Genomic DNA, 57,128 nt, shown 5'->3' with positions numbered 1-57,128 from the left:
GCGGAGGGTCGTGTCGAGGTGACCGGCGATGACCGCGGGCCCCACCTGACCGGGCAGGACGCCGGCGCGGTACCACCCGGCGTCCTCCCACTCGACGGGCGGCAGGAGGACACCGGACGCATCGCGCTCGAGCGGTTCGACCGCCGCGTCGACCCCGATCGACGGGATCTGCACCCGGCTCACGCTCAGTGCGCTGACATCGGCGGCCGGCGCCTGGGCGACCGGGTCCTGCTTCGCACCGGCGGCGCCACGGTCGGTCGCCTCCGAGGAGGTGATGGGCCCGTCGGCGGCGTTCGGCGAGGTCGGCGTCTGCCCGGCGTGCGTCGTGGCGCAGCCCGAGAGGGCGAGCGCCGTGAGGAGTGCTCCGGCCGCGGCGAGCGTGCCGATCGTCCGGCGGTGTGCGCGGATCATGAGGTGGCTCCTTCGGTGAGCGGCGGGCACCCGTCCAGCTCACCGGTCGTGAGCATCATGGGCGCGAGGGCTGCCCAGGCGGCGCCGAAGTAGCTCGGCACCTCCTGCGCGAGTTCGTCGGCGGCTCGGAGGTCGTCCGCCGACTCCGGCAGGTTGCCCACGGCGGCGCGCGCGGCCGCTCGGGCCTGGAGGGCGAGCGGGTGCACGTCCGAGGTCAGTGGTGATCCGCCGAGGTCGGTCTCCGCCCGCAGCTCCTTCGACCGCGCGAGGGTCGAGGCGAGGCGGGCGGCCGTCGCCTGGTCGGCGGTGTCGCAGGACTCGGCGTAGCGGATCGGGAGTCGGGCCGCGTCGTAGCCGTAGCGGACGCTCTGCCCGGTCCCTGCCGCGCCGGGCATGGCGTCGACGGTGCCGTCGGCGTGCACCTGGGCCCAGTCCGGCGGCAGCGGGCTCTCGTCGAGCAGGGTGGTCGTGACCGCTGCGGAACCCGCCTGCAGTTCGGCCCACCGCGGGTCACCCGTCGCCGCACCCAGCACCGAGAAGGCGACGGGGGAGGCGTAGGACGGGTTGTACGCGTAGGGCTCGGTCGCTGCGGCCCAGACACCGGGCAGGAGGATCCGGCCCGCGGCGGTCTCGGCGGTCATGCGGTCCGCGATCACACCGGCAAGCGTGACGCCGGCCTCGGTGAACCGCGGCTCGTCGAAGCGGGTGCCGGCGATGACGAGGGCGCGGGCGGCGTCGAGGTCCGCATCGCTGGCGGGTTCGTCGTCGACGACCTCGCCGTCGCTCCACCGCCAGGCGAGCAGTCCGTCGGGGCGCTGCAGGTGCTGCTCGGTCCAGTCCCAGATCTCGGTGAAGGACTGCTCGTCCCCGACCCCGGCCGCGACGAGCAGTCCGTAGGCCTGCCCTTCGCTGACCGTGTCGTCACCCTGGTCCCGGCGCACGACGCGGCCGTCGTCGACCCAGTCGGCGAGGAACGCGTCGGCGGCCTCGGTGGTGGTCCGGTCCGTGACCGTCGAGGTCGGGCCAGGCTGTCCGTCGGCGTCGGTGGAGCCGGGTGACGCCGCGGTCGGACCCTGGAGGAGGTTCGCCGGGAACCCGGTCGCCAGGGAGGCGATCACGGCGGTCGCGGTGACCGCGGCGACCGCGGTCGCGGCGATGCCGATCGTCTTCTTGGCGCTCATGGTCAGCTCACCGCCGTCCCGAGGTCGCGCACGAGCCGGGCGAGCTTCGCGTCGAGGTCGTCGAGGACGGCCCCGCAGCGTCGACGACTCCTTGGCGAGTCCACCGCCACCGGTCTCCACCGGACCCTCGGGAGCGTCACCGGCCGCTGAGCTGTCGAGGACGGGCATGAGGGTGACGCCACCTGCGGCGTTGTCGAGCACGAAGAGCGTGCTCACGGTGCCCGGCGCGAGGTTCACGGAGGCTTCCGCCGCCTGCTTGCCGCCGGTCAGCTCGAGATCCCACGGGCCGGCGGGGACGCTCGCGTAGTCGGTCGCCGTGCCGGTGGTGGCGCCCTTCGCGATGGGCATGCCGGTCGAGGTGCTGACGTCGACGCTCTTCACATCGGTCGACGCCTGGATCAGCCGGATGCGCGCCGCACCCTCGGCCGGACCGGTGAGGTCGTCCTCGAACACCTTCGTCTGCAGGTCCTTGTTGGGACCGTAGGCGGCGACGGTGGCCGCTTCCCCGGCCGTGATGGTCACGTTGGTGCTGATGACCGGCTTCGTGCTGTCGGGAGCCCCGGCGGGCACCATCGACACCACGTAGGTGCCGGCGGCGAGGTCGGTGTAGGGGGAGACCTGGCCGTAGGCGACGTCGTCGAGTTCGAACACGGTCGCGCCGCCGGAGAGTGCCGACAGCTTCACGTCGACGGTCTTGGTGTCGGCCGAGAGGTGGCCGACGCGGATCCAGCCGGTGCCTGCGGCATCGGTGGTGGCGGCGCTCGCGGCGGTGGTGCCGAAGCCGATGAGTGCTGCCGTCGCGACGGCGGCGAGGCCGCTGAGGGCGAGTCGCCTCGTGGTGGTGGTTCGCATGGTGGAACTCCTGTTCTTCGGGTGGTTCGGGGGTTCGGGTGGTTCTGGCGTCCGGCTCGAGCCGGTGCTCGGGACGGTGGTCAGCGGACGACGTCGGGTTCGACGACCGAGTAGGTGACCCGCACGCCGGCCGCCGTCTGCTCGACGCGGTCGGCCGCGTAGTCGCCCTGGATCGAGCGGATGGAGTCGGCCAGACGGCTGTCGCCCGCCTCGGTGCCGGTGCGGAGCACCATCGTCCGGCGCACGTCGCCCGTCTCGCCGTCGAGCACCGGGGTGCTCTCGAGCCGGACCGGCGTCGTGGCGAGCACCTGTCCGAGGGCGAGCAGGGCGCGGGAGTCGAGCTGGCCGTCGCTCACGGTCTGCGCGGCCTCCGCCGAGACGCTGAGCGAGGGGTTCAGCAGGAGCTGCGCGCCGAGCGCCGCCCGAGCCGCCGTGCGTCCGGCAGCCTGCTCGGCTGCCGCGTCGAGACCGTCGGCGTCGATGCGGCGGACCTCGACGGCCTGCGTCCCGGAGCCGAAGGTCGCGACGAGCTCGGAGTTGTCGATCGCACCCTTCACCTCGGGGAAGGTGGTCGGGAAGGTCCGCATCGAGTCGGTCGTGACGATGTAGTCGGCGTCGCGCCAGCCGTTGGGCGACTGGGCCTGGACGGCGGAGTCGGTGTCCATCTTGTAGTACCAGATGACGTTGTCGCGATCGAAGCCGCTCTCGACGAGGTCGACCCACATCGCGTCGTCGACGATCACGCGGGACTCCTTCGGCACATTGGTCTGGACCCACTGCTGGGCCTGCCGGACCGGCTTGTCGAGGTCGGCGAGGAGGAAGCCGCGGAGCTGGGTCGCCGTGTTCGGGACGGCGACGACGGCTGCCGCGAGCACGGCGGCGACCCAGACGGCTCCGGCCGCGCGTCCGCCGAGGAGACGACGGCGCGGTGCACCGGCCTCGACGGTCGAGCGGCGACGGAACCGGCGGATGGCCGCGCCGGTCACGCCCATGATGAGGATCGTCATGAACGGCAGCAGCATGATGACGTACGGCACCGGCAGGTAGCCGCCCGGGCGCAGCATGAACAGGCCGAGGAAGACGGTCATCGCGGCGATGACACGCAGTCGCGAGATGAAGAGCCCGGCGACGGCGGCCACCGCTCCGGCGACGAGGAGTGCCGCGTCCAACTGCCACCACATGCCGAGGGTCTTCGCCGACAGGCTCTCCGGGTCGAACAGCGACCCGCTCGCGACGCGGGATCCGAGCTGGAAGAAGACGCCGCCGAGGAGGCTCACCCGGTCAGGGCCGGGGATGAGCTCGCCCTTGATGGCGGCGAAGAGCACGTACGTGAAGCCGATGACGACGACGATCGTCGCGGCGACCGGCAGCGTGTACCGGCGGGTCTCCTTCCGAGCCGCGCGCCACATGGTCCAGGCGAGGAAGGGCAGGGCGAGCAGGAAGGTCTCCTTGCTCAGCACGGCGATGCCGAACGCGGCGGCGGAACCCGCGAAGCCGACGAGCTGGTGCTTGCGGCTCGTCGCGAGGATGAAGGCACCGAGGAGCCAGGGCACCGCGACGTTGTCGAGGTAGACGGTGCGGTGGAACTGCACGGCGAGCGGCGAGATCGCGAACACGAGTGCGGCGACGGCGGCCATGGCCCGGCTGAGGTGCAGGCGGCGGGCGAGGACCCACACGAGCACGACGGCGATGAGCGTCGCGACCAGCATGGCCTCACGTGCCGCGACCACGGCGATGTCGTAGCGGTCGAACGCGCCGGTCAGCCCCGTGTAGGCCGCGATCTGCAGCCAGCCGAGCGGCGGGTGGTCGTACCAGTAGGTGTAGTGGGCGAGTTCGCCGAGCTTCAGCACGCTCCACGCCTGGGCGGTGTAGGTGCCCTCGTCGTCGATGCGCTGCGGGGATCCGCCCATGTTCATGGCCTGCACGACGGCGGCGATGGCGAGCACGGGCAGGAGGAAGGCCAGGGTGCGACCGTGGCGCGAGAGCCAGCGGCGCACGACGCCGGGGCCTCGCTGTGCCGGTGGCCCTGAGGTGAGCCAGCCGAGGCGGTCGCTCTCCAGGTGGAGCTCTGGTCGGCCGGGGGCGGCCGGTCGTTCGAGGATGCCGGTCATCGGGTTGCTCCGTTCTGGAGGACGAGCTCGGGTGCGCGGTCGGGCAGGTCGACGGAGACGGGAGCGGCCTCGGTGGCCTCGGCGACCTCCTCGCTGCGGTGGGCGCCGGTGTGCTCCGTCTTCTCCCAGGAGTGGTCGCCCTTCCACTCGCGGAAGACGGAACGGACGGCGGCCAGGCCGAGGAAGATCTGGTACGGGAAGGTGCCGAGGATCAGCCGGGCGTAGTCGCGGAGGCGGACCTTCTGGCCGTAGAGGCGGCCGAACTCACCGAGCCCGGAGGCCTCCACCGCGAGGGTGACGATCGTCGGCGCGAGCGGGATGAAGGTGAGGAGCGCGATCGGCGCGGGGACCTTCGCGAACAGCACCAGCAGGACCGAGACGGGGATGAGGAGGCCGGTCGCCGCCTGGAGGAACGGCATCGACAGCAGGTAGCGGGCGAACATGCGCTGACGGAACGTCGGCAGCTTGCGCCACTCGCCCTTCTTCAGGACCTGCAGGAACCCCTGGTTCCAGCGCGTGCGCTGCTTGTAGAGCGACTGCAGGGTGCCTGGCGTCTCCTCGCGGGTGACGACCTCCGGGCTGTAGGCCACGACGACCGTCGCGCCGGCGCTCGAGAGTCGGACGCCGAGCTCGCAGTCCTCGGCGAGGCAGCCGTCGTCCCAGCCTTCCGACCAGTCGAGCCAGGTCTTCTTCACGAACACCGTGTTGCCGCCGAGCGGGATGAAGCGGGAGTTCGCGTGGAAGTGCAGGCGCGACCGGAACCAGAAGTAGTACTCGAGCACGTTCCGGAGCGACCACCAGCTCGACTGGAAGTTCATGAGCTGCACGCCGCCCTGGACGACGTCGGCGCCGCTCTCGGTGAAGCGGGAGTCCACGAGCGTGAGCAGGCGCGGATGCACCTCGTCCTCGGCGTCGAACACGCCCACGACGTCGCCACGGGCGATCTGCAGCGCCCGGTTGAGGGCCTTGGGCTTGTTCTTCGGCACGCTGTCGTCGACGACCACTTTGATGAGGTCGGGGTGCCGGGCGGCGGCCTCGCGGACGACGCGCTCGGTCCCCGGGTCGTCGTGGCCCACGATCGCGATGATCTCGAAGTCGGGGTGGTCCTGTTCGGCGAGGCGGTCGAGGGTCTGACCCATGACCTCCTCCTCATGCCGACCGGGGACGAGCAGGGTGAAGGAGTGCTTGGCGGGCAGCGGGACCGCGGCGAACCCCGTGTTCTTCAGGTGGCCGGTCGACCGCCAGGCGTGGAGCATCCAGTAGAGCGTGGTGACGGCGATGATCGTCAGCGCGGCGGCGAACAGCAGCATGGTGCCGTAGCCGAGCCACTCACCGATGCTCCAGGAGCCGGGGTCGGCCGCCGACGCCGGGTCCACCAGGGTGCCGCGGTTCGGCAGCGGTTCCGTGGGTGCCGCGGGCTGCGGGGTCAGCAGGGGAGCGGGCTCGTCCGCGGCGGCGAACGGGCGGGAGGGGATGAGCGCGAGCGCTCCGAGCAGCGGTGCGAGTGCGGGTGCCATCAGGACAGGCCTCCAGAGGTCGGCAGTGCGTGGGTCGGTGCGGATCGACGAGGGGTCGTGGTGCGCGGTGCGGCGGCGGGTGCCGATGCGGCCGGGCTCGAAACGGTCGTCTCCTGCGTCGTCGTGCTCCGACGGCGATCGGTCGCCGACTCGGCGGGTCGGAAGACGACGAAGCGGTAGGCGAGGAAGCGGAACACCATGCCGAGGACGAGTCCGACGCCGTTGCCCGCGATGTTGTCGGCGAGCGGCGTGGTGTAGCCGAGGACGTAGTGCGAGACGAAGAGACACCCCGCGGCGATCCCGAGGCCGAGGACGTTCATGAGCGCGAAGAGGGCGCCCTCCTTCCACACCGCGCGGCGGTGCTCGGTCCGGAACGTCAGCGCCCGGTTGCCGAGCCACGCGACGATCGTGGCGACGGCGACGGAGATCACCTTCGCGCCGATCGGCTTGTCGTCGAGCACGGTGAACCGGAGGAGGTTGTACACACCGACGTCCACGACGAACGCGGTGCCACCGACGAGGCCGAAGGTGACCAGCTGGGAGACGAGCTTGGGGAGACGCAACGGCTGGCGTGCACGGCGGGGACGCGTTCCCGGAGCGACGGATCGTTCGGGGACGGACGGCTGGCTCGGGTGCACGACGGAAGATTCGGGCTTCACGGTCATGCACGCCGTTCGGGGGCAGCGCGAACCGCGGTTTGGTCGATTCCGCCGCCGCCCAGGGCTTTGCCAGGTTCACGAAACAGGGCTGAAATCCCTTGATTTTCCGCGGAAGTTGACGTATTCGCGAGGGCATGGGGGACAACACCGCGGCCCCCTGAACTGGGCCTCCGCCCGCCCGTCAACCGGCACGACGGCGATCCTTCGGTCGCCTACGATGGGGGCAACGCCCGGTGTGCTCGGGCGTCGTGATGCCCTGATTCGAGGGTGCGCGAGACGACCGGCACAGAGGGAGACATCTGGTGGGAAAGCTGATCTACGGGAGTTCATCGCGAGAACTCGAACTCGACGACCGGATGCTCGCGCACGTGAAGTCGATCGCGGTCATGAAGCTGCGGCGCAACGAGTCCTTCACGATCTCCTGGCCGCGCTCGCTCGAGACCGGTGGCGGACGCGTGACGATCTGGGTGCACCCGTCGATCTCGTTGCAGTTCGAGTTCGACCAGGAGGAGCGTCCGGAGCTCAACCGCAGCTGGCTCGAGTCGATGATGCAGGACGCCAACAAGACCGGCGACCTCGCCATCGGCCGTGAGGTCCCCGACATCGACCAGCGGGCGCGCCCGACCAACGTCAGCGAGCCCCGCCCCCGGAAGTCCTCCGCGTGAGCGACCGGGTGATCGTCCTCACCGGCGCCAGCGACGGCATCGGTGCTGCGGCCGCGAAGGCGTTGACGGACGCGGGCGAGCAGGTCGTGGTGGTCGGGCGGTCACCGGAGAAGACCGCGGCCGTCGCGCAGCGGATCGGGGCTGCCTCGTTCATCTCCGACTTCGCCGAACTGGCGCAGGTGCGGCTCCTCGCCGAACAGCTCCTCGAGCGGTACCCGCGGATCGACGTCCTCGCCAACAACGCCGGCGGGATCTTCGGCGCCGACCGCCGGGTCACGGCCGACGGCCACGAGCAGACGTTCCAGATCAACTACCTGGCACCCGCGCTCCTCACCCACCTCCTGCTGGACCGCCTCGTCGAGTCCGAGGCGACGGTGATCAACACCTCGAGCGTCGCCAACCGCCTGTTCGGGAAGCTCGACCTCGACGACCTCGACGCCGAACGCTCCTACTCGCCCACGCGTGCCTACGGCAACGCGAAGCTGGCGCAGATCCTCTTCACGAAGGAGCTCGACCGCCGGTACGGCCCGCGCGGACTGTCCGCCGCGGCGTTCCACCCGGGGGTCATCTCGACGAACTTCTCCAGCTCGCCCGACGGCGCGATGCGGTTCCTCTATGCGAACCCGCTCGGTCGTCGCCTGCTGAACACCCCCGAGGAGGGCGCCGACACGCTCTTCTGGCTGGCCGAGAGTCAGCCGGGCCTCGACTGGACCTCGGGCGGCTACTTCGTGAAGCGGAAGCCCGCACGCACGAACAAGCTCGCCGACGACGTCGCCCTCGCCCGCGGGCTCTGGGAACGGACCGAGGAGCTGCTCGCCGAGCACCGCTGAGCGGTCCCGTCGGTCCGTCTCAGTGGCTCCCGCGTCGCCGTTTCGTGGTGACGGGAGCCTAGGCTGGTGGGATGCGATGGAACGAGTGGACGACGGCGCTCGTCGTCGCCGGGGTCCTCGCGCTCGCCGCGCTGCTGATGCTCCTGGTCCTCGGACCCGAGGCGCCGGTCGTGTGGGGACTCGTCTCCGGGGTGCTGCTCGCCCTCGTCGTCGGTGCCATGGCGTTCGTCAAGCGCGAGCGCTGACCCAGTCCGGGTAGACCTCTCCGGTCACTGAGCTTGTCGAAGTGCCCACGAAGGGACCTCCCTATCCTGTCCAGGCCTGGGCGAGTCGGTCTCTGGTGCGCGAGGATGGACCAATGACGACGAAGCGCATCCTGTTCATCGGCGGCAGCGGCATCATCTCCTCGGCGTCGGTCGCCAGAGCGGTGTCGCTCGGCCATGACGTCACCGTCCTGAACCGCGGCCTGTCCCACGTCCGCCCCCTCCCCGAGGAGGTCGAGCTCCTCCGCGCGGACGTGCGCGACACCGACGCGGTGACCGAGACGCTCGGCTCGCGCGAGTTCGACGTCGTGGCGCAGTTCACCGCGTTCACGCCACCGCAGGTGCAGGCGGACATCGACCGCTTCGCCGGTCGGATCGGCCAGTACGTGTTCATCAGCTCCGCATCGGCCTACCAGAAGCCGCCACAGCGCCTGCCCGTCGTGGAGTCGACGCCGCTCCGGAACCCGTTCTCCCAGTACGCGCGCGACAAGATCTCCTGCGAGGACGTCCTCGTCCACGCCTACCGCGAGCAGGGGTTCCCGGCGACGATCGTGCGCCCGTCACACACCTACGACCGGACGCTCATCCCCACGATGGGGCGGCGCACCGACCTCGACCGCATGCGCGCGGGCAAGCCGGTGGTCGTCCACGGCGACGGGACGACCCTCTGGACCATCACCCACACCGAGGACTTCGCGGTCGGGTTCGTCGGCCTGCTGGGTCGCCGCGACGTGCTCGGGGAGGCCTTCCACATCACGGGCGACCACGCACCGAGCTGGAACGACATCACCCGGTGGATCGCGGAGGCGGCCGGCGTGGAGGCCGACATCGTGCACGTGCCGTCCGACGTCATCGCGGAGGTCCACCCGCCGCTCGGGCCGACGCTCCTCGGCGACAAGGCGTTCCCGATGGTCTTCGACAACACCCGCATCCGCAGTCTCGTCCCGGAGTTCCGGCCCGCCATCCCGTTCTGGGACGGCGCGGCGGAGATGGTCGCGTTCCACGACGCGAACCCGCACTGGCAGCCGGCCGAGCCGGAGCTCGACGCCGCCTTCGACCGGATGGTCGCCGCCGTCGGTCACTGACCTGCCCTCGATCCTGACGCTCGGTCCCGAGCTTCGGTCCCTGAGCGGCCTTCGGTCCCTGAGCTTGTCGAAGGGCGCCCTTCGACACTTCGACAGGCTCAGTGCGGCGCAGCTCAGGAACCGGCGGGGGCGGCCTCCGCGGCCCGGAGGTCCTTGCGGAGGATCTTGCCTGACGCCGACTTCGGGATGGCGTCGACGAACGCCACGCGCCGGATCTTCTTGTGCGGGGCGACGCGCTCCGTGACCCACGCCATGAGCGCCTCGGCGGTGACGTCCTGGCCCGGTTGCAGGACCACGAACGCTTTCGGCACCTCTTGGCCCTCGTCGTCGAGCACCCCGATGACGGCCGCGTCGGCGATCGCCGGGTGGCCGAGCAGCAGCGCCTCGAGCTCCGCCGGGGCCACCTGATAGCCGTGGTACTTGATGAGCTCCTTCAACCGCTCGATGATGCGCACGGTGCCGTCGCCGCGGACGGTCGCGATGTCGCCGGTGTGGAGGAAGCCGTCGTCCTCGAGGGTCTCGCGAGTGGCCTCCTCGTTGCCGAGGTACCCGAGCATGACGTTCGGGCCGGCGCAGAGCAGCTCGCCCGCCGCGCTCTCCTCGTCCGAGCCCTCGGCCGGGTAGTCCACCTCGGCGCCGGTCTCCGGATCGACGATCCGGCACTGCATGTTCGGGAGGGTCGTGCCGACGCTGTCGAGGGACGCCCCCTCGGCCTGGAACGCGATCGCGTGGCTGACCGGGCTGAGTTCGGTCATGCCGTAGCCCTGTCGCATCCGACAGCCGAGACGCTCCTCGACCGCCCGCCCGAGCGTCGCGTCCAACGGCGCGGCACCGGAGAAGATCGTGTGGACGCTCGAGAGGTCGAACTCGTCGACGAGCGGGTGCTTCGCGAGCGCCACCGCGATCGGCGGGGCGATGAACACGTAGCTGCAGCGGAAGTCCTGGATGATCCGGAGGAACTCAGCCAGGTCGAACCGCGGCATGGTCACGAGCGAGGCGCGCCGCGACAGGGCGAGGTTGAGGAGCACCGTCATGCCGTAGATGTGGAAGAACGGCAGGACCGCGAGGATCCGGTCGTCGGCGACCATGCCGAGCTGCGGGATGGACTGCTGCACGTTCGCGACGAGGTTCCGGTGCGAGAGCATCACGCCCTTCGGCCGACCCGTCGTGCCGGAGGAGTAGGGCAGCACCGCCACGTGTGTGGCCGGGTCGAACGAGACGTCCGGCGCGGGGAGGCGGCGCAGGAGGAGGTCGCTCAGCGACGCGTGCCCCTCCGCGCCGTCGAGGACGACGACGCGGTCGGAGGGGATGCCGCAGGCGCTCGCCGCAGCCCAGGCCTGGGGGAGCAGCGGGGAGACGGTGAACAGCATCGTCGCGCCGGCGTCGCGCAGCTGCGCCTCGATCTCCTCGGCGTTGTAGAGGCCGTTCACCGTCGTCGCCGTCGCGCCCGCGCGCAGGATGCCGTGGAACACGGTCGCGAAGGCGGGGACGTTCGGCGCGTGGAGGGCGACGACGTCGCCGACCCCGATGCCGGCCGCCGCGAGGGCGCCGGCCAGGGCGTTGATCTGGCCGATGAGCTGTCGGTAGCTCGTCTCGGCGCCGGTCGTGCCGTCGCGGAGGGCGATGCGGTCGAGGTCGCTCGGGGCGATGCCGCCGAACAGGGTGTCGTAGACGCTCAGGTCGGGGATCTCGACGTCGGGATGCGGGCTGGTGAACACGAGTGATCTCCTTCGAACACCGGTGATGGTGGAGTGAGTCTATCCACGCCGGGTGCTCGTTAGGCTGAACCCGTGAACGCGTCCCGCCCCATCCTCGGTCTCCTGCTCGACGTCGACGGCCCCATCGCCAGTCCGATCACTCGGACGATCAACCTCCCGAGCATCGCGCAGGACCTCGCGACGCTCGCGAACGCCGGGGTCCCGATCGCCTTCAACACCGGGCGGAGCGACGCGTTCCTCCGCGAGGTGGTGGTCCCACCGCTCCTGGCCGCCGGGCTCGCGGACGACGTCCGGCTCTACGGCATCTGCGAGAAGGGCGCCGTGTGGTTCGGGTTCTCGGCGGCGGGGGTCGACGAGCTGAGCCTCGATCAGGACGTCGCCATGCCGGAGGGGTACGGCGACGTCATCGAGCGCCTCGTCGACGAGCGGTACGCCGAGACGGTGTTCTTCGACCACACCAAGCGCGCGATGGTCTCGGTCGAGCAGCACGTCGAGGTGCCGGCAGCGGACTACGCGGTCGTGCGGAAGCACTTCGACGACGACGCCCGGGCCGAGCTCGCCCGACGCGGGTTCGGGGTCGAGCACGCGCCCGGCCGCTACCCGGACGACGCCGGCCTCGTGCAGTACCGCATCGATCCCACGATCATCTCCACCGACATCGAGTCGGTCCGGCTCGGCAAGGACCTCGGCGCCGAGCGCGCGCTCGAACTCCTCGAGGCCGACGGCGGTGCGCTCCCGCTCGCCTGGCGCACGGTCGGCGACTCCCGGAGCGACTACGCGATGGCCGACTGGTTGTTCGAGCACGGGTTCGAGGTCGCGCACGTGGACGTCCGCCCCGCCGACGGCGTGCCCGAGAAGCCCTACCCGGTGCTGACCCACCCGACGCTCATCCACGACGAGGCGGGCGCGGCCTTCCTGGCCCGCTGGGTCGCCATGGTGCAGGGGACCGCGACCGACGACGCCGACGTGAGCTGACCATGGCGGGAGACGGGGAGGGTCGGACGGCGGGCCGCGGACGCGGCGTCACGACGGAACGCGGCCTGGACCGCGTCGTCAACTTCAGCGACGCGGTCGTCGCCATCGCGATCACCCTCATCATCCTGCCGCTCGTCGACGTGGCCCAGGAGTCGGGCGGCGGCCCGGTCTCCGAGTTCCTGGGCGAGAACGCCTCCGGGCTCGCGGCGGCGGCCCTGAGCTTCGTCGTCATCGCCAGCTTCTGGCGCGACCACCACCGACTGTTCGAACGCACCGTGAGCTACTCACGGCGGCTCGTGTCGTTGAACTTCATCTGGCTGGCGGGCATCGTGTTCCTGCCGCTCCCGACGGTCCTCATCGTCGACGCGGCCGGATCGGACCGCGGTGCCGCGATGCTCTACATCGCGACCATGCTCGTCTCGATGGTGGCCGTCCGGCTGCAGCAGATGGTGATCGTGCGCGACGGTCTGCTCAGCGAGGAGGCGGCGGCGATGCCGCAGCGCCCGTGGTGGCTCGTGTGGGCGCCGACGGCACTCATGCTCCTCGCCTTCGTGCTCGCGGCCCTGGTGCCGGGCGTGGGCACTCAGGCTCTCTTCCTCCTGCTGCTGTCGATCCCGCTGTCGTGGGTCGGCGGGAGGCGGCACCGGGTCGCCCCTTCGACAGGCTCAGGGACCGGGGAACCTTCCGGTCCCTGAGCCTGTCGAAGGGTGGGGTGAGTCGGGTGGGGCTGCACTTCGACAGGCTCAGTGACCGGTGGTGGCTCAGTGACCGGTGGTGGCTCAGTGACCGGTGGTGGCTCAGGTGGCCGGCCGCGTGGTCGGGTCAGGTCTGGCAGTGGGGACACCAGTAGGTGTCGCGGAGCGCGGTCGGGTCGGCGCCGAGTTTGCCCCGCTGGATCCGGGTGCCGCAGCGGAGGCAGCGCTGACCGTCGCGTGAGTACACCCACGTCTTCCGGCCGGGCCTCGTGTCGCCCGTCGTGACGCGGTTGCGACGGTCGCGATTGGCGTTGATGAGCCGGTAGCCGAGGCGTACGGCGCCCGGCAGGTCGACCTCGGCGGTGGGCCTCGTCGGGAGGACGCCACGGATGAAGCACAGCTCGTTGACGTACTCGTTGCCGAGCCCCGCGAGGTTGCGCTGGTCGAGCAGGGCGACGTGGATCTCTCGGCCGTCGGCCTCGAGGTTGTGGATGGCACGCTCCTCGTCCCAGTCCGGACCGAGGAGGTCGGGACCGAGCCAGCCGAAGCGCTCCTCGTCCTCGCGGGAGGGGAAGACCTCGACGAGGCCGAGTTCGAACCCGACCGTCACCCAGTGCTGCGTCGACACGATCGCGCGCGCCTTCCAGGCCGGCCGCCGCCAGTGCTCGCCCGGCTGGTAGACGTGCCACAACCCCTCCATCTTGAGGTGCGTGTGGAGCGTGTGGTCGCCGATGTGGTGCAGGAGGTGCTTGCCACGTGGGATGACGTCGTGGACGACGTCGCCCCGCAGGTCGACGGTCGCGAAGGCGGGCACCCGCAGGTCGAAGCCGGTGACGACCTCGCCGGCGAGCGCCTGCCGCAACCGGTGCGCGGCTTGGAAGACCGTGTCACCTTCTGGCATGAACCGCTCCGTCCGTTCCGGCTACGGTGCCACCGGCAGGGTGTCCGGCGCAACCCGTGGCGGGACGGCCGTGCGCCGGTTCACCCACGCCGGAGCCGCAATCCACGTGGCGTCTCGACGAATCCGGCGTCGCGGAGGGCGTGGCCCGTCGGGGTGCCGAGCACGAAGGCGCCGTTGACCTGCTCGATGCCGAGCTTCTCGATGCGACCAGCGCGCACCGTGGACGCCAGGGAACGCGCCCCGGCGCGGAGCTGGTCGTCGTCCTCAGAGAACACGAGCGCCGTCTTGCCACCGCGTTCCAGGTAGTAGACCGGCGCTCCGTCGACGAGGACGACGAGCGCACCCGCCTTCCGCCCCGGCCGGTGCTTCACCCCGGTGACCTCCTGGCCCGGCCAACCGAGGGCGGCGCCGTAGGGGTTCGCCGGGTCGGTCGCGGCGAGGGTGACGGCGTCGAGCGGTGGCTCGTCGTCGGTCCGGATGAACCCGCGCAGGCGGTCGACGGTGCCGGAGGAGGCGAACTGCGCCCCGCCGAGGCGTTCCACGAAGTATCCGCGACGGCAGCGACCGTTCTCCTCGAACTGCTTCAGCACGCGGTAGGCGAGGGCGAAGCCGCCAGTCACGCCCTCCGCGACGACGGACCCGCGCGTCACGACGCCGTACCGCTCGAGCAGGGTCTCGCCCGTGGCGACGGCACGGATGGTGGCGTCCTGCTCGGCCAGCGGCAGGATCGACCACCGGCCGCCGAGGGTCTGGCTCGCCCGCGTCGACATCGAGGGGCGCTGCAGGTTGCGGCCACGGTACAGCTTCGATCGCGGGGTCTGCCGTTGCACCCGGTGCGCCGAGTTCCCCGAGCCGGAACCCACCAGGGTGCGGAGCGGTGAGAAGGTGTCGTTGGTGACGAGCCCGGCCCACACGAGCTCCCAGAGGGCGTCGACGAGGAGCTTGTCGTCCGTCGAGCCGACCGACTCCGCGAGCTGCCGGAAGAAGTACGCGCCGCCCCCGCCGAGCGTCGCGAGCAGTTCGGTCTGCAGGGCGTCCGGGGTGTGCGGCGTCGGAGCGAGGGGCAGCGTGAGGGGCGCCGTGTCGGCGAGGTGGAGCGCGACCCAGCCGTCGTTGCCGGGGATCGAACCGCTACCCGACCACACGACCTCGCCCGTCGCGGTGAGTTCGTCGAGCATGGCGGGACTGTAGTCGGCGACGCGCGAGGGCAGGATGAGCGACTCCCAGGCCGACGCCGGGATGGGCGCGCCGGCGAGCTGGTCGATGACCGTCGCGACGCCGTCGACGCCGCGGAGCGTCCCGCCGAGGTGCTGCCACACCGGCAGGAACCGGGCGAACGCCTGCTGCTCGACCGGCTCGACCTCGTGCCGCAGCGCGGCGAGCGAACGGATGCGGAGCTTGCGCAGCACGCCGGCGTCGCACCACTCCGTCGCATCGGTGGGGCTGCGGTCGGCGTCGTCGTCCTCGCCCACCTGCTGCCGGCCGGCGGGGAGGAACTCGCCCTTGACCACGCGGCCGGCGTCGGCCAGCCGGGCGAGCGTGTGCTGGACCACCGCGGTCCCGAGACCGAAGCGCCTGGCCGTCTGCCCGGTCGTGAACGGCCCGTGCGTGCGCGCGTGGCGGGCGAGGAGGTCGCCCAACGGATCGGCGACCGGCTCGGTGAACGCGACCGGCACGCCGATGGGCAGCGGGGTGCCGAGCGCGTCGCGGAGTCGGCCTGCGTCCTCGATCGCGGCGAAGCGCTCCTCGCCGGCGATCGGGACGCGGATGACGCGCTTCGAGCGTTCGAGTTCGGCGACGGCGGCCGCCGAGCGAGCCGGATCGGGGGCCCAGGCTTGCGGGTCGTCGCCACGACTCGCCTCGCCGTCGGCGGAGACGGTGACGCCGTCGAAGGTCGTCCGGGCCGCGATCTCGTCGATGGTGAGCGGGCCGAGCATCCGCAGCGCGTCGGCGACGCCCTCGACCCCCTTGAGTCGACGCTCGGGGTCGAGACGCTGCAGCTCGAGCGCGGTCTGCTCGATGACGCCGGGGTCGAGGAGCTCGCGGAGTTCCACCCGACCGAGGAGTTCGCCGAGCATGGTGCTGTCGACCGCGAGCGCCGCGGCCCGACGCTCGGCCAACGGGCTGTCGCCCTCGTACATGAACGCGCCGACGTAGCCGAACAGGAGCGAACGGGCGTAGGGCGAGGGCTGATCGGTCGTGGTCTCGACGATGCGGATCGCGCGCGACTGCAGCTCACGCGCGAGGTGGTCGAGGGCCGGGAGGTCGTAGACGTCCTGGAGACACTCGCGGAGCGTCTCGAGGATGATCGGGAACGTCGGGTACTGCTTCGCGACCTCGAGGAGCTGCGCCGACCGCTGGCGCTGCTGCCAGAGCGGCGAGCGTTTCTGCGGCGAGTAGTTCGGGAGCAGGAGGGCACGGGCGGCGCACTCGCGGAACCGCGAGGCGAACAATGCCGAGCCGCCGACCTCCTGCGTGACGAGGGCGTCGAGCTCCTCCGGTTCGAAGACGAAGAGTTCGGCTCCCGGCGGCTCGCTCTCGGTGTCGGGCAGGCGGACGATGATGCCGTCGTCGCTCGCCACCGCCGAGCCGTCGACCCCGAGGCGCTCCTGCACCCGAGCGCCGACCGCGAGCGCCCAGGGGGCGTGCACACGGAGTCCGTAGGGGGAGTGGAGGATGACCCGCCAGTCGCCGAGTTCATCGCGCGAGCGTTCGACGACGAGGGTCGTGTCGTTGGGGACGACACCCGTCGCCTCGCGCTGCTCGCGGACGTAGGCGACGAGGTTGCTGATGGCCCGCTCGTCGAGGCCGGCTGCTTCGAGACGTGGGGTGGAGCCCGTGCCGGTGGTGTCGAGCTCGCGCACGAAGGCGCCGATGGCGCGACCGAGCTCGGCCGGGCGACCGATGCCGTCGCCCTTCCAGAACGGCAGCCGGCCCGGCTGGCCGAACGCCGGGGTCACGAGCACGCGGTCGTGGGTGATCTCCTGGATGCGCCAGCTCGTGGCGCCGAGGGCGAAGACGTCGCCGACGCGGGACTCGTAGACCATCTCCTCGTCGAGCTCGCCGACGCGCGCGCCGGCGCCCGACTCGCCGACCATGAAGACGCCGAAGAGCCCGCGGTCGGGGATGGTGCCGCCGCTCGTGACGGCGAGGCGCTGGGCCCCCGGCCGCCCGGTCAGGACCCCGGCGTCGCGATCCCAGACGATGCGCGGGCGCAGCTCGGCGAAGGCGTCGGAGGGGTAGCGTCCGGCCAGGAGGTCGAGCGTCGCCTCGAAGGCCGAGCGGGGCAGGGAGGCGAACGGGGCACTGCGCTTGACCGTCTCGAACCAGTCCTCCACGCCGAGTTCGTCGAGCGCGACCGCCGCGACCGTCTGCTGCGCGAGGATGTCGAGCGGATTGGAGGGGACCTCGATCGCCTCGATGAGCCCGGCCTCCATCCGCTCGGTCGCGACCGTGGTGCTGATGAGGTCGGCGCGGTGCTTCGGGAACAGGACGCCTCGGGAGACCTCGCCCACCTGGTGGCCGGCGCGGCCGACCCGCTGCAGGCCGCTCGCGACGCTCGGCGGGGACTCCACCTGGATGACGAGGTCGACCTCGCCCATGTCGATGCCGAGCTCGAGGCTCGAGGTCGCGACCACGCAGCGCAGGCGTCCGGACTTGAGGTCCTCCTCGATGCCCGCGCGCTGCTCCTTGGAGACGGATCCGTGGTGGGCGCGTGCGAGGAGGGGGATGTCGTCGTCGCTCTCCTCGGTGGCCGGCCGGGCGGCTGCGGCCGCGACGCTCGTCGATCCGCGGGTCTGGCCGCTCTGGGCCATGAGCTGCGCCGGTGGACGCCCGGCACCGGGGGTCGTGAGAGTGGCGTCGCTGAGTCGGGCCTCGTTGATCTCGTTGAGCCGGGCCGTGAGCCGCTCCGCCAGACGACGGGAGTTGGCGAACACGATGGTGGAGCGGTGCGCGAGCACGCGGTCGACGATCGCCTCCTCGACGTGGGGCCAGATGCTGCCGACGCGGTCTTCGCCGCCGCCGTCGCTGTTCGGGGTGTAGCCGGTGAACCCGCCACCGCTGCCGTCGTCGTCGGCCTCGCCGGGCGTCCGCATGCCGGCGTCGGGGTCGGTCATGTCGTCGACCGGGACGACCACGTGCAGGTCGAAGGTCTTCGCGGCCGGCGGGGCCACGATCTCGACCGGTGCGCGGCCTCCGAGGAACCGCGCGACCTCCTCGGCGGGGCGCACCGTGGCGGAGAGCCCGATGCGCTGCACCGGCTTCTCGAGCATGGCGTCGAGCCGCTCGAGCGACACCGCGAGGTGGGCGCCGCGCTTCGTCGAGGCGACGGCGTGGATCTCGTCGATGATGACGGTGTCGACCGTGCGGAGGGTCTCGCGTGCCGCACTCGTGAGCATGAGGAAGAGCGACTCGGGCGTGGTGATGAGGATGTCCGGTGGCTCTTTGGCCATCGCCCGGCGGTCGGCGGACGGGGTGTCGCCCGAGCGGACGCCGACACTGATGGTGGGTGGTTCGGTGCCGAGGCGGCGCGCCGCCTGGGCGATGCCGACGAGCGGGGTGCGGAGGTTGCGCTCGACGTCGACGCCGAGGGCCTTCAGCGGCGAGATGTAGAGGACGCGGGTGCCGCGGGAGCGCTCGCGCTGGGCGGCGGCGGCCTCCGCTTCGTCGGCCTCGAGGCCGGTGAGCGGGACGCCGGTGCGCGGCCGCACGGCGTGTTCGGCGATGGCCTCGGAGAGCAGGCGGTCGATCGACCAGAGGAACGCGGACAGGGTCTTGCCCGAACCGGTCGGCGCGACGACGAGGGCGTTGGCGCCGCGGGAGATCGCATCCCAGGCACCCGCCTGCGCCGGCGTGGGCGCGACGAACGCCCCCTCGAACCAGTCGCGCGTCGCGGGGGAGAAGCGCTCGAGCACCTCGGTCATGGGTTCCATCATCCTGCACCCCACCGACACCGCGACCGGCGTCGCGCGCGGTCGCGTGGCCCCGTATGATCCCGCCGCGCGTCGGGCGCGGTGTCCGGTCGAACCGCCGCCCGCCTGGATCGCCGCTCGGCTCCATACGGTATGAAGGAGCTATGAGCGTTCGCACCCCTGATCCCAACCCGGAACCCGATCTCCCCGGCAATTCCAATCCGGGCTGGCTGTCGGACGTCGAACTCGAGGAGATCCGCCGCCGGCTCCCGTTGCTGTACGTCGAGGCCGTGCCGGTCCGCGTCGACGGCTTCGGTGTCGTCACCGAGGTGGGCGTCCTGCTCCGGGCCACGGCGCTCGGCGAGATGACGCGCACGCTCGTCTCCGGTCGCGTCATGTACGGCGAGACGATCCGCGACGCGCTCTTCCGCCACCTGGAGAAGGACCTCGGTCCGATGGCGTTCCCGCTGCTCCCTGCGTCGCCCGTGCCGTTCCAGGTGGCCGAGTACTTCCCGTTGCCGGGCTTGTCGCCGTACTCCGACGACCGGCAGCACGCCGTCGCGCTGGCGTACGTCGTCCCGGTGACCGGCACCTGCGAACCCCGCCAGGACGCGCTCGAACTCACGTGGATGACACCTGAGGCGGCGTCCTCCGACGCGATCGCCGCCGAGATGGAGGGCGGCCGCGGCACGCTCCTCCGCGCGGCCCTCGCCTCCGTCGGACGGCTGCGCTAGCCCTTCGACAAGCTCAGGGACCGGGTGGACGCGGCTCAGGGACCGGGGGAGCGGCTCAGGGATCGGGTAAGGGCTCACGGACCGGGGGACCGGCTCAGGGGCCGGGGCGCGTCAGCGGGTGTAGCGGACCTCGTCGATCATCTCGCCGAGGAACGGCTCGGTCTTGGCTCCACCGTCGAGGACGAACCCGTTGCGCTGGTAGAAGCGGTGCGCACGCGGATTGTCCGCGGCGACCCACAGGAATGACGGCTGACCGTCGGGGATGGCGGCGTCGAACAGCTGCTGACCGATGCCGGTCCCGTGGAACGCGTCCAACAGGTAGATGAAGTACAGCTCGCGCTCACGGGGTGCGTCCTCGTCGCGGGCTGGGCCCGAACCCGAGAAGCCGACGATCTCGCCGTCGACGAGCGCTGCGAAGTGCGTGTACTCGGGACCCTGCGCGGCCCAGTGGGTCCACAGCTCGGCCATGCGGCGTGGTGACAGCTTCGCGAGGGTGGCCGAGCTGATGAGGTGGTCGTAGGTCTCGTGCCAGCACGTGGCGTGCACACGCCCCAGCGACTCGGCGTCGACGTCTCGGATGGGGCGGACGACTGCGGTGGCGTTCATGGTGGAACCGTATCCCGAGCGCCCCCGTCTCGCGAAATCGAGTGGGTCCGCGAACGGCGAAGCGCCGCCCACCCTGCGGTGGACGGCGCTTCGTTCGAGCGGTTCGCTGCTAGTTGCCGCTGGACGCGCGACGGTTGGTCCGGGGGCGCGAGGACTCGGCGGGAGCGCCCGAGTTCGCGGCGTAGCCGGTGCTGTAGTGCGTGCGGCTGCCACCGGTGGCGGCACCGGCGCCTGCACGCGCGCCGCCCGAGCGACCGGCGCCGGAGCGCTGTCCGCCCTGACCACCGTTACCGCCGGCGGGACGACCGCCACGACGACCGCCGCCGCCCTGGCCGCCCTCGCGAGGAGCGCTGTCGCGGCTCGCGCCGGCGCGGGCACCGTCGCGGTCGCGGTGACCGTTGCCGAGGCCGTTGCCGTCGCGGGCTGCACGCTTACGCTGCGCGTTGGCACCCTGCGAGCGACCACCACCGCCACCACCCTGCTGCTGCACGGCCGCACGCGGCGCGGGCTTCACGTAGGCGGCGACGTCGCCGATGAGCTCGAGGACCGCCGGGGAGGTCGCGGTGACCGCCTGCGGGGTGACGTTGATCTCGGCCTTGCGGAGGAGCTTCTTGAGGTCCTCCATCTGGCCGGGGATCGCGAGGGTGACGACGTCACCGGCGCTGCCCGCACGAGCCGTGCGGCCCGAGCGGTGCAGGTACGCCTTGTGCTCGGTCGGCGGGTCGACGTGGATGACGAGTTCGACGTCGTCGACGTGCACACCGCGGGCGGCGACGTCGGTGGCGACGAGGACCTTGGCGGTCCCGGCGCTGAAGGCCGCGAGGTTGCGGTCGCGGGCCACCTGCGAGAGGTTGCCGTGCAGGTCGACCGCGGGGATGCCGGAGTCGGTGAGCTGCTTCGCGAGCTTCTTGGCGTGGTGCTTCGTGCGCATGAAGAGGATGCGTCGGCCACTACCCGAGGCGAGGGCCTGGATGAGGTCCTTCTTCGACTCGACCGAGGGGGTCGTGAAGACGTGGTGCGTCATCGCGGCGACGGGCGAGTTCGCCTCGTCGACGGAGTGGAGCACCTCGTTCTGCAGGAACTTGCGGACGAGCTTGTCCACGCCGTTGTCGAGCGTCGCGGAGAACAGCAGACGCTGCCCGCCGCGAGGCGTCTTGTCGAGGATGCGCGTGACGACCGGCAGGAAGCCGAGGTCGGCCATGTGGTCGGCCTCGTCGAGGACGGTGATCTCCACGGCGTCGAGGTTCACGAAGCCCTGCTTCATGAGGTCCTCGAGGCGGCCGGGGCAGGCGATGACGATGTCGACGCCGGCGCGGAGCGCCTCTTCCTGACGCTTCTGCGAGACGCCGCCGAAGATCGTGGTGGTCTTCAGCGAGTAGGCGTCGGCCAGCGGCTGCATGACCGCGGCGATCTGGGTGGCGAGCTCGCGCGTCGGTGCGAGGACGAGTCCGAGCGGGCGACCCGGGCGGCGCTTGCCACCGGCGAGGGCGCCGCCGAGACGGGCGACCATCGGGATGCTGAAGGCCAGGGTCTTGCCGGAGCCGGTCTTGCCGCGGCCGAGGACGTCGCGTCCGCCGAGGGTGTCGGGGAGCGTGTCGATCTGGATGGGGAACGCGCTCGTCTTGCCGTCCTTCGCGAGGGAGGCGACGAGCGGTGCCGGGACGCCGAGGGCGTCGAAGGTGATGGTTGCTTCGGTCATGGGTGTGTGTCTCTTTCAGGCACGGCCACGAGCTTCGATGACGGCTGCCGGCGCACTCGTGTGCGGTAGCGGGCACTGCCGGGATGACCACGCACGTGATGACTCACGTGGATGGTACGGCGTGCTTCCGTCGGCGTCGTCGCTGGTGGGAGGTGGCGAAGGCGCAGGTCGCGCATCCGTTCGCCGTATGAAGTGTCATCGACCCTGGCATGCACCGCTGGGTGCCGTGCAGGGGAGAGAGGGAGCGTTCTACGACGCAAGCGAGTACCGCACCGGATGGCGCGATCGCACGCAAGTTCCTCCAGCGTAGCGCATCCGGCGAGGAGTCTGCTGGGAGAGGCGCGTTACGGCTGTGTTTCCATCTCCTGGAATCGGTCGTCGGCGCTTGACAGTCCGCTGGAGCAGGTGAGTAATGTGTCACCCACCACAAACCCGGATCCGTGTACTGTGTCACACGGTACAGAAAGGCCTGTCGCCCATGAGCTTCGACGAAGACGCCCGAGCAGCGAGCACCGCGGTGCACGCGGGAGGCCGTTACGCCGCCGTCGCACCGATCGCGGGAGTCCGCATCCCGCTGGGCGCCGGACAGGTCGCGCTGGGAGATGGCGAGCTCGGTGCGTGGCAGCGTCGGAACCGCGACGCCACCGTCCCGCACTCGATCGAGCAGCTCCGCCTCGCCGGCAACCTCGACAACCTCGCCCGGATCTCCGACCCGGGGGACGGCACGTCACGCTTCCGCGGGCGCTACCCGTTCCTCGACACCGACGTCTTCAAGACCCTCGAAGGCCTCGCCTACCTGCTCGCCGAGGACGAGGTCGTCGGGGCGGCACCCGGCGACGTCCGCGACTTCTACGAGGAGGCCGTCGGCGTCATCGAAGCCGCGCAGCGCGAGGACGGGTACCTCAACTCCTACTTCCAGGCTCCGGAGATCGAGAAGGAACCCTGGGAGGACCTCGCCTGGGGCCACGAGCTGTACAACCTCGGGCACCTCATCCAGGCGGCGATCGCCGCGAAGCGTCGTCTCGGCGACGACCGTCTGCTGATCGTCGCCCGGGCGTTCGCCGACCTCGCCGTCGAACGGTTCGGACCGGACGGCGACCCGCAGGTGTGCGGGCACCCCGAGGTCGAGATGGCCCTGGTCGAGCTGTTCCGTGAGACCGGCGTGCCGTCCTACCTCGAGCTCGCGACCGCGTTCGTCGACCGACGTGGTCACGGCACGGTCGAGCTCCGGGTCTTCCCCGCCGAGTACTTCCAGGACTCGGCCCCACTGCGCGACCTCGACTCCGTGACCGGACACGCCGTCCGCATGGCGTACCTGGCCGCCGGAGCGACCGACGTCGCCCTCGAACGCGGCGACCAGGAGCTGCTCGCGTCGCTGCAGCGGCTCTGGGACGACATGGTGGAGACGAAGCTCTACCTCACGGGCGGCCTCGGGAGTCGACACTCCGACGAGGCGATCGGCGACCGCTACGAGCTGCCGTCCGAACGCTCCTACAGCGAGACGTGCGCGGCGATCGCCGTGATGCAGTGGGGCTGGCGCCTGTACCTCGCGACCGGGTCGGCCGCCGTCCTCGACACCGTCGAGACCGTCCTCTACAACGCGTACGCCGCAGGCCTCTCCGCGGACGGCATGGCCTTCTTCTACGACAACCCGCTGCAGCGTCGTCCCGACCACCTCCAGCGGTCGGGGGCGGAGGCGGACGGCGAACTCCTCCGGCGGAGCTGGTTCGGCTGCCCGTGCTGCCCGCCGAACATCGTGCGCTGGACCGCGGAGCTGCAGGATCACCTCGCGACGTCGACCCCCGCCGGTGTCGAAGTCGCCCACCTCACCGCGGCGTCGATCGCGACCGAGCGGCTCTCCTTCACCGTCGACACCGCGTATCCGTGGGACGGAGCGGTCACCGTGACGGTGGACACCGCCGCCGACGACGAGGTCGAGCTCGCGATCCGCATCCCCGCGTGGGTCGTGGGCGGCTCCATCCGCATGGGCGGATCGAGCCGCGCCGCTCGAACCCGTCGACGGATGGGTCCGTGTCCGGCGCTGGTGGCGTGCGGGCGACACCGTGGAGCTCGACCTCCCGATGCCCGTCCGGGCGCACGGCGCGCACCCCTCCGTGGACGCCCTCCGCGGCTCGATCGCCTTCGCCCGCGGACCGATCGTCTCCTGCGCCGAGCAGCAGGACACGACGGCGGACCTCGACCTCCTGCGGTTCTCCGGAGCCGACGCGGATCGCGCGGTCGTCGAGCACCGTCGGATCCTGGACCGGGAGGGGATCGACGCCGTCGCGCTCCTCGTCCCGGCGACCGTCGACGCCCCCGCTCCGGCCGTGCTCTACCCGATCCTGTCCGGGGCGCCCGACACCGAGCCCGCCACGGCACCGCTCGCCGCGGTCGCGACGACGGCCTCGGTGACACAGACCACCGCGACCCTCATCCCCTACGCCCTCTGGGGCAACCGCGAACCGGGTGCCATGCGCGTCTGGTTCCGCTCCCACTGACCTCCTCCCGTCCCCCGACCCCGCTCCACCCTCTCCACCCGCGGGCGACCCGCCCGATCGACACGAAAGCAGAGCGTCATGAAGCAACGATTCTCCATCCCCGCCCTCGCGGCGGCGGCCGTCCTCCTCCTCGCGGGGTGTACCTCCGCGGGTTCCGGCTCAGGAGGTGACGGACCGTCCAGCACCCCGGTGAAGGGCGGCACCGTCGACGTCCTCCTGAACGCGGACTTCTCGCATCTCGACCCGGTCCAGGGCTTCGACGGCGGCGTGAACAACTTCTACCGCCTCATCTACCGCACGTTGACGACGCAGTCCACGGGCGAGGGCGCCAAGGGCACCGAGATGGTCCCCGACCTCGCGACCGACCTCGGCACGGTGAGCGACGACGGCCTCCAGTGGACGTTCACGCTCAAGGACGACCTCAAGTTCGAGGACGGCACGCCGATCACGAGCAAGGACGTGAAGTTCGGCGTCGAGCGCTCCTTCGACCCGGCCATCGCCGTCGGATCGCCCTACGCCCGCCTCACGATCGCCGGCACGGACTCGTACGAGGGCCCGTACATCACGGGTGACCTGCCGTCCATCCAGACGCCGGACGACCAGACCATCGTCTTCACGCTCAAGGAGCCGTTCGCCGACTTCGCGAGCGTCGTCGGGCAGAACAGCTTCACGCCCTTCCCCGCCGACACCGAGCGGGTGACGACGACGAGCCTCGACAAGATGCCGATCGCCTCCGGCCCCTACAAGGTCGACAGCTACGAGCGCGGCTCGCAGCTGAAGCTCGTCCGCAACGACTCGTGGGACCCGAAGACGGACGACGTCCGCAAGGCCTACCCGGACGGCTTCGACTTCACCTTCGGTCTCGACGCCTCGACCATCGACGAGCGCATGATCGCCGGCCAGGGTGACGACGCGAACGCGATCGCCGGGTCCGTCCAGGCAGCCTCCATCTCCCGGATCCAGACGCCGGCACTCAAGGCACGCACCATCGCCGGTCTCCAGGGCTGCACCACGTACATGGGTCTGAACACGACCAAGCCGAACATGGACAACCCGCTGGTCCGCCAGGCCATCGCCTACGCCATCGACCGCGAGTCGGTGAAGGACGCCTCGGGCGGATCGCAGCTCGCGGACATCGCGACCACCATGCTGCCGCCCACCGTCGCCGGCCACACCGAGTTCGACCTCTACCCGAGCAAGGACAACGCAGGCGACCCGGAGAAGGCCAAGGAACTCCTCGCCGAGGCGGGCCTCCCCGACGGCTTCTCCTTCACGCTCGACATCCGCAGCCAGCCCAAGATGCAGGCGCAGGCCGAGGCGGTGCAGCAGGCGCTCGCGAAGGCCGGCATCACGGTGAACTTCAACCTCATCGACACCTCGACCTACTACGAGGTCATCGGCACGACGTCGCAGCAGAACGACGCCGCCATCACCGGCTGGTGCCCGGACTGGGCCTCCGGCTCGACCTTCCTGCCGCCGCTCTTCGACGGCTCGCAGATCTTCCCGAAGGGCAACTCGAACATCGCGCAGCTGAACGACCCCGCCGTCAACGAGCGCATCGCCGAGATCCGCGCGATGACCGACACCGACGAGGCCAACGCCGCCTGGGGCGCGCTCGACGAGCAGATCCAGAAGCTCGTGCCGACGGTGCCGCTGCTGTTCGAGAAGACGGTCATGGTCGTCGGAGCCAACGTCGCCGGTGCGTACTCGCACGCCGGGTACTCCGGTGGCATCGACTACGTGTCCGTCGGCCTGTCCTCGGCCGGCAAGTAGTCGGAAAGCCGGTAGCCGCAGATGTCGTCGTCCGTTCCCAGTGAGCTGACCACCGTCGCCGAGGAGGTGGGTGCGCCGGTCGGTGCGCCCACCCCCGCGCGGCGGGTGATCGCCACCCTCCGCTCCAGCCCGCCGGTGCTGCTCAGCGTCGCGTTCATCGTGCTCGTCGTGCTGCTCGCGATCCTCGCCCCGCTGATCACCGCGATCAGCGGCTGGGGTCCGTACACCTTCGACAAGTCGGCGGTGGACTCCGACCTCGGCGGCGTGCCGATCGGCAACCTCGGCGGGATCTCCGCCGAGCACTGGTTCGGGGTCGAACCCGGGAACGGACGCGACATCTTCGCGCGCATCGCCTTCGGTGCGCAGGTGTCGCTGTCGATCGCCGTCTCGGCGACGATCGTCACCACCGTGCTCGGCGTCGTGCTCGGCATGCTCGCCGGCTTCTACGGCGGGTGGGTCGACCAGGTCGTCTCCCGCGTCATGGACTTCCTCATGGCGTTCCCGTCGCTCATCTTCATGATCGCGCTCCTGTCGGCCCTGCCCGCCGGCAACCGACCGGTCCTGCTCGTCGTCGTGCTGAGCCTCTTCGGCTGGCCGTACACCGCCCGGGTGGTGCGCGGTCAGGCGATGTCGCTGCGGACGAGCGAGTTCGTCGAATCGGCGCGTGCGTCGGGCGCCGGGGGCATCCGCATCGTCTTCCGCGAGATCCTGCCGAACCTCCGCGGCACCATCATCGTCCTGGCCACCCTCGCCGTTCCCGGTTACATCGGCACGGAGGCGGGCCTCTCCTTCCTCGGTGTCGGCGTCACCCCGCCCACGCCGAGCTGGGGCCAGATGATCGCGACCGCGGTCGGCTGGTACGCGGTCGACCCGATGTACTTCCTGATCCCCGGCACCTTCCTGTTCCTCACGGTGCTGTCCTTCACCGTGCTCGGCGACCGCCTGCGCAAGGCCCTCGACTCGGGAGACGCCGCCTCATGACCCTCTACCTCCTGCGCCGCATCGCGTCGGCGATCGGCATCCTGCTGCTCATCAGCCTCTTCACCTACGTCATCTTCTTCCTGCTGTCGCCCGACCCGGCGGTGCAGATCTGCGGCAAGACCTGCACCCCCGACCGCATCGACCAGATCCGGGCGCAGCTCGGGCTCGACCAGCCGTTCTGGCAGCAGTACCTCGAGTTCATCCGGGGGATCGTCATGGGCCGGAGCTACGGGGAGGGCGCCTCGGCGGTCTCCTGCGCGGCGCCGTGCCTCGGCTTCAGCTTCCAGACCAACGAGTCCGTCATGGACATGATCACCGCGCGCTTCCCCGTGACCGCGACGGTCGCGATCGGTGCGGCGGTCCTCTGGCTGCTCGTCGGCGTCAGCGGTGGCCTGCTCAGCGCCGTCAAGCAGGGGACCGGCTGGGACCGTGGGGCGATGATGGTCGCCCTCGCCGGCATCAGCCTGCCGAACTACTTCCTCGCGCTCCTCCTGCAGTACGTCCTCGTGGTGCAACTGCAGATCCTGCCGTTCCCGCAGGCCGTGCCCTTCGCCGAGGACCCGGTCCGGTGGTTCCAGAACTACCTCATGCCGTGGATCGTGCTCGCCCTCGGCTACGCGTCGATGTACGCGAGGCTCGTCCGGGCGAACGTCATCGACACCCTCGGTGAGAACTTCATGCGGACCGCCCGGGCGAAGGGCCTGCCCGCGCCGCTCATCCTGCGCCGCCACGCGCTGCGCCCGGCGCTCACCCCCGTCGTCACGCTCTTCGGCATGGACTTCGCGGGCCTCCTCGGGGGCGCCCTCATCACCGAGACGGTGTTCGGACTGAACGGCGTCGGCAAGCTCGCCGCCGACTCGATCGCGAAGAACGACCAGCCCGTCATCATGGGCGTCACCCTGCTGGCCGCGTTCTTCGTGGTCATCGGCAACGTCGTGGTCGACGTCGTGTACACGTTCCTCGACCCGAGAGTGAGAGTGAAGAGCGCATGAGCCCCACCGTCACCAGGACCATCTCCCTGCCCGTCCCCGGGGCGGCGCTGCTCGAGGTCGACGACCTCACGGTCACCTTCCCGACCACCTCCGGCGACATCGACGTGGTGCGGAAGGCGTCGTTCGCGGTCCAGCACGGCCAGACCCTCGGCATCGTGGGCGAGTCCGGCTCCGGCAAGTCCATGACCTCGCTCGCGATCATGGGACTGCTCCCGAACGGCGGGCGCACGACCGGCAGCGTCCGGCTGAGCGGACACGAGCTCGTCGGTCGCAGCGACCGCGAGATGCGCCGAGTGCGCGGCGATCGGATCGCGATGGTCTTCCAGGACCCGCTCTCCTCGCTCAACCCGTACTACACCGTCGGACTGCAGATCGAGGAGGCGTACCGCGCCCATCGCGGCGGCTCCCGGAAGGCCGCCAGGGCCGTCACGATCGAGGCCCTCGAACGGGTCCGCATCGCGGACGCCTCCCGGCGGGTCGACCACTACCCGCACCAGTTCTCGGGCGGCATGCGGCAGCGCATCATGATCGCCATGGCGCTCTGTCTGGAACCCGACCTGCTCATCGCGGACGAACCGACGACGGCGCTCGACGTCACCGTCCAGGCGCAGATCCTCGACCTCCTCTCCGAACTGCAACGGGAGACCGGTGCCGGCATGATCTTCATCACCCACGACCTCGCCGTCGTCAGTCAGGTCGCCGACGACGTGCTCGTCATGCGCGGCGGCGACCCCGTCGAGATGGGCACGGCCGAACAGATCTTCTCCCGACCACAGGCGGCGTACACCCGGGCGCTCCTCGACGCCCTCCCGCGGATCGACGACCCGTTCACCGAGCGGCCGACGGCACCCGCCACGACCGGAGAGGGACAGGCATGAACGACGCACCAGTGCTCCTGCAGGCCACCGGGCTCACGAAGGACTTCACCACGAGGGGCGACGGCGCGTTCCGCGCACGCACCACCCAGTTCCGCGCCGTCGACGACGTCGGGTTCGCCGTCCGCGCCGGCGAGACGCTCGGCATCGTCGGGGAGTCGGGCAGCGGCAAGTCGACGACCGCGCGGATGATCGCGAAGCTCATCGAACCGACCGCCGGCACGATCACCTTCGACGGCGAGGACGTCACCACTGCGCGTGGGCCGGCGCTCGCCGCGTTCCGGGCGAAGGTGCAGGTCGTCTTCCAGGACCCGTTCTCCTCCCTCAACCCGAGGCACACCGTCGAGCGCATCGTGTCGGCACCGCTCGACTACCAGGGCATCACCCCGAAGCAGGGCAAGCGTGCCCTCGTGCGCGACCTGCTCGACCGCGTCGGCCTGAACCCCGACCACCTCCAGCGCTACCCGCGGCAGTTCTCCGGCGGCCAGGCCCAGCGCATCGGGATCGCCCGGGCGCTCGCCGTCTCCCCGAAGCTCGTGATCTGCGACGAGGCGGTGTCGGCGCTCGACGTGTCGGTGCAGGCACGCATCATCGACCTGCTGCGCGACCTGCAGGCCGAGCGCGGTCTGAGCTACCTGTTCATCGCGCACGACCTCGCCGTCGTGCGGCAGATCGCGCACGACGTCGCCGTCATGCACCGGGGCAAGGTGGTCGAGCAGGGTGACCGCGAGGCGATCTTCGACCACCCGCAGGACGAGTACACGAAGACCCTGCTCGCCGCCGTGCCCACGATCGACCCGAGCTGGGAGGCCGCGCGTGCCACCATGCTCGAACAGGAGCGGACGCACGGACCGGCCGCCGGAAGGACACAGGCATGACCCACCGCACCACCACCTCCCTGCTGCCGGGGATCCACGTGACCGACCACACGGTCGACGTCCCGCTCGACTGGCGACGGCCCGACGACGGCCGCACGATCAGCGTGTTCGCCCGCGAACTCGTCGACCCCCTGCGTCGCGACGAGCAGCTCCCGGTCCTCGTGTTCCTCCAGGGCGGACCGGGCGGCAAAGGCCCGCGTCCGGTGTCCAGGGACGGCTGGATCGCCGAGGCCCTCCGCACCTTCCGGCTCGTGCTGCTCGACCAGCGCGGCACCGGGCGGAGCACCAGGATCGACGGCCGGTCCATCGCGGCCGTCGGTGACGCTGCCGCACAGGCCGAGTACCTGGAACGCTTCCGGGCAGACTCGATCGTCGACGACGCCGAGTACCTGCGCCGCACCGTCTTCGGTGGCCGTCGCTGGTCGACGCTCGGTCAGAGCTACGGCGGGTTCCTCACCCTCACCTACCTCTCGCGAGCCCCGGAGGGACTGGCCGCCTGCTACGTCACCGGCGGTCTGGCGGGCATCCACCCGTCGGCGGCGGAGGTCTACCGACGCACCTATCCGCGCACCGAGCGCAAGAACCTGGCCTTCGCCGAACGGTACCCCCAGGACGTCGACACCGTCGCGCGGATCGCCGACCGACTCGCCGCCGAGGAGGTGCTCCTGCCGGACGGCGATCGACTCACCGTGCGGCGCTTCCAGAACCTCGGGATCGACTTCGGGATGAAGCCCGGCTACGAGCGCCTCCACTGGCTGCTCGACGAGGCGTTCGACAGCGGCGACCACCTGAGCGACACCTTCCTGGCGCAGGTCTGGGGGAGGACGTCCTACGTCGACAACCCCCTCTTCATCGCCTTGCAGGAGAGCATCTACGGTGCCGCCGGCTCGGGGGCGACCGCGTGGGCGGCGCAGGCCGAGCGCGACGCACGGCCGGCGTTCGCCGAGACGGCCAGGCCGCTGCTGTTCACGGGGGAGATGGTCTACCCCTGGATGTTCGAGGAGATCCGCTCGCTCCGACCCTTCCAGGGCGCGGTGGAGCGACTGGCGGCCAAGACCGACTGGGACCCGCTGTACGACCCCGCGGTCCTGGAGGCGAGCACGGTGCCGCTCGCCGCGGCCGTGTACTTCGACGACATGTACGTGGACGCGCAGCTGCAGTTGGAGACGGTCGACGCCGTCGGCGGGGCGACCGCCTGGGTCACGAACGAGTACGAGCACGACGGGATCCAGGACGCCGCCGTGGTGCGCCGCCTGTTCTCGATGGTGGACGAGCGCGGCGGCCGTCGCGCGGATGAGGAGCAGGCATGACCGACACGCAGCAGCAGGCACCCGAGCAGACGGCGGGCCTCGCGCCGGCCACCACGGAGGCACCCGCCACGTCCATGCCGCGCCCGGCGAACCCGGACCCGAAGCTGCCCCGCCTGGCCGAGGTGCCGGCGTTCCGCGAGTTCCTCGGCACCGGCTGGGGCACCCCCGACCGCACGCCGCCGGTCGAGCCCGGGATCGCCGCGGCCGCAGCCGAGCACCGTCGTCGGCTGAGCGAGGCCTTCGTCGGGCGGACGCTCGTCGTCGCCGCCGGTCGCGCGCCCGTCCGGGCCAACGACTCGAACTACGACTTCCGCCCCGACAGCGACTTCTTCTGGCTCACCGGCTGCTCCGCCGAGGACGCGGTCCTCGTGCTGCGTCCGAGCGGCGCCGGTCACGACGCGACGTTGTACATCCCGGCACCGGCGCACCCGGGCGAGACCGGGTTCTTCGCCGACGCCAACCACGGTGAGCTCTGGGTCGGCTCCGCGCCGGGGCCGGCCGACTGGTCGGCGGTCCTCGACCTCCGGGTCGAGGTGCTCGCCGCGCTGCCCGACGCGCTCCGAGGCGTCGAGCGACCACTCCTCGCGGGGACCCTGACCTCGCGGCATCGCGCGCTCGAGCCGCTGACGGTCGCGCCGGAACTCGGCCGTGTGCTCTCGGAACTGCGCATGATCAAGGACGAGTGGGAGATCGCGGAGCTGCGGCGAGCGGTCGACGCGACCGTCGGCGGGTTCTCCGCCGTGATCCGGGAGCTGCCGACGGCCGTCGCCGGCGGCGGTGAGCGCTGGCTGCAGGGGACCTTCGACCGGCACGCCCGCACCACGGGGAACGGCCCCGGCTACTCGACCATCGTCGGCAGCGGCGCGCACGCACCCACGCTCCACTGGGTGCGCTGCGACGGCCCGGTCCGCCCCGAGGACGCGATCCTGCTCGACATGGGCGTGGAGACGCGTGCGTTCTACACGGCGGACGTCACCCGCACCTTCCCCGTCTCGGGCACCTTCAGCCCGGAGCAGCGTCGCGTCCACGACCTCGTCGAGGCGTCCCACCGCGCCGGGATGGCCGCCGTACGCCCGGGCCGCGACTTCACCGACTTCCACCACGCGGCCATGGAGGTCATCGCGCAGGGACTCCACGACTGGGGCCTCCTGCCGGTGTCCGTCGACGAGGCTCTGAGCCCGGTCGGGCAACAGCACCGGCGGTACCTCGTGTGCGGCATCGGTCACCACCTCGGCCTCGACGTCCACGACTGCGCGAAGTCCTCCTACGAGGCCTACCAGGGCGGCTCGATGGCGCCCGGCATGGTGCTCACGGTCGAGCCGGGGCTGTACTTCCACGCCTTCGACGAGACGGTTCCACCGGAACTGCGCGGCATCGGCGTCCGGCTCGAGGACGACCTGCTCGTGACGGCCGACGGCGCCGAGGTGCTGTCGGATGCGCTGCCCATCGACGCGTCGGGCATCGAAGCGTGGATGCGCGCCCAGTAACCTGAGCGGACCGTGGTGGGAGACGAAGGATGGGAGTCGCGATGAGCATGTCGGCGATCCGACCGGCCGAGGAACGGCTGAGCCTGCGGGCGCAGGTGGAGCGGGCGGTGTCCGCGGCGATCATCTCGGGCGAGCTCGCGCCGGGGACGATGATCTCGGTACCGACGCTGGCGGTGCAGTTCAACGTCTCGGCGACCCCCGTCCGCGAAGCGATGCTCGATCTCGAGAAGCGCGACTTCGTGGAGGCGGTCCGGAACAAGGGGTTCCGCGTCACCGTCGTCAGCGAGGCCTCGCTCCGCAACACGGCGCAGATCCGCCAGCTCCTCGAGCCGCCCGCGATGGCGGACCTGGCCGAGGTCTTCGACCACGGCTCGCTGCCCGAGCTCCGGCAGCAGGCTGACGACATCGTGGCCGGTGCCCGTGACGGCGACCTGACCCGGTACCTCGAAGCCGACCAGGCGTTCCACCTCGCGCTCACCGCGAAACTCGGCAACCCGCTGCTCGTCGAGCTCGTCGCGGACCTCCGCGGACGCACCCGGCTCGTGGGGTTGGCCGCCATGCTCGATTCGCAGCAGCTCGACCGCTCGGCCGTGGAGCACCACGAGCTCCTCGACGCCCTCGAGCGGGGTGACGGGGTCGCCGCTCGCGAGCTCATGCACCGACACATCGGGCACACCACCGGCTGGTGGGCCGGCAAGCCCGAATCCGACGCCGAGTAGCCCCTGGCGTGCGTGCGCGGACCTCGACCAGGATCCGCGATCGTGCACGCTTGCCTGTTCAGTGAATGTGTGACACATTACTGAAAGCCCTTCCCCGCATCGACCGAGAGGACCGCACGTGACCCGCATCGTCATCGTCGGCGCCGGCATCGTCGGTGCGGCCTGCGCGCGGATCCTCGCCCGACGCGGTGCCGAGGTCGTCGTGCTCGACCGTTCGGCGGCCGCCGGCGGCACGAGCGGCTCGGGGGAGGGGAACCTCCTCGTCTCCGACAAGGGGCCCGGCCCCGAACTCGACCTCGCGCGGTACGCCTCACGCCTCTGGCCCGTCGTCACCGCCGAACTCAGCGCCGAACTGGGACCGACCTTCCCGAGCATCGAGTTCGAGCGCAAGGGCGGCATCGTGGTCGCCACCACCGAGGCCGGCGCGCAGCCCCTGCTCGACTTCGCCGCCGCCCAGCGCGCCGCCGGTGTCGACGCCAGACCCCTCACCGAGGACGAGCTGCTCGCGGCGGAGCCGTCGATCACCCGCTCGTCCACGGCGGCCGTCCACTATCCCGAGGACGCACAGGTCCAGCCCGTCATCGCCACGGAGGCCCTGCTCGCCTCGGCCCGGCGTGCGGGCGCTGTCGTGCGCACCGGCGTCACCGTGACGGGCGGCGTCCGGAGCGCGACCGGTCGCCTCACGGGTGTCCAGACCTCCGTGGGCGATGTCTCGGGCGACGCGGTCCTCGTCTGCGCCGGACCGTGGTCGGCCGAGCTCGGCGACCTGCTCGGCGCACCCGTCCCGGTCCGTCCCCGTCGCGGCATGGTGCTCGTCACCACCCGCATGCCGCACCGCGTGCACCACAAGGTCTACGACGGCGACTACTTCGGTGCCACGCAGTCGAGCGACGCCTCGCTCCAGACCTCGAGCGTCGTCGAGTCCACCGCCGCGGGCACGGTCCTCATCGGCTCGAGCCGACAGCAGATCGGATTCGACGCGCGTCTCGACGTCGACGTGCTCCGCGAGGTCGCGGCGAAGTCCCTGCGCCTCTTCCCGTTCCTCCGCGACGCCTCGGTCATGCGCAGCTACGGCGGCTTCCGGCCGTACATGCCCGACCACCTCCCGGTCATCGGCCCCGACCACCGTGTCGACGGCCTGTGGCACGCGACGGGCCACGAGGGCGCCGGCATCGGACTGGCCCTCGCGACCGCTGAACTCATCTCCGCCCGCCTGCTCGGTGGATCCACCGACCTCGACGACGCCCCGTTCCAACTCGACCGCCCGGGGCTCGCCCCGCACCTGCGCGTCGACCGGCCGGCGGAGGTGGCCTGATGGTCTCGAGACGACTGCCCGCGACGAACGACCGGATCCTGCCCGGCACGGAGGACGCGCTGCGCATCGACCTCGACGGGACGCCCGTCGACGGACTCCGCGGCCAGACGATCGCCGGGGTCCTGCTGGGCTCCGGCGTCCTCGCCTGGCGCCGCACCAGTGGGTCCGGGAAGCCACGCGGCGTCTTCTGCGGCATCGGGGTCTGCTTCGACTGCATCGTCACGGTGAACGGCCAGCGGGACGTCCGTGCCTGCCAGCGTCGCGCCGCGGACGGCGACCGCATCGAGACACAGCACGACGCCCTCCCGGAACCCACGACGGAGAACGACCCGTTCGGGGACCGGACATGAGCGCCCGGCAGCGCGAGGTCGTCGTCGTCGGCGCAGGGCCCGCCGGCCTCCAGGCCGCGCTCGCCGCCCGGGCGCTCGGCGCCGCCGTCACGCTGCTCGACGCCTCGGACGAGCTCGGCGGTCAGTACTGGCGGCACCTGCCGGCCAGCCGGCCGTCGGAAGCCGAGGCCTCGCTGCACCACGGGTTCGAGCGCTTCGTCGCCATGCGCGCGGCGCTCGACGCCGACGACGGCTGCACGGTGATCACCGAGGCGCAGGTGTGGGCGATCGACGTCGACCGCGCCGCCGCCGACCACGGGTCCGACGACACCTCCGGGGCGACCGGCCTGCGCCTGCACGTCCTCGTCGGACCGCCGGACGGCACCGACCGCACGCCCCTCACCCTCCGGCCGGACGCGCTCGTCCTCGCGACCGGCGCGCACGACCGCACGCTGCCGTTCCCCGGCTGGGACCTCCCCGGCGTCTTCTCGGCCGGTGCCGCCCAGGCCCTCGCGAAGGGCGAGCGGGTCACCGTCGGTCAGCGGGTGGTCGTGGCCGGTGCCGGACCGTTCCTGTTGCCGGTGGCCGCGTCCCTGACCGCGACCGGATCACGCGTGCTCGGGGTCTACGAGGCCACGACCGTCGGCGGCCTCGCGAGGGGCTGGCTCCCCAAGCCCTGGCAGCTGCTCGGCGTGACCGGGAAGGCCGGTGAACTGCTCGGCTACGTCGGCGGCCACCTCCGCCACCGGATCCCGTACCGCGTCGGTCACGCGGTGGTCGCCGCGCACGGCGCCGACCGGGTCGAGCGCGTGACCATCGCCGCCGTCGACGCCGACTGGTCGCCGATCCCCGGCACCGAGCGCACGGTCGAAGCGGACGCCGTGTGCGTCAGTCACGGGTTCACCCCGCGGCTCGAACTGCCCGTCGCGGTCGGCTGCGCGCTCACCGAAGCCCGGTTCGTCCAGGTCGACGCCGAGCAGCGCACGAGCGTCCCGACCGTCTTCGCGGCGGGGGAGATCACCGGGATCGGGGGCGTCGACGCCGCGCTCGCCGAGGGCGCGATCGCGGGACACGCTGCGGCCGGCGGCCTCCCCGGTGCCTCCGGGATCCGTGCCGCCGTGAGCCGACGCGACACGTTCCTCGCCTTCGCCGACCGGCTCGAACGTGCCCACGGCATCCGCGCCGGCTGGAGCGACTGGCTCGACGACGACACCACCATCTGCCGCTGCGAGGAGGTCGACTACGGCTCCCTGCGCACGACGGCGACCGCCACCTGCGCGACCGGCCTGCGCTCCCTCAAACTCAGCACGCGTGCCGGGCTCGGGATCTGCCAGGGCCGCATGTGCGGTCGCACCGTCGAGGAGCTCCTCCACCGCGTCGCCTCCGAATCCGGCGGCAGCGGCCTCATCGACGGCGTCTCGAGCGACCGCCGGCCCATCGCCTCCCCGCTGCGCATCGGCGAACTCGCCGCGCAGGCACCGGGACACCCTCCCCACGAACCGCCGTCGACCCCGACGGCCGAACACCCAGGATGACCGACCGGTCTCCGCACCACTCCCTCGGAAAGGAACCACCCATGGCCAAGCAGTTCGACCTCGGCGGCGTCATCGTCGCGACCACCCTCGCGTTCAAGGAGGACGCCTCGGCGCCCGCAGGCCTCGCCGTCGACTACGACCGCTTCGCCGAGCACTGCAACTGGCTCATCGAGAACGGTTGCCGCGGCGTCGGCCCGAACGGCTCGCTCGGTGAGTACTCGTCGCTGACGGACGCCGAGCGTCGCAAGGTCATCCAGGTCGCGGTCGACACCGTCGGCGACCGCGGCCTCGTCGTCGCCGGGGTGCACGGCGTCGGCTGGCACCAGGCCCAGCAGTGGGCCGAGTACGCGAAGGAGGACGGCGCGGACGGCGTCCTGCTCCTGCCGCCCACCATCTACCGGGCGAACGACGACGAGGTCATCGAGCACTACAGCCGCGTGGACGAGGTCGGCCTGCCGATCATGGCCTACAACAACCCCATCGACACCAAGGTCGACCTCACGCCCGACCTGCTCGTCGAGCTCGCCAAGCTCGAGCACGTCGTCGCCGTGAAGGAGTTCTCGGCCGACATCCGTCGGGTGCTCGAGATCCAGGACAAGACCGACCTCGACGTCATCGCGGGGGCGGACGACCTCCTCTTCGAGTCCCTCGTCGCCGGCGCGGTCGGCTGGTTCGCCGGCTACCCGAACGCCTTCCCGCGCGAGGCCGTCGAGCTGTACACGCTCGTCACCTCCGGTCGCGTCGACGAGGCCCGCACCCTCTACCGCGAGCTCGTGCCCGTCTTCGGGTGGGACTCGAAGACGGAGTTCGTCCAGGCCATCAAGCTGTCGATCGACATCGCCGGCGAGAGCTACGGTGGTCCGACGCGTCCGCCGCGCGGTCCGCTGAACGCGCTCCAGACGGAGCAGGTCACGACGCAGACGCGTCGCGCGCTCGACTACCTCGCGGCACGCTGAGCCCGACGGCCGACGCGACACCCCGACCACGACCACCAGTCCTGAGAGGCACACCATGAAGTCCTCCCGCATGATCAGTGCGGTCGACTCGCACACCGAGGGCATGCCGACCCGCGTCGTCACCGGCGGGGTCGGCGTGATCCCCGGCGCGACCATGAACGAGAAGCGCCTGCACTTCATGGAGCACCTCGACGACCTGCGGCTCTTCCTCATGAACGAGCCTCGCGGTCACGCGGCGATGAGCGGGGCGATCCTGCAGCCGTCCACGCGCGCGGACTGCGACTGGGGCGTCGTGTACATCGAGGTGTCCGGCTGCCTGCCGATGTGCGGGCACGGCACCATCGGGGTCGCGACGGTCCTCGTGGAGACCGGCATGGTGGAGGTGGTCGAGCCGGTCACGACGATCCGGCTCGACACCCCCGCCGGACTCGTGATCGCGCGGGTCGACGTCAGCGACGGGCACGCCGACCGCGTGACCATCGAGAACGTCCCGAGCTACGTCGACCGCCTCGACGCCACGATCGAGGTGCCCGGCCTCGGCACCGTGCCCTACAGCCTCGCGTTCGGCGGCAACTTCTACGCGATGGTCGACCTCGACGACGTCGGCCTGCCCTTCGACCGCGACCGCCAGCAGGACATCCTCGACGCGGGCCTGCGGATCATGGCGGCGATCAACGAGCAGGCGCCGCCCGTGCACCCCGAGATCGCCGGGCTCGACCACTGCCACCACGTCGAGTTCATCGCGCCGGGATCCGACGCCGTGCTGTCCCGGCATGCCATGGCCATCTTCCCGGGGTGGTTCGACCGCTCGCCATGTGGCACCGGCACCTCGGCGCGCATGGCCGAGCTCTGGGCCCGCGGTGAGCTGCCGCTCGACCAGGACTTCGTCAACGAGTCCTTCATCGGCAGCCGGTTCACCGGCCGGCTGATCGCCGAGACGACGGTGGCGGGCCGGCCGGCCGTCATCCCGACCATCTCCGGTCGGGCCTGGGTCACCGGCATCGGCTCCTACCTCCTCGACCCCGCCGATCCGTTCCCGACCGGCTTCCAGTTCTGAACCGCACCACGATCCCGGAGGATCACATGACGACCACGCCAGCCCCCGACGCCACCATCGCCGATACCACCCCCGAGCAGCTCGAGGAGGTCCTCCGGGGAGCCGCCGCGGCGGCACCCGCGTGGGCCGCGACGCCGGCGGACGCCCGTGCGCGAGCGCTCGTCGCCGTCGCCGACGCCCTGCAGGCCCACGCGGACGAGCTCGTCCCGGTCGGCATGGTCGAGACGGGGCTCGCCGAGGCGCGGCTCCGAGGCGAGCTCCGTCGCACCGCCGTGCAGCTGCGGCTCTTCGCGGAGACGATCGTCGACGGCTCCTACCTCGACGTCCGGATCGACGAGGCCGACCCGGACTTCGCACTCGGCGCGCGCCCGGAACTCCGCCGCGTCCTCGTGCCGCTCGGCCCGGTCGTGAACTTCGCGGCGAGCAACTTCCCGTTCGCCTTCTCCGTCGCCGGTGGCGACACCGCGTCGATCCTCGCGGCCGGATGCCCGGTGATCCTCAAGGTGCACGACGGGCACCCGCGGCTCTCGCTCGCGACGGCGGCCGTCGTCGAGGCCGCGCTCCGGGCGTCCGGGGCTCCTGACGGCGTCTTCCAGACGATCATCGGCCAGGAGGCCGGCGTCGTCGCCCTGCAGGACGAGCGCGTCCGGGCCGGTTCCTTCACGGGCTCCCTCCGGGCCGGCCGGATCCTCGCGGACCTCGCGGCGGCGCGCCCCGTCCCGATCCCGTTCTTCGGCGAGCTCGGCAGCGTCAACCCCGTGTTCGTGACGCAGACCGCCCTCGACGAGTCCGCAACGGCCATCGCGACGGGATTCGTCACGAGTGTCGCGGGCTCGGCGGGTCAGCTGTGCACGAAGCCCGGCTTCGTCTACCTGCCGGACGGCGCGGGGCTCGACGAGTCGATCCGCGAGGCTGCTGCCGCGGTCCCCGAGCACCGACTCCTGAACGACCGCATCACGGCCGGGTACGAGGCGAGGCGAGACGCCATCCTCGGCACCGACGGCGTGCGGGTCATCGCCGAGGGTTCGCTGCGGGTCGACGAGGACGGCGACGGCTGGGCGACCCCCACGATCGTCGCGGTCTCACTCGACGCGCTGCGGGCCGGTCGGGACGCCCTGCTCGACGAGGCCTTCGGTCCGTTGTCGATCCTCGTCGAGGTCCCGGCCGGTACGGCGTTCGCGCCGCTCGTGCCGGAGTTCTGCGAGGGCAACCTGACGGCCACCCTGCACGCCGGTGCCGACGAGACGAGCGACGACCTCGTGGAGCTCGTCCAGCAGCTCTCGGCGCACGCCGGCCGGGTGCTGTTCGGCGGTTGGCCCACCGGCGTCGCGGTCACGCCCGCCATGCAGCACGGCGGACCGTGGCCGGCGACGACGAACGACTCGAGCACCTCGGTGGGGACGGCTGCGATCACCCGTTTCCTGCGGCCGGTCGCGTTCCAGAACATGCCGGACCGGTTCCTGCCGGAGGTGCTGCGATCGTCGGCCACCGGTGTCCCACGCACGGTCGCGCCCGCGGGCGAGTCGACGCACTGGGGCGAGGCGGCTCAGCGCTGACGGACGGCTGGTCGGGCCTCCGGACGGCGAGGCGTCAGATGGCGCCCTCGACCGTCGCGCCGACCTCGTCGTCCTCCTCGTCGCCGGGGAGCGGCGGGTCGTAGGCCCAGCTCGGCGCGAGCGCCTTGATGCGGGCACCGCGCCACTGCCACGTCGCCCACAGCGGGTACCAGTAGAGCGGGGCGATCGCGCCGGTGATCACGAGTCGGTCGCGGTACAGGGTCTTCGTCGGGTCGTGCTTGTCGCGGGCGACCGCCATCTGGTGGTCCCACCCGGCGAGCTTGCTGAGCGGCCCGCTGACCGGGTCGCCCTGGTCGTGGAGGATGCGGGTGCCGTCGCGGCGCTCGATGAACTCGAGGTCGATGATCTGGTCGCCGACCGGGATCGCGCCGGCGGCCTTCACACGGACGCGGTGCGCCCCTGGCTCCCAGATGGTCGGGAACCCGTCGGCGTCGAGCGCCTCGAGTCCCATGACGGGGCTGTAGAGCTCCCGCAGGACGGCCGGGGAGCGGAGTGCCCGCCAGGCGACGTCGACATCACAGTCCAGGACGAGTTTCAGCATCACGCGCATGCCTCAGTGTCGCATGTGCGGCTCGGCGGCTGCAGGGGGTGCGCCGGTAGGGAAGACTGTGCCTATGGCGATCCGGTACTGGCTGGGCGTGATCCAGCGGGATCACGTCGTCCTCGGCGTCCGTCACGGCTTCGTGCAGATCAACCACGGGCAGCGCGGCGGTCTCGACCAGATGCGCGAGTCCGACGGCTTCGTGTACTACTCGCCGCGGGTCAGCACCCCGGACGGCGAGCCGCTCAAGGCGTTCACCGCGATCGGGCGGGTCTCCGACGACACCGTCTACCAAGCGGCCGTGCCGCGACCGGACGGTGCCGATTGGCGGCCCTGGCGGCGGAGTGTCGACTGGTACCCGGACGCGGTCGAGGCGCCCATCCGTCCGATGCTCGCGCTCCTCGACTTCACGAGCTTCACCCGGAACTGGGGTGTCCAGCTCCGTCGGGGGTTCCTCGAGCTCAGTCGTCACGATTTCGAGCTCATCCGGAACGAGATGCGTCCGCCCCACCCCGACGACCGTCGTTTCCCCACCGCCTCCCGCTGAACCCCTGCCCGTGCGCCAGCGCGGTGCGCTGACGTCACCGCGGGTCTGGCGCGTGAGCGCGCCCCTCCGGAGGCCCGCGCTCACGTCCGATGACCCGCGCTCGCGTCAGCGCACCGCGCTGGCGACCACCCCCACGGAGGTCTTCGGACGCAACAGTCGTGGGGTGGGTGGGTGCGCCTGGATACGATGAACGGGTGAGTACCGCAGCCGCCACACCGCCGCCCGTCCACCCGCCGTTCGCCCAGACCAAGTACCAGGTCAGGTTCGACTGGGGCGTCGCAGGAGCCGGGCGGGTCGAGACGGCGGACGTCGCGGTCGTCGTGGACGTCCTCCACGCGACGACCTCCGTCGAGCAGCGCGTGAGCGGCGGGGAGGCCGTCGCCGTCGCCGAGCTGGACGACCGCGGTGAGACGGCGCAGATCGCCACGCTCCTCGCCGACGCGGGTGCGACGGTCGTCGCCGGGTGCCTGCGCAACCGGTCGGCGGTCGCGGACTGGATCATCGCGAAGCAGGCCGAGCTCGGTCGGCGCACGAGCATCGTCGTCATCGCGGTCGGCGAACTCGACGACACGGCCGAGACCCGGTTCGCCGTCGAGGACCTCTTCGGGGCCGGTGCCGTGATCGAGGCGCTGGGACTCCGCGGCATCGACTTCACCTCACCGGAGGCCGCCGCCGCTGCCGCCGCGTACGAGGGCCTGCGCAACGGCGTCGGGCACCTGCTGTCCGCGTCCGCCACCGCCCAGCAGCTCGCGCAGGCGGGTGCCACGCAGCATGTCCAGGCGGCACGCGAGGTCGACGTGTCAAGCGTCGTCCCGGTCCTGGACGGAGCCGTGTTCCGGGCGTAGTCTCGGCGCATGCGCGCACTCCTCGGAACCACCGTCCTCGCCGAAGCCCCCGAATCGGAGCTCATCAAGATCGAGGGCAACTGGTACTTCCCGCCGTCGAGCCTCAACCGCGAGCGCTTCGTCGAGACCGACACCCAGTACCACTGCCCGTGGAAGGGCGACGCCCAGTACTGGGGCGTCACCGACGGCGGCGAGGTCAAGCCCGATGTGGCCTGGTCGTACCCGACCCCGTATCCGACCGCGTTCGACCGCGTCGGCAAGGACTTCTCCGGCTACGTCGCCTTCGGGAACGAGGTCGAGGTCGTCGACTGATGGCCGACTGGGGCGACCGCCCGCAGCCGCCTGAGCGCGGTGGCGAGCGCGAGACGATCGAGGGTTTCCTCGATCTGCAGCGCGCCAGCATCGTCTGGAAGGCACGCGGACTCACCGACGAGCTCGCGGCCAAGCGACTGTTGCCGAGCATCACGACCGTCTCGGGCGTCATCCGACACCTCGCCGATGTCGAGCGCAGCTGGTTCCGCGAGGACATGGACGGGCAGTCGGACGTCCCGGCACGGTGGACCGACGACGACCCCGACGGCGAATGGCGCGTCACGGCCGACGACAGCCTGGCCGAGATCATCGCCGACTACGAGGCGGCCTGTGCGGAGTCCCGCGAGGTGGCGTCGCGGTATCAGCTCGACGATGTCTGCCTCGGCAACGACCAGCGGTTCACGCTGCGGTGGATCGAGCTCCACATGATCGAGGAGACGGCCCGGCATCTCGGACACATCGACGTCCTCCGCGAACAGCTCGACGGCCGCACCGGCGAGTAGCGCCGCGGCCGTCGAGCGTGCGGAGCGTCAGGCGCCGACGAGCGCTGCTCGGTCGCGTCCCCGCGAGACGCGGACGACCACGGTGACGACGGCCACCACGACCGCGACGATCAGCGCCGTGACCCCGGCTTCGGTCGAGAGCAGTTCGCCGGTGAAGCGGCCCACGGCCACCCACGCGAGCCCCCAGCAGAGCGACAGCATGGGGGCGATCCGTCCACGGCCGACGACCGCGAGCAGGATCCCGACCGCGCCGGCGACCGCGAGGACGATGATCGCCCAGACACCGGCGGCCGGGCCGTCCGCGCTCCCGATCCCGGATCCGACGAGCGCAGCGGTGATGTTCGCCGCCGTCGCGACGCACACCCACCCGAGGTAGAGGCCCATCGTGCCGTCCGTGATGATCGCGTCGACCACGCCGGACGGCCTGGTCCGGAGCACGATCACGAAGATGCGGGCCAGGACACCCAGGAGGGCGATGATCACGAACACGCTCAGGATCAGGAAGCCCGCCTGCACCACGAGGATCCACGCCGCGTTCAGCAGCAGGCTCGCCACGACCCAGTAGCCGAGACGACGGTGGCGCTCACGGGTCGTCTGCGAGGGCAGGAACTGCCAGACCGCATAGGCGACGAGCCCGAGGTAGATGATGCTCCAGATGGAGAACGCGGGCCCGTCCGGTGCGATCGGCGTCGACGAGGCGCTCAACGCGCCGTTCGCCGCGTTCTGGACCTGCGTCCCCCCGGCGGCTCCCGACCCGATGTAGGAGCCGATGATCGCGAGGACCGCGCTGACGGCGACGGCGATCTGCCGGACGCGGTCCGCGGTGGTGGGTGAATCGGTGCCGGTCATGACGCATGCCTCCAGAATTGTGCAGCTAGCTGATCAATTCAGCGTACGCCACCGTCGGAGCACCTCGCAGGGGCTTGCGCCGGTGCCGCGGAACGGCCTGCTCAGAGGAGCTTGCGCAGCGTCCGCAGGTTGCGCGTGGTGACGTGCGGCTTGAACCGGGCCTTCGAGGACTCCTTCGCGAAGGCGGTGTCGGTGCTCGACCCCTTCGGGACCTCCCAGTAGAGGACGCCGTCGCCGGATGCGACGCGGTCGGGCTGCTCCCCGGCCTCCGCCGAGAACGCGAGCAGGGCGTCGAGTGAGCCCTGCTCGGAGGAGAACATGACGTACGGCTGGACCTGCTCGGCCTCCGGCCAAGGGTAGGCCTCGATGACGTCGGCGAGTGCGCGCTGATGCGTGAGCACGATCCACGCCTCGTAGCCGAAGGCCTCCGCGAGCGACCGCTCGATGCGCCGTTTCAGCGCACCGCGTGCATCGTCCGCGGTCTCGCCAGGCTCGTGCTCTGGGTCGTCGAAGACGACGTTGCCGCTCGCGAGGACGGTGCGGACTCCCGAGAACCCGGCCGACCGGAACACCTCGGCGAGGTCGGCGGAGCGGATCGTGACGCCGCCGACGTTGACCCCGCGCAGGAGTGCGATCCAGCTGCCGGCGGGAACCGCGCCGCCGGTCATGACCCGATGCCTGGCTCAGGCGAGGTGGAGCCGTCGAACGCGGCCGCCCGACGCCGCATGGCCGGCGTGACCTCCCGGTGCACCCAGCTGAGGAGGAAGCGTTCGTCCCACGAGCGCGAGCACTTGCCGCAGGAGGTCGCCCGGCTCGGGCGCCGGTGCCGGTAGAGGACATGGCCCGAGGGGCAGGTGCCGACCCACGGGGCGAGTTCGTCGGCCGTCTGGCCCTCGTGGAGCCGCGAGCCCTCGTAGCCGATCTCCTCGGCGACCTTGCGCCACTTGGGTCCGTGCCCGGCGCGCGCCCCGGCGAGGGCGTGCGCGACCTCGTGGAGCAGGATCTGGTGGATCTCGTCGTCGTCGTAGCGTGCCGCGAGATAGCGCGAGACGGTGATCCGCTTCGTCGTGAAGTTGCACAGGCCGGCGCGTCGCTTGGCGTTGTCGAAGCCGAAGGTCCAGACCGTCGGGTCGAGGTGCAGCACGATGAGCGCCTGTGCCCACGCCGTGACCCGACTGAGTTCTGCCATGCCTGGATGGTACTCCCGGCGACCGACACCGGACCGCAGGTGCGGGATGACCCACAGGTGTGGCGGTGAGTCCTCAGCGGGCCGCGAGCGGGGCGAGGGGGAGTTCGACGATCCGGTCGTCCTCGGTTCCGGGCGAACCGCGGCCGTCGGTGTTGTTCGTGAGGATCCAGGCGGTCCCCGGCGGGCCGGCCACGACGTCGCGGATCCGTCCGAACTCGCCGACGAGGTAGGGCACCGCGTCGATCACGCCCACGAGCGCGCTGCTCCCCGCCGGGACGTGCACGCCGTCGGTGATGCCGTACAGGCGCTCGCCGCGGAGCGAGGCCATGAAGATCGTGTCGTCGACGATCGCCAGACCGCTCGGGCTCGCGTCCTCCGTGGCCCACTGCGCGACCGGGTCGATCATGCCCTGGGCTCCGGCGATGCCCTCGGCGACCGGCCAGCCGTAGTTGCCACCGGGGGTGATCCGGTTGAGCTCGTCCCAGGTGTTCTGCCCGAACTCGCTCGCCCACAGGCCGCCGTCGCGATCCCACGCGATGCCCTGCGGGTTGCGATGGCCGAGGGAGAAGACGGGCGACCCCGGGAAGGGGTTGTCGCCCGGCACCGCGCCGTCGGGTGTGAGCCGCAGGATCTTCCCGCCGAGGCTGTCCACGTCCTGAGCCAGGCTGCGGTCGCCGGCGTCGCCCGCGGTGGCGTAGAGCATGCCGTCCGGTCCGAACGCGATGCGTCCGCCGTTGTGGTTCCCGGCCCGGGGGATGCCGACGAGGACCTCCTCGACGCCGCCGAGCGCGTACGACCCGGCCGCTCCCGTGAGCGGGAACCGCACGATGCGGTTGTCGGACGACGTCGTCAGGTAGGCGTAGAGCCAGGTTCCCGCGGGCTCCGATCCCGCCGGCGTGAGGACGGCGAGGCCGAGCAGCCCGCCCTCGCCTCCCGCGGCCACCCCGGGGACCACGCCGACCTGCCGCACCGCGCCGCCGCTGACGACCTCGAGGACGTCGCCCGCGTCGCGCTGGCTCACCAGCGTGCTGCCCGAGGCGAGTCGGACCATCGACCAGGGCGCGTCGAGGCCGCCGACGACCGTGGTGGCCTCACCGGTCGGGGCGACCGGTCCGGCGGGGACCGCGGATGTAGGCGTCGACGCGGACGCGCTCGGCGCGGGGGAAGGTGAAAGGGAGGCCGTACCCGGTGATCGTGGCTCCCCGTCGGTGCAGGCCACGAGCGCCAGGGCGGTGGCGGCGAGCAGGGTGGTGAGCGAGGCGGGCGCACGCAGGCCCCGTCGTCGCGGCGTCTGCGTGGTGGCCATGGTCAGCCCTTCGTCTGGAAGATGCCCTGGGCGGGGTTCGGGGAGGGGACGGCGGTCGTGTCCGTGACGACCTGTGCCCCCGCGATGAAGGCGCGCAGCTCGGCGCCCGCCACCGCCTTGGCGGGGTGGGGTCCGGCCGCGAGGAGCCTCGGCAGGAAGTCGAGTGGGAGGGCGGTGTTCGAACCGACGAGGACGACGTTGCCGAAGCGGCGGCCCTTGAGGATCTGCGTCTCCGCGAGGGCGGCGACGTGCGACACGGAGTCGGCGAGCGTCGCGGCCTGTCCGCGGGCGAACGCGAGCCCGCGGCCGTCGGCGACGTTCACGACGATGACGCCGGTCGGCGACAGCAGCTCGACCGCCGAGGCGTAGAACTCCGTGCTCGTGACATGGGCCGGCGTGTTGGCGCCGCTGAAGATGTCGACGACGACGAGGTCGACGGTGCCGCGGAGGCCGGGCGGTAGCTTCGCCACGATCTCGCGGGCGTCGCCGTAGCGGACGCGGATCTGGGCGCGCTTCGACCAGGGGAGGTGCTCGCGCACGAGATCGATGAGTTCGCGCTCGAGTTCGACGACCTGCTGCCGCGAGCCCGGCCTCGTCGCCTCCACGTAGCGGGGGAGGGTGAGCGCGCCGGCACCGAGGTGCACCGCCGTGATCGGCTGACCGGGGTCGGCGATCTCGTCGATGATGTGACCGATCCGCTGGATGTACTCGAAGAAGAGCTCCTCGGGCTGATCGAGGTTGACGTGCGACTGCGGCGTGCCGTCGACCACCAGCTGATAGGTGCCCGGCACGAAGCGGTCGGCCTCGATCCTGGCCAGGTATCCGCTGACGCCGAGTCGTACCTGTGCCTCGTCCATACCCCCACCCTAGACTTTCCCGCAGTGGCGGGAGGCGGAGCGGAAGGGGTGCGGCCGTGGCGCAGGTGGACCTCAACAGCGACCTCGGCGAGGTCTGGCGCGGTGTGCCGACCGCCGACGACGACGCCATGTTCGCCCTGATCACGAGCGCGAACGTCGCTTGCGGCTTCCACGCCGGGGACGACCGCGTCCATGCGCGACGCCGTCCGCCGCTCGACGGCCCACGGGGTGTCGCTCGGCGCCCACCCGTCCTACCGGGACGAGGCGGGCTTCGGTCGACGCGACCAGGACGTACCGGCCGAGGTGCTCGAGGCCGAGGTCCTGGAGCAGCTCCGCGCCCTGCAGCGCGCGGTCGACGAGGTCGGCGAAGCCGACGGGGTCGGCGCACGGCTCGCCTACGTGAAGCCGCACGGTGCCCTCTACAACCGGATCGCGCACGACCGGGTCCAGGCGCGGGCGGTCGTCCGGGCGGTGGTCACGGCCTCCGAGGAGCTCGGGCGGTCACTTCCCGTCCTCGGGATGCCCGGCTCCGTGATCGAACAGGAGACCCTCGCCGCCGGACTCCGCTTCGTCGCGGAGGCCTTCGTCGACCGCGGCTACCGCTCCGACGGTTCGCTCGTCCCGCGCGACGCGCCCGGGGCGCTGCTGACCGATGAGACGGCGGCCGTCCGCCGGGCCGTCTCCCTCGTCCTCGACCGACGCATCAGCAGCGTCGACGGTGCCGACGTCGAACTCGACGCGGTCTCGCTCTGCGTGCACGGCGACACCCCGGGGGCCGTGTCGCTCGCCACGGCGGTCAGGGCCGCCCTGCTGGACGCCGGCGTCGAACTGGTCGCGCCGTGGTGACCGCGGACACCTCCACCGGACCCGTGCTCCGAGCGATGGGGGAGGAGGCCGTACTCCTCGAACTCGCATCGCTCGAGGACGTCCTGCTCGTGCACCGGGCGCTGGCCGCCTCGCGCCCGGCGGGGCTGGTCGACCTCGTCCCGGCCGCCCGGACCGTGCTCGCCGTGACGGACGTGCGGGGCCCGGCGCTCGCCGCGGTGGGAGCATGGTTGCTCGCGACCGCGGAACGGGCGCTCGCACCCGGCGTGGGAGGCTCGACCGGCGCTGTCGACGAGGCGGGGAGACGGTCGGACACCGTCATCCACGTCCGCTACGACGGCCAGGACCTCGCCGAGACCGCGGCGCTGCTCGGCATGGACGCCGACGGTCTCATCGCCTGGCACACCGCTCGCGCATGGACCGTCGCCTTCAGCGGCTTCGCGCCGGGGTTCGCCTACCTCGTGCCGGAGCGGGAGGACGAGACGATCGGCCCGCCGCTCGAGATCCCGCGCCTGAGCGTGCCGCGGACGACCGTCCCCGCCGGTTCGGTGGCGCTCGCCGGGACGTTCAGCGGCGTCTACCCGCGAGCCTCCCCGGGCGGGTGGCGCATCATCGGGACGACGGACGCCGTGCTGTGGGACGACGCAGCGGATCCACCAGCCCTCCTCGTCCCCGGCGGTCGGGTTCGGTTCGCACAGGTCCGCGCGTGATGGGCGGAACGCTGCTCGTGGAGGCTGCTGGACCGGCGACCACCGTGCAGGACCTGGGTCGACCGGGTGCTGCGGCCCTCGGGGTCAGCCCGTCCGGCGCGCTCGACCGCGGTGCCCTGCGCCTCGCCAACCGTCTCGTCGGCAACCCGGAGGGCCGTGCGGCGCTCGAGGTCGTCCTGGGCCCGTTCGTCGCCGTCCCCGACGTCGACCTCTGGATCGCCGTGACCGGCGCGTGGGGTGCGATCACCGTCGACGGCCGAGCGGTCGACGGACACCACGCCGTCCGCGTGGCGGCCGGTTCCCGGCTCGAACTCGGTGCGGCGACGCACGGGCTGCGGTACGTCCTCGCCGTCCGGGGCGGCTTCGACGGCCCGCAGCTCCTCGGCTCGCGGTCGACCGACACCCTGGCCGGCCTCGGCCCGGCACCGGTCGTCGGCGGCGATCGACTCGTCGTCCTCCCCACCCCGCGCCGCCGCATCCCTCCGCTCGACATCGCCCCCTGGACGCGGCCCGACGCCGGGGAGCGGCTCATACGGGTCTCGCCGGGACCCCGCCGGGACTGGTTCGACGCCGCCTCCCTGCAGCGTCTCGTCGAGCAGTCGTGGAGCGTGACGGCCGACGCCGACCGCATCGGGATGCGCCTCGACGGGACGCCGCTCGAGCGACTCGATCCCGGTCGTGAACTGCCGAGTGAGGGCATGGTCGCCGGGGCGGTCCAGGTGCCGCCGAGCGGTCTGCCGACGATCCTGTCGGCCGACCACCCCGTCACCGGCGGGTATCCGGTCATCGCGGTCGTGCGCGCCGCGGACCGCGACCTCCTGGCGCAACTCCGGCCCGGTCAGCGCCTGCGGTTCGGCGCGGGTTGACGGGAACACCGGGGGCGACGCGGCGGTTATACCGGAAAGTCGAAAACTCGTCAAGGAAAGAGTAGACACGCCGCAGATTCCGGCATATAGTTGTTCTTTGCGCTCCCAGAATCTCTATGCCTTCATATTGCGGTCGGCTGGTGTGCGGGTCCAACCCGCCACATGTTCCTTTCTGGTGAGTAACTCCACTGACGACCAGTAACTCGGCCCCCAACAGGCCTCCGGAGGTTATCCCCTTGGCTGCTGCGCGCAACGCAACCACCAACTCACCCAAGAACGGCCGCGGAGCATCCCGCCTCTCGTTCGCGAAGATCACCGACACGCTCACGGTTCCAGACCTCCTGGCTCTGCAGACCGAGAGCTTCGACTGGCTGGTCGGCAACGACGTGTGGAAGGCACGCGTCGAAGAAGCCACCCAGGCCGGCCGGCAGGACCTGCCCACGAAGAGCGGCCTCGACGAGATCTTCGAGGAGATCTCGCCCATCGAGGACCTCGGCGAGACGATGCAGCTCTCCTTCGCCAACCCGTACCTCGAGCCCGAGAAGTACTCCATCGACGAGTGCAAGGAACGCGGCAAGACCTACGCGGCCCCGCTCTACGTCGAGGCCGAGTTCATGAACCACCTCACCGGTGAGATCAAGACGCAGACGGTCTTCATGGGCGACTTCCCGCTCATGACCGAGCGCGGTACCTTCATCATCAACGGCACCGAGCGTGTCGTCGTCTCGCAGCTCGTCCGCAGCCCGGGCGTGTACTTCGAGTCGGCTCAGGAGAAGACCTCCGACAAGGACATCTTCTCCGCTCGCGTCATCCCGAGCCGCGGTGCCTGGCTCGAGTTCGAGATCGACAAGCGCGACCAGGTCGGCGTCCGCATCGACCGCAAGCGCAAGCAGTCCGTCACCGTGTTCCTCAAGGCGCTCGGCATGACGAGCGAGGAGATCCTCGAGGAGTTCAAGGGCTACGAGTCGATCGAGCTCACCCTCGAGAAGGACACGATCCTCACCAAGGAGGACGCGCTCCGCGACATCTACCGCAAGCTCCGTCCGGGCGAGCAGGTCGCAGCCGAGGCCGCGCGTGCGCTCCTCGACAACTTCTACTTCAACTCGAAGCGCTACGACCTCGCGAAGGTCGGCCGGTACAAGATCAACAACAAGCTCGGTCTCGACAAGCCGCTCAGCGACTCCGTCCTGACGACCGACGACATCGTCGCCACGATCAAGTACCTCGTCGCCCTGCACCGCGGCACGGCCACCCTCCCGGGTGTCCGCAACGGCAAGCCCGTCGACCTCCGTCTCGACACGGACGACATCGACAACTTCGGCAACCGTCGCATCCGCGCCGTCGGCGAGCTCATCCAGAACCAGGTCCGCACCGGTCTGTCCCGCATGGAGCGCGTCGTCCGCGAGCGCATGACCACGCAGGACATCGAGGCCATCACGCCGCAGACCCTGATCAACGTGCGCCCCGTCGTCGCCGCGATCAAGGAGTTCTTCGGGACCTCGCAGCTGTCGCAGTTCATGGACCAGAACAACCCGCTCGCGGGCCTGACCCACAAGCGTCGCCTCTCGGCGCTCGGCCCCGGTGGTCTGTCGCGTGAGCGTGCAGGCGTCGAGGTGCGAGACGTCCACCCGTCGCACTACGGCCGCATGTGCCCGATCGAGACCCCGGAAGGCCCGAACATCGGCCTGATCGGTTCGCTCGCATCGTTCGCGCGGATCAACTCGTTCGGGTTCATCGAGACCCCGTACCGTCGCGTCGTCGACGGCCGGGTCACCGAGGACATCGACTACCTGACCGCGATGGAAGAGGACAACTACATCGTCGCGCAGGCCAACGCTCCGCTGAAGAGCGACGGCCACTTCCAGGAGGACCGCGTCCTCGCCCGGAAGAAGGGCGGCGAGGTCGACCTCATCCCGTCCGAGGAGATCGGCTACATGGACGTCTCCCCGCGCCAGATGGTGTCGGTCGCGACCTCCCTCATCCCGTTCCTCGAGCACGACGACGCGAACCGCGCACTCATGGGTGCCAACATGCAGCGTCAGGCCGTCCCGCTCCTCATGTCGGACTCGCCGCTCGTCGGTACCGGTATGGAGGGCTACGCAGCCATCGACGCGGGTGACGTCGTCACCGCCGACAAGGCCGGCGTCGTCCAGGAGGTGTCGGCAGAGTCCGTCACCATCCAGCTCGACGAGGGTGGCACGCAGACCTACTACCTGCGCAAGTTCGACCGCTCCAACCAGGGCACGAGCTACAACAACCGCGTCATCGTCTCCGAGGGTGCACGCATCGAGGCCGGCGAGGTCATCGCCGACGGCCCCGCCACGGAGAACGGCGAGCTCGCGCTCGGCAAGAACCTCCTCGTCGCCTTCATGACGTGGGAGGGTCACAACTTCGAGGACGCGATCATCCTCAGCCAGAACCTGGTGAAGGACGACGTCCTCTCCTCGATCCACATCGAGGAGTACGAGGTCGACGCCCGCGACACCAAGCTCGGCAAGGAGGAGATCACCCGTGATCTCCCGAACGTCAGCCCGGAGCTGCTCAAGGACCTCGACGAGCGCGGCATCATCCGCATCGGTGCCGAGGTCCGCCCCGGCGACATCCTCGTCGGCAAGGTCACGCCGAAGGGTGAGACCGAGCTCTCCGCCGAGGAGCGCCTGCTCCGCGCCATCTTCAACGAGAAGAGCCGCGAAGTCCGCGACACCTCGCTGAAGGTGCCCCACGGTGAAGCCGGCACGATCATCGCCGTCAAGGTGTTCGACGCACAGGACGGCGACGACGAGCTCGGCTCGGGCGTCAACCAGCGTGTGGTCGTCTACATCGCCCAGAAGCGCAAGATCACCGAGGGCGACAAGCTCGCCGGCCGTCACGGCAACAAGGGTGTCATCGCGAAGATCCTGCCCGTCGAGGACATGCCGTTCCTCGAGGACGGCACGCCGGTCGACGTCATCCTCAACCCGCTCGGTATCCCCGGTCGAATGAACTTCGGTCAGGTCCTCGAGATCCACCTGGGGTGGATCGCGAAGCAGGGCTGGAACGTCGAGGGCAAGCCCAGCTGGGCCAAGAAGCTCCCGGCTGCCGCGCACTCGGCCGAGCCGAACACCAAGGTCGCGACCCCGGTGTTCGACGGCGCCTCCGAGGAGGAGATCGCCGGTCTGCTCGACTCGACCAACGTCACCCGCGACGGCGACCGCCTCATCGGTTCCTCCGGAAAGGCCCGTCTGTTCGACGGCCGCTCCGGCGAGCCGTTCCCGGCACCGGTCTCGGTCGGCTACATGTACATCCTCAAGCTGCACCACCTCGTGGACGACAAGATCCACGCGCGTTCGACGGGTCCGTACTCGATGATCACGCAGCAGCCGCTCGGTGGTAAGGCTCAGTTCGGTGGACAGCGCTTCGGTGAGATGGAGGTCTGGGCCCTCGAGGCCTATGGAGCCGCGTACGCGCTCCAGGAGCTCCTGACCATCAAGTCCGACGACATCCTCGGCCGCGTCAAGGTGTACGAGGCCATCGTCAAGGGCGAGAACATCCAGGAGCCGGGTATCCCCGAGAGCTTCAAGGTGCTCATCAAGGAGATGCAGTCGCTGTGCTTGAACGTCGAGGTCCTCTCGGCCGACGGCACCGCGGTGAGCCTGCGCGACACCGACGACGACGCGTTCCGCGCCGCCGAGGAGCTCGGGATCAACATTTCCTCCAGGTTCGAGTCGTCGTCCATCGACGAGATCTAAGCCTGACCACTGTAGAGACTGACGAAACCTTTCATAGGAGATACATTGCTCGACGTCACAACTTTTGACGAGCTTCGCATTGGTCTGGCCACCGCAGACGACATCCGTGCCTGGTCGCACGGAGAGGTCAAGAAGCCCGAGACCATCAACTACCGCACCCTCAAGCCCGAGAAGGACGGTCTGTTCGGTGAACAGATCTTCGGTCCTTCCCGCGACTGGGAGTGCGCCTGCGGCAAGTACAAGCGGGTCCGCTTCAAGGGCATCGTGTGCGAGCGCTGCGGTGTCGAGGTCACGAAGTCGTCGGTGCGCCGTGAGCGCATGGGCCACATCGAACTCGCCGCCCCGGTCACGCACATCTGGTACTTCAAGGGTGTCCCCTCGCGCCTCGGCTACCTGCTGGACATGGCGCCCAAGGACCTCGAGAAGGTCATCTACTTCGCGGCCTACATGGTCATCGATGTGGACGAGGACGCACGTCACCAGGACATGCCCGGCCTTGAGAACGAGCTCCGTCTCGAGATCAAGACGCTCGGCGACCAGCGCGACTCGCGCATCGCAGACCGCCTGAAGAAGCTCGAGGACGACCTCGTCGCCCTCGAGGAGGAAGGCGCCAAGAGCGAGCAGAAGCGTCGCACCAAGGACGCCGCTGAGAAGGAGATGAGCCAGACCCGCAAGTCCTACGACGAGCAGATCGCTCACCTCGAGCGCGTCTGGGAGGACTTCCGCAACCTCAAGGTCGGCGACCTCAAGCCCGAGGACTCCGTGTTCCACGAGCTGCAGGACCGCTTCGGCCTGTACTTCGAGGCCTACATGGGTGCCGAGGCGGTCAAGAAGCGCCTGCTGTCCTTCGACCTCGCGGCCGAGTCCGAGCTGCTCCACCACCAGATCGCGGAGGGCAAGGGTCAGAAGAAGATCCGCGCCATCAAGCGTCTGCGCGTGGTCAACTCGTTCCTCATCACCGGCAACTCGCCGGCCGCGATGGTCCTCGACGTGGTCCCGGTCATCCCGCCGGAGCTCCGCCCGATGGTGCAGCTCGACGGTGGCCGCTTCGCGACCTCCGACCTCAACGACCTCTACCGTCGTGTGATCAACCGCAACAACCGTCTGCGTCGTCTGCTCGACCTCGGGGCTCCCGAGATCATCGTCAACAACGAGAAGCGGATGCTGCAGGAGGCCGTCGACGCACTGTTCGACAACGGTCGTCGTGGTCGCCCCGTCACCGGTACCGGCAACCGTGCCCTGAAGTCCCTCAGCGACATGCTGAAGGGGAAGCAGGGTCGATTCCGCCAGAACCTGCTCGGCAAGCGCGTCGACTACTCGGGCCGTTCGGTCATCATCGTCGGCCCGCAGCTGAAGCTGCACCAGTGTGGTCTGCCCAAGCAGATGGCGCTGGAGCTCTTCAAGCCGTTCGTCATCAAGCGCCTGATCGACCTGAGCCACGCTCAGAACATCAAGGCCGCGAAGCGCATGGTCGAGCGCAGCCGTCCCGAGGTCTGGGACGTGCTGGAGGAGATCATCCGCGAGCGTCCCGTGCTGCTGAACCGTGCGCCAACGCTGCACCGTCTCGGCATCCAGGCGTTCGAGCCTCAGCTCGTCGAGGGCAAGGCCATCCAGCTGCACCCGCTCGTCTGCGCCGCGTTCAACGCGGACTTCGACGGCGACCAGATGGCTGTCCACCTCCCGCTCTCCGTCGAGGCCCAGGCCGAGGCGCGCATCCTGATGCTCGCGTCGAACAACATCCTGAAGCCGTCCGACGGCCGCCCGGTCACCCTGCCCACGCAGGACATGATCATCGGCCTCCACCACCTGACCACCCTCAAGGAGGGTGTCGAGGGTGAGGGCCGTGCCTTCTCGTCCGTCGCCGAGGCCATCCTCGCGAAGGACCAGGGCTCGCTCGACCTCAACGCCAAGGTGCGCATCCGTCTGACCGACGTGACGTTCGCCGAGGGCACGGGTCCCGAGGGCTACGAGGGCTCGGGTGTCGCACTCGTCGAGACGACCCTCGGTCGCGCACTCTTCAACGAGGCGCTGCCGGCGGACTACCCCTACGTGGAAGACGTGGCGGACAAGGGCAAGCTGTCCTCGATCGTCAACGACCTCGCGGAGCGGTACCCGAAGACGGTCGTCGCCGCCACGCTCGACAACATCAAGGACGCCGGTTTCCACTGGGCGACGCGTTCCGGTGTGACCGTTGCGCTCAGCGACGTCCTGACCCCGCCGAACAAGCGCGAGATCGTGCAGGGCTACGAGAAGCAGGCCGCCAAGGTCCAGAGCCAGTTCGACAAGGGTCTGACCACGGATGCCGAGCGTCGTCAGGAGCTCATCAAGATCTGGACGGAGGCCACCGAGAAGGTCGCCGAGGCCATGCGCGCGAACTTCCCGGCGGACAACACCATCAACCGCATGGTGTCGTCGGGTGCTCGTGGTAACTGGCTGCAGATCCGCAACATCGCGGGTATGCGAGGCCTGGTGAACAACCCGAAGGGTGAGATCATCCCTCGCCCGATCATCTCCTCCTACCGTGAGGGCCTGTCGGTCGCGGAGTACTTCATCGCGACCCACGGTGCTCGTAAGGGTCTGGCCGACACGGCGCTCCGTACCGCCGACTCGGGATACCTCACGCGTCGTCTCGTCGACGTCTCGCAGGATGTCATCATCCGCGAAGACGACTGCGGCACGACCAAGGGTCTCGAGCTCGCGATCGCGAACGCCGACAGCTCGGGTGAGCTCGTGCGCGACCCGAACGTGGAGAACTCCGTGTTCGCCCGTTCGCTGGCCGCTGCTGCGGTCAACCCGAAGGGTGAGGTCGTCGCCGAGGCCGGCGAGGACGTCGGTGACGTGCTCATCGACAAGCTCGTCTCCGCGGGTGTCGAGAACATCAAGGTGCGCTCGGTCCTGACCTGCGAGTCGACCGTCGGTGTGTGTGCAGCCTGCTACGGCCGCTCGCTCGCCACGGGCAAGCTCGTCGACATCGGCGAGGCCGTCGGCATCATCGCGGCCCAGTCGATCGGTGAGCCCGGTACCCAGCTGACGATGCGTACCTTCCACACGGGTGGTTCGGCATCGGCGGACGACATCACGCAGGGTCTGCCCCGCGTGCAGGAGCTGTTCGAGGCTCGTACCCCCAAGGGTGCGACCCCGATCGCCGAGGCCGCCGGTCGCATCACGATCGACGAGAACGACAAGGCTCGTAAGGTCATCCTGACGCCCGACAACGGCGACGAGCCGGTCGTCTACCCGGTGCTGAAGCGTGCGGTCCTCCTCGTCGAGGACGGACAGCACGTCGAGCTCGGTCAGAAGATCCACGTCGGTGCGGTCGACCCCAAGGAGGTCCTGCGCGTGCAGGGCGTCCGCGAGGTCCAGAAGCACCTCGTCGGTGGCGTCCAGGGCGTGTACCGCTCGCAGGGTGTCCCGATCCACGACAAGCACATCGAGGTCATCGTGCGCCAGATGCTGCGGAAGGTGACCGTCGTCGACCACGGCGACACCGACCTGCTGCCCGGCGAGCTCGTCGACCGCCTGCGCTACGCCGAGCTCAACCGCTCGGCCGTGTCGGAGGGTCGTCGCACCGCATCGGCTCGCCAGGAGGTCATGGGTATCACCAAGGCGTCCCTCGCGACCGAGTCGTGGCTGTCGGCCGCTTCCTTCCAGGAGACCACGCGTGTCCTCACGCAGGCCGCCATGGAAGGCAAGAGCGACCCGCTGGTCGGCCTCAAGGAGAACGTCATCATCGGTAAGCTCATCCCGGCCGGTACCGGCCTGGCGCGCTACCGCAACGTGACGGTCGAGGCGACCGAGGAGGCGAAGGCGGAGCGTTACCCGAACCGCATCTTCGGTGAGGACGGCGCGTTCAACGAGTCCGACCTGAGCTTCGTCGACTTCGACAGCTTCAGCTCCGACGACTTCACCCCCGGTAACTACAACTAGGGCTGAACGACTCACCCGGAGGGCCC

47 protein-coding genes and 2 pseudogenes (1 of these 49 running past the window's edge) are annotated in these 57,128 nt (G+C 70.7%); 33 read left to right on the top strand and 16 right to left on the bottom strand.

The features are described 5' to 3' along the window. From AC5JOC_RS00245 to AC5JOC_RS00225, 5 genes are all read right to left on the bottom strand, one after another. Positions 1 to 411, bottom strand: partial view of a class F sortase gene (locus AC5JOC_RS00245; RefSeq protein ID WP_138946478.1) — the 5' portion only. 261 nt of this gene lie to the left of the window's left edge; the window shows 411 of its 672 coding nt (coding positions 1–411); the start codon lies at positions 409 to 411; the stop codon falls past the left edge of the window. Beyond that, positions 408 to 2,444 carry a glycosyl hydrolase family 8 gene (locus AC5JOC_RS00240; RefSeq protein WP_494244804.1) on the bottom strand — a complete coding sequence of 679 codons (2,037 nt, stop codon included), beginning with the start codon at positions 2,442 to 2,444 and terminating at the stop codon, positions 408 to 410. Before AC5JOC_RS00240 ends, AC5JOC_RS00245 begins: the two co-directional genes overlap by 4 nt. A gap of 80 nt (positions 2,445 to 2,524) precedes the next feature. After that, a complete protein-coding gene (locus AC5JOC_RS00235; protein ID WP_494244802.1) occupies positions 2,525 to 4,555 on the bottom strand; it encodes an ArnT family glycosyltransferase in 2,031 nt (676 codons plus the stop codon). Then, entirely contained in the window at positions 4,552 to 6,072 is a 1,521-nt protein-coding gene (locus AC5JOC_RS00230; RefSeq protein ID WP_241161027.1) for a glycosyltransferase family 2 protein, read from the bottom strand. Before AC5JOC_RS00230 ends, AC5JOC_RS00235 begins: the two co-directional genes overlap by 4 nt. Next, positions 6,072 to 6,737, bottom strand: a complete 666-nt coding sequence (locus AC5JOC_RS00225) for a GtrA family protein (protein WP_411557955.1) — start codon at positions 6,735 to 6,737, stop codon at positions 6,072 to 6,074. Before AC5JOC_RS00225 ends, AC5JOC_RS00230 begins: the two co-directional genes overlap by 1 nt. Positions 6,738 to 7,033: 296 nt before the next feature. Between AC5JOC_RS00225 and AC5JOC_RS00220 the strand changes: the two genes are divergently transcribed. From AC5JOC_RS00220 to AC5JOC_RS00205, 4 genes are all read left to right on the top strand, one after another. Further along, on the top strand, positions 7,034 to 7,396 hold the full coding sequence (locus AC5JOC_RS00220) for a DUF7882 family protein (RefSeq protein ID WP_079705204.1): 363 nt from the start codon (positions 7,034 to 7,036) through the stop codon (positions 7,394 to 7,396). Then, positions 7,393 to 8,226: an SDR family NAD(P)-dependent oxidoreductase gene (locus tag AC5JOC_RS00215; RefSeq protein ID WP_242664545.1), complete on the top strand. Its 834-nt coding sequence runs from the start codon at positions 7,393 to 7,395 to the stop codon at positions 8,224 to 8,226. Before AC5JOC_RS00220 ends, AC5JOC_RS00215 begins: the two co-directional genes overlap by 4 nt. Before the next feature lie 71 nt (positions 8,227 to 8,297). Beyond that, positions 8,298 to 8,471: a hypothetical protein gene (locus tag AC5JOC_RS00210; RefSeq protein WP_161578549.1), complete on the top strand. Its 174-nt coding sequence runs from the start codon at positions 8,298 to 8,300 to the stop codon at positions 8,469 to 8,471. Positions 8,472 to 8,584: 113 nt separating this feature from the next. Continuing rightward, entirely contained in the window at positions 8,585 to 9,574 is a 990-nt protein-coding gene (locus AC5JOC_RS00205) for an SDR family oxidoreductase (protein WP_494244800.1), read from the top strand. A 113-nt stretch (positions 9,575 to 9,687) separates the two neighbouring features. Here the strand turns inward: AC5JOC_RS00205 and AC5JOC_RS00200 are convergent, their stop codons facing one another. Next, positions 9,688 to 11,292 (bottom strand): AMP-binding protein, encoded by a 1,605-nt coding sequence (locus AC5JOC_RS00200; protein ID WP_494244798.1) that lies wholly within the window; start codon positions 11,290 to 11,292, stop codon positions 9,688 to 9,690. Positions 11,293 to 11,364: 72 nt separating this feature from the next. On the opposite strand from AC5JOC_RS00200, the gene AC5JOC_RS00195 reads away from it, so the two are divergent. Both AC5JOC_RS00195 and AC5JOC_RS00190 read left to right on the top strand, forming a co-directional pair. Next, positions 11,365 to 12,267, top strand: coding sequence for a hypothetical protein (locus tag AC5JOC_RS00195; protein ID WP_124768774.1), 903 nt, complete (start codon positions 11,365 to 11,367; stop codon positions 12,265 to 12,267). A 2-nt stretch (positions 12,268 to 12,269) separates the two neighbouring features. Further along, on the top strand, positions 12,270 to 12,962 hold the full coding sequence (locus AC5JOC_RS00190) for a TMEM175 family protein (RefSeq protein WP_159877880.1): 693 nt from the start codon (positions 12,270 to 12,272) through the stop codon (positions 12,960 to 12,962). Between the two features lie 127 nt (positions 12,963 to 13,089). Here AC5JOC_RS00190 and AC5JOC_RS00185 read toward each other — a convergent pair whose 3' ends face one another. Beyond that, entirely contained in the window at positions 13,090 to 13,863 is a 774-nt protein-coding gene (locus AC5JOC_RS00185) for a DNA-formamidopyrimidine glycosylase family protein (RefSeq protein ID WP_138946489.1), read from the bottom strand. Positions 13,864 to 13,943: 80 nt separating this feature from the next. Beyond that, positions 13,944 to 18,788 carry an ATP-dependent helicase gene (locus AC5JOC_RS00180; protein WP_494244795.1) on the bottom strand — a complete coding sequence of 1,615 codons (4,845 nt, stop codon included), beginning with the start codon at positions 18,786 to 18,788 and terminating at the stop codon, positions 13,944 to 13,946. Between the two features lie 152 nt (positions 18,789 to 18,940). Here AC5JOC_RS00180 and AC5JOC_RS00175 point away from each other — a divergent pair, with 152 nt between their 5' ends. After that, a complete protein-coding gene (locus tag AC5JOC_RS00175) occupies positions 18,941 to 19,510 on the top strand; it encodes an NUDIX hydrolase family protein (RefSeq protein ID WP_064294286.1) in 570 nt (189 codons plus the stop codon). Between the two features lie 111 nt (positions 19,511 to 19,621). Here AC5JOC_RS00175 and AC5JOC_RS00170 read toward each other — a convergent pair whose 3' ends face one another. Continuing rightward, positions 19,622 to 20,116, bottom strand: a complete 495-nt coding sequence (locus tag AC5JOC_RS00170; RefSeq protein WP_079705213.1) for a GNAT family N-acetyltransferase — start codon at positions 20,114 to 20,116, stop codon at positions 19,622 to 19,624. 109 nt (positions 20,117 to 20,225) lie between these two features. Beyond that, positions 20,226 to 21,815 carry a DEAD/DEAH box helicase gene (locus AC5JOC_RS00165; protein WP_079705214.1) on the bottom strand — a complete coding sequence of 530 codons (1,590 nt, stop codon included), beginning with the start codon at positions 21,813 to 21,815 and terminating at the stop codon, positions 20,226 to 20,228. A 412-nt stretch (positions 21,816 to 22,227) separates the two neighbouring features. Here AC5JOC_RS00165 and AC5JOC_RS00160 point away from each other — a divergent pair. From AC5JOC_RS00160 to AC5JOC_RS00085, 16 genes and pseudogenes are all read left to right on the top strand, one after another. Further along, positions 22,228 to 23,760, top strand: a pseudogene (locus AC5JOC_RS00160) (glycoside hydrolase family 127 protein); the annotation flags it as partial. A 136-nt stretch (positions 23,761 to 23,896) separates the two neighbouring features. Next, entirely contained in the window at positions 23,897 to 24,313 is a 417-nt protein-coding gene (locus AC5JOC_RS00155) for a hypothetical protein (RefSeq protein WP_494245155.1), read from the top strand. 78 nt (positions 24,314 to 24,391) lie between these two features. Then, positions 24,392 to 26,086 (top strand): ABC transporter substrate-binding protein, encoded by a 1,695-nt coding sequence (locus AC5JOC_RS00150; protein ID WP_079705216.1) that lies wholly within the window; start codon positions 24,392 to 24,394, stop codon positions 26,084 to 26,086. Positions 26,087 to 26,131: 45 nt separating this feature from the next. After that, positions 26,132 to 27,067, top strand: coding sequence for an ABC transporter permease (locus AC5JOC_RS00145; protein ID WP_064294392.1), 936 nt, complete (start codon positions 26,132 to 26,134; stop codon positions 27,065 to 27,067). Continuing rightward, complete coding sequence (locus AC5JOC_RS00140; protein ID WP_079705218.1) at positions 27,064 to 28,059, top strand: ABC transporter permease; 996 nt, start codon at positions 27,064 to 27,066, stop codon at positions 28,057 to 28,059. The genes AC5JOC_RS00145 and AC5JOC_RS00140 overlap by 4 nt, the downstream gene beginning before the upstream one ends. Continuing rightward, complete coding sequence (locus AC5JOC_RS00135) at positions 28,056 to 28,937, top strand: ABC transporter ATP-binding protein (RefSeq protein WP_079705219.1); 882 nt, start codon at positions 28,056 to 28,058, stop codon at positions 28,935 to 28,937. Before AC5JOC_RS00140 ends, AC5JOC_RS00135 begins: the two co-directional genes overlap by 4 nt. Next, positions 28,934 to 29,812, top strand: coding sequence for an ABC transporter ATP-binding protein (locus AC5JOC_RS00130; protein ID WP_202939678.1), 879 nt, complete (start codon positions 28,934 to 28,936; stop codon positions 29,810 to 29,812). The genes AC5JOC_RS00135 and AC5JOC_RS00130 overlap by 4 nt, the downstream gene beginning before the upstream one ends. Beyond that, positions 29,809 to 31,122 carry an alpha/beta fold hydrolase gene (locus tag AC5JOC_RS00125; RefSeq protein ID WP_494244790.1) on the top strand — a complete coding sequence of 438 codons (1,314 nt, stop codon included), beginning with the start codon at positions 29,809 to 29,811 and terminating at the stop codon, positions 31,120 to 31,122. Before AC5JOC_RS00130 ends, AC5JOC_RS00125 begins: the two co-directional genes overlap by 4 nt. Further along, a complete protein-coding gene (locus AC5JOC_RS00120) occupies positions 31,119 to 32,609 on the top strand; it encodes an aminopeptidase P family protein (RefSeq protein WP_494244788.1) in 1,491 nt (496 codons plus the stop codon). Before AC5JOC_RS00125 ends, AC5JOC_RS00120 begins: the two co-directional genes overlap by 4 nt. Before the next feature lie 41 nt (positions 32,610 to 32,650). Then, positions 32,651 to 33,328 carry a GntR family transcriptional regulator gene (locus AC5JOC_RS00115; RefSeq protein ID WP_064294279.1) on the top strand — a complete coding sequence of 226 codons (678 nt, stop codon included), beginning with the start codon at positions 32,651 to 32,653 and terminating at the stop codon, positions 33,326 to 33,328. 118 nt (positions 33,329 to 33,446) lie between these two features. Further along, complete coding sequence (locus tag AC5JOC_RS00110) at positions 33,447 to 34,643, top strand: NAD(P)/FAD-dependent oxidoreductase (protein WP_192004634.1); 1,197 nt, start codon at positions 33,447 to 33,449, stop codon at positions 34,641 to 34,643. After that, entirely contained in the window at positions 34,643 to 34,993 is a 351-nt protein-coding gene (locus AC5JOC_RS00105) for a (2Fe-2S)-binding protein (RefSeq protein ID WP_079705223.1), read from the top strand. The genes AC5JOC_RS00110 and AC5JOC_RS00105 overlap by 1 nt, the downstream gene beginning before the upstream one ends. Further along, positions 34,990 to 36,507, top strand: a complete 1,518-nt coding sequence (locus AC5JOC_RS00100; RefSeq protein WP_494244787.1) for an FAD-dependent oxidoreductase — start codon at positions 34,990 to 34,992, stop codon at positions 36,505 to 36,507. Before AC5JOC_RS00105 ends, AC5JOC_RS00100 begins: the two co-directional genes overlap by 4 nt. 41 nt (positions 36,508 to 36,548) lie before the next feature. Next, complete coding sequence (locus AC5JOC_RS00095) at positions 36,549 to 37,463, top strand: dihydrodipicolinate synthase family protein (RefSeq protein WP_064294275.1); 915 nt, start codon at positions 36,549 to 36,551, stop codon at positions 37,461 to 37,463. Positions 37,464 to 37,518: 55 nt separating this feature from the next. After that, positions 37,519 to 38,520, top strand: coding sequence for a proline racemase family protein (locus AC5JOC_RS00090; RefSeq protein ID WP_079705225.1), 1,002 nt, complete (start codon positions 37,519 to 37,521; stop codon positions 38,518 to 38,520). Positions 38,521 to 38,546: 26 nt separating this feature from the next. Continuing rightward, on the top strand, positions 38,547 to 40,076 hold the full coding sequence (locus AC5JOC_RS00085; RefSeq protein ID WP_494244785.1) for an aldehyde dehydrogenase (NADP(+)): 1,530 nt from the start codon (positions 38,547 to 38,549) through the stop codon (positions 40,074 to 40,076). 34 nt (positions 40,077 to 40,110) lie between these two features. On the opposite strand, the gene AC5JOC_RS00080 is transcribed toward AC5JOC_RS00085, so the two are convergent. Further along, positions 40,111 to 40,638 (bottom strand): hypothetical protein, encoded by a 528-nt coding sequence (locus AC5JOC_RS00080; RefSeq protein WP_229940281.1) that lies wholly within the window; start codon positions 40,636 to 40,638, stop codon positions 40,111 to 40,113. Between the two features lie 73 nt (positions 40,639 to 40,711). Here AC5JOC_RS00080 and AC5JOC_RS00075 point away from each other — a divergent pair, with 73 nt between their 5' ends. From AC5JOC_RS00075 to AC5JOC_RS00060, 4 genes are all read left to right on the top strand, one after another. Beyond that, a complete protein-coding gene (locus AC5JOC_RS00075; RefSeq protein WP_079705228.1) occupies positions 40,712 to 41,185 on the top strand; it encodes an EVE domain-containing protein in 474 nt (157 codons plus the stop codon). A 194-nt stretch (positions 41,186 to 41,379) separates the two neighbouring features. Then, positions 41,380 to 42,030, top strand: coding sequence for a 2-phosphosulfolactate phosphatase (locus tag AC5JOC_RS00070; protein WP_494244782.1), 651 nt, complete (start codon positions 41,380 to 41,382; stop codon positions 42,028 to 42,030). Positions 42,031 to 42,039: 9 nt separating this feature from the next. Beyond that, positions 42,040 to 42,342, top strand: coding sequence for a DUF427 domain-containing protein (locus AC5JOC_RS00065; protein ID WP_085510219.1), 303 nt, complete (start codon positions 42,040 to 42,042; stop codon positions 42,340 to 42,342). Further along, complete coding sequence (locus AC5JOC_RS00060; protein ID WP_079705231.1) at positions 42,342 to 42,845, top strand: DinB family protein; 504 nt, start codon at positions 42,342 to 42,344, stop codon at positions 42,843 to 42,845. Before AC5JOC_RS00065 ends, AC5JOC_RS00060 begins: the two co-directional genes overlap by 1 nt. A gap of 27 nt (positions 42,846 to 42,872) precedes the next feature. Here the strand turns inward: AC5JOC_RS00060 and AC5JOC_RS00055 are convergent, their stop codons facing one another. The 5 genes from AC5JOC_RS00055 to AC5JOC_RS00035 all read right to left on the bottom strand — a co-directional run bounded on the left by AC5JOC_RS00055 (position 42,873) and on the right by AC5JOC_RS00035 (position 47,046). Further along, positions 42,873 to 43,694 (bottom strand): TspO/MBR family protein, encoded by an 822-nt coding sequence (locus tag AC5JOC_RS00055; RefSeq protein ID WP_494244780.1) that lies wholly within the window; start codon positions 43,692 to 43,694, stop codon positions 42,873 to 42,875. A 101-nt stretch (positions 43,695 to 43,795) separates the two neighbouring features. Beyond that, positions 43,796 to 44,362, bottom strand: coding sequence for a DUF1697 domain-containing protein (locus AC5JOC_RS00050; RefSeq protein ID WP_494244778.1), 567 nt, complete (start codon positions 44,360 to 44,362; stop codon positions 43,796 to 43,798). Beyond that, positions 44,359 to 44,883, bottom strand: a complete 525-nt coding sequence (locus tag AC5JOC_RS00045; RefSeq protein ID WP_079705233.1) for a SprT-like domain-containing protein — start codon at positions 44,881 to 44,883, stop codon at positions 44,359 to 44,361. The genes AC5JOC_RS00050 and AC5JOC_RS00045 overlap by 4 nt, the downstream gene beginning before the upstream one ends. Positions 44,884 to 44,956: 73 nt before the next feature. Continuing rightward, entirely contained in the window at positions 44,957 to 46,189 is a 1,233-nt protein-coding gene (locus AC5JOC_RS00040) for a PQQ-dependent sugar dehydrogenase (RefSeq protein ID WP_494244776.1), read from the bottom strand. Between the two features lie 2 nt (positions 46,190 to 46,191). Continuing rightward, positions 46,192 to 47,046, bottom strand: coding sequence for a spermidine synthase (locus AC5JOC_RS00035; protein WP_071259566.1), 855 nt, complete (start codon positions 47,044 to 47,046; stop codon positions 46,192 to 46,194). Between AC5JOC_RS00035 and AC5JOC_RS00030 the strand changes: the two are divergent. The 6 genes and pseudogenes from AC5JOC_RS00030 to AC5JOC_RS00005 all read left to right on the top strand — a co-directional run. Next, positions 47,034 to 47,177: pseudogene (locus AC5JOC_RS00030) on the top strand (hypothetical protein); the annotation flags it as partial. The gene AC5JOC_RS00035 and the pseudogene AC5JOC_RS00030 overlap by 13 nt on opposite strands. Positions 47,178 to 47,238: 61 nt before the next feature. Continuing rightward, on the top strand, positions 47,239 to 47,892 hold the full coding sequence (locus AC5JOC_RS00025; protein ID WP_494244774.1) for a LamB/YcsF family protein: 654 nt from the start codon (positions 47,239 to 47,241) through the stop codon (positions 47,890 to 47,892). Further along, complete coding sequence (locus tag AC5JOC_RS00020; protein WP_494244772.1) at positions 47,889 to 48,581, top strand: 5-oxoprolinase subunit B family protein; 693 nt, start codon at positions 47,889 to 47,891, stop codon at positions 48,579 to 48,581. Before AC5JOC_RS00025 ends, AC5JOC_RS00020 begins: the two co-directional genes overlap by 4 nt. Further along, positions 48,581 to 49,447 (top strand): 5-oxoprolinase subunit C family protein, encoded by an 867-nt coding sequence (locus AC5JOC_RS00015; protein WP_494244771.1) that lies wholly within the window; start codon positions 48,581 to 48,583, stop codon positions 49,445 to 49,447. Before AC5JOC_RS00020 ends, AC5JOC_RS00015 begins: the two co-directional genes overlap by 1 nt. Positions 49,448 to 49,683: 236 nt before the next feature. After that, positions 49,684 to 53,175: a DNA-directed RNA polymerase subunit beta gene (gene rpoB, locus AC5JOC_RS00010; protein ID WP_079705237.1), complete on the top strand. Its 3,492-nt coding sequence runs from the start codon at positions 49,684 to 49,686 to the stop codon at positions 53,173 to 53,175. Between the two features lie 45 nt (positions 53,176 to 53,220). Further along, positions 53,221 to 57,102 (top strand): DNA-directed RNA polymerase subunit beta', encoded by a 3,882-nt coding sequence (locus AC5JOC_RS00005; RefSeq protein ID WP_079705238.1) that lies wholly within the window; start codon positions 53,221 to 53,223, stop codon positions 57,100 to 57,102. The last annotated feature ends 26 nt before the right edge of the window (positions 57,103 to 57,128 follow it).

The organism is Plantibacter sp. (assembly GCF_059073635.1).
Note: the sequence above shows the minus strand (reverse complement) of the source record. Positions and strands in the feature narration are given on the sequence as shown.

Excerpts from the sequence above, each read along its gene's own strand:
- AC5JOC_RS00240 (WP_494244804.1), bottom strand. The coding sequence starts at position 2,444 with ATGCGAACCACCACCACGAGGCGACTCGCCCTCAGCGGCCTCGCCGCC.
- AC5JOC_RS00235 (WP_494244802.1), bottom strand. The coding sequence starts at position 4,555 with ATGACCGGCATCCTCGAACGACCGGCCGCCCCCGGCCGACCAGAGCTC.
- AC5JOC_RS00230 (WP_241161027.1), bottom strand. The coding sequence starts at position 6,072 with ATGGCACCCGCACTCGCACCGCTGCTCGGAGCGCTCGCGCTCATCCCC.
- AC5JOC_RS00225 (WP_411557955.1), bottom strand. The coding sequence starts at position 6,737 with ATGACCGTGAAGCCCGAATCTTCCGTCGTGCACCCGAGCCAGCCGTCC.
- AC5JOC_RS00210 (WP_161578549.1), top strand. The coding sequence starts at position 8,298 with ATGCGATGGAACGAGTGGACGACGGCGCTCGTCGTCGCCGGGGTCCTC.
- AC5JOC_RS00205 (WP_494244800.1), top strand. The coding sequence starts at position 8,585 with ATGACGACGAAGCGCATCCTGTTCATCGGCGGCAGCGGCATCATCTCC.
- AC5JOC_RS00190 (WP_159877880.1), top strand. The coding sequence starts at position 12,270 with ATGGCGGGAGACGGGGAGGGTCGGACGGCGGGCCGCGGACGCGGCGTC.
- AC5JOC_RS00185 (WP_138946489.1), bottom strand. The coding sequence starts at position 13,863 with ATGCCAGAAGGTGACACGGTCTTCCAAGCCGCGCACCGGTTGCGGCAG.
- AC5JOC_RS00180 (WP_494244795.1), bottom strand. The coding sequence starts at position 18,788 with ATGACCGAGGTGCTCGAGCGCTTCTCCCCCGCGACGCGCGACTGGTTC.
- AC5JOC_RS00175 (WP_064294286.1), top strand. The coding sequence starts at position 18,941 with ATGAGCGTTCGCACCCCTGATCCCAACCCGGAACCCGATCTCCCCGGC.
- AC5JOC_RS00170 (WP_079705213.1), bottom strand. The coding sequence starts at position 20,116 with ATGAACGCCACCGCAGTCGTCCGCCCCATCCGAGACGTCGACGCCGAG.
- AC5JOC_RS00165 (WP_079705214.1), bottom strand. The coding sequence starts at position 21,815 with ATGACCGAAGCAACCATCACCTTCGACGCCCTCGGCGTCCCGGCACCG.
- AC5JOC_RS00155 (WP_494245155.1), top strand. The coding sequence starts at position 23,897 with ATGCCCGTCCGGGCGCACGGCGCGCACCCCTCCGTGGACGCCCTCCGC.
- AC5JOC_RS00150 (WP_079705216.1), top strand. The coding sequence starts at position 24,392 with ATGAAGCAACGATTCTCCATCCCCGCCCTCGCGGCGGCGGCCGTCCTC.
- AC5JOC_RS00140 (WP_079705218.1), top strand. The coding sequence starts at position 27,064 with ATGACCCTCTACCTCCTGCGCCGCATCGCGTCGGCGATCGGCATCCTG.
- AC5JOC_RS00135 (WP_079705219.1), top strand. The coding sequence starts at position 28,056 with ATGAGCCCCACCGTCACCAGGACCATCTCCCTGCCCGTCCCCGGGGCG.
- AC5JOC_RS00130 (WP_202939678.1), top strand. The coding sequence starts at position 28,934 with ATGAACGACGCACCAGTGCTCCTGCAGGCCACCGGGCTCACGAAGGAC.
- AC5JOC_RS00125 (WP_494244790.1), top strand. The coding sequence starts at position 29,809 with ATGACCCACCGCACCACCACCTCCCTGCTGCCGGGGATCCACGTGACC.
- AC5JOC_RS00120 (WP_494244788.1), top strand. The coding sequence starts at position 31,119 with ATGACCGACACGCAGCAGCAGGCACCCGAGCAGACGGCGGGCCTCGCG.
- AC5JOC_RS00115 (WP_064294279.1), top strand. The coding sequence starts at position 32,651 with ATGAGCATGTCGGCGATCCGACCGGCCGAGGAACGGCTGAGCCTGCGG.
- AC5JOC_RS00105 (WP_079705223.1), top strand. The coding sequence starts at position 34,643 with ATGGTCTCGAGACGACTGCCCGCGACGAACGACCGGATCCTGCCCGGC.
- AC5JOC_RS00100 (WP_494244787.1), top strand. The coding sequence starts at position 34,990 with ATGAGCGCCCGGCAGCGCGAGGTCGTCGTCGTCGGCGCAGGGCCCGCC.
- AC5JOC_RS00095 (WP_064294275.1), top strand. The coding sequence starts at position 36,549 with ATGGCCAAGCAGTTCGACCTCGGCGGCGTCATCGTCGCGACCACCCTC.
- AC5JOC_RS00090 (WP_079705225.1), top strand. The coding sequence starts at position 37,519 with ATGAAGTCCTCCCGCATGATCAGTGCGGTCGACTCGCACACCGAGGGC.
- AC5JOC_RS00085 (WP_494244785.1), top strand. The coding sequence starts at position 38,547 with ATGACGACCACGCCAGCCCCCGACGCCACCATCGCCGATACCACCCCC.
- AC5JOC_RS00080 (WP_229940281.1), bottom strand. The coding sequence starts at position 40,638 with ATGCTGAAACTCGTCCTGGACTGTGATGTCGACGTCGCCTGGCGGGCA.
- AC5JOC_RS00075 (WP_079705228.1), top strand. The coding sequence starts at position 40,712 with ATGGCGATCCGGTACTGGCTGGGCGTGATCCAGCGGGATCACGTCGTC.
- AC5JOC_RS00065 (WP_085510219.1), top strand. The coding sequence starts at position 42,040 with ATGCGCGCACTCCTCGGAACCACCGTCCTCGCCGAAGCCCCCGAATCG.
- AC5JOC_RS00060 (WP_079705231.1), top strand. The coding sequence starts at position 42,342 with ATGGCCGACTGGGGCGACCGCCCGCAGCCGCCTGAGCGCGGTGGCGAG.
- AC5JOC_RS00055 (WP_494244780.1), bottom strand. The coding sequence starts at position 43,694 with ATGACCGGCACCGATTCACCCACCACCGCGGACCGCGTCCGGCAGATC.
- AC5JOC_RS00050 (WP_494244778.1), bottom strand. The coding sequence starts at position 44,362 with ATGACCGGCGGCGCGGTTCCCGCCGGCAGCTGGATCGCACTCCTGCGC.
- AC5JOC_RS00045 (WP_079705233.1), bottom strand. The coding sequence starts at position 44,883 with ATGGCAGAACTCAGTCGGGTCACGGCGTGGGCACAGGCGCTCATCGTG.
- AC5JOC_RS00040 (WP_494244776.1), bottom strand. The coding sequence starts at position 46,189 with ATGGCCACCACGCAGACGCCGCGACGACGGGGCCTGCGTGCGCCCGCC.
- AC5JOC_RS00035 (WP_071259566.1), bottom strand. The coding sequence starts at position 47,046 with ATGGACGAGGCACAGGTACGACTCGGCGTCAGCGGATACCTGGCCAGG.
- AC5JOC_RS00025 (WP_494244774.1), top strand. The coding sequence starts at position 47,239 with ATGCGCGACGCCGTCCGCCGCTCGACGGCCCACGGGGTGTCGCTCGGC.
- AC5JOC_RS00015 (WP_494244771.1), top strand. The coding sequence starts at position 48,581 with ATGGGCGGAACGCTGCTCGTGGAGGCTGCTGGACCGGCGACCACCGTG.